57 protein-coding genes and 6 pseudogenes (2 of these 63 running past the window's edge) are annotated in these 56747 nt (G+C 67.6%); 52 read left to right on the forward strand and 11 right to left on the reverse strand.

The features are described 5' to 3' along the window. Nucleotides 1-3996, forward strand: partial view of a non-ribosomal peptide synthetase gene (locus BTZ20_RS06750; protein ID WP_077040832.1) — the 3' portion only. It extends 87 nt beyond the left edge of the window; the window shows 3996 of its 4083 coding nt (coding positions 88-4083); its start codon lies off the left edge, out of view; its stop codon occupies nucleotides 3994-3996. Between the two features lie 71 nt (nucleotides 3997-4067). Here the strand turns inward: BTZ20_RS06750 and BTZ20_RS06755 are convergent, their stop codons facing one another. The 3 genes from BTZ20_RS06755 to BTZ20_RS06765 are packed head-to-tail and all read right to left on the reverse strand — an operon-like array spanning nucleotide 4068 to nucleotide 6714. After that, entirely contained in the window at nucleotides 4068-4922 is an 855-nt protein-coding gene (locus BTZ20_RS06755; protein ID WP_077040833.1) for an ABC transporter permease, read from the reverse strand. Then, entirely contained in the window at nucleotides 4919-5734 is an 816-nt protein-coding gene (locus tag BTZ20_RS06760; RefSeq protein WP_077040834.1) for an ABC transporter permease, read from the reverse strand. The genes BTZ20_RS06755 and BTZ20_RS06760 overlap by 4 nt, the downstream gene beginning before the upstream one ends. Continuing rightward, the gene (locus tag BTZ20_RS06765) at nucleotides 5731-6714 is read right to left on the reverse strand and encodes an ATP-binding cassette domain-containing protein (RefSeq protein WP_077040835.1); all 984 of its coding nucleotides are present in this window, start codon (nucleotides 6712-6714) and stop codon (nucleotides 5731-5733) included. The genes BTZ20_RS06760 and BTZ20_RS06765 overlap by 4 nt, the downstream gene beginning before the upstream one ends. Before the next feature lie 298 nt (nucleotides 6715-7012). Here BTZ20_RS06765 and BTZ20_RS06770 point away from each other — a divergent pair, with 298 nt between their 5' ends. Then, nucleotides 7013-7789: an oxygenase MpaB family protein gene (locus tag BTZ20_RS06770; RefSeq protein WP_223263659.1), complete on the forward strand. Its 777-nt coding sequence runs from the start codon at nucleotides 7013-7015 to the stop codon at nucleotides 7787-7789. Between the two features lie 19 nt (nucleotides 7790-7808). Here BTZ20_RS06770 and BTZ20_RS06775 read toward each other — a convergent pair whose 3' ends face one another. Then, nucleotides 7809-8285 (reverse strand): hotdog fold domain-containing protein, encoded by a 477-nt coding sequence (locus BTZ20_RS06775; RefSeq protein ID WP_077040836.1) that lies wholly within the window; start codon nucleotides 8283-8285, stop codon nucleotides 7809-7811. Nucleotides 8286-8764: 479 nt separating this feature from the next. On the opposite strand from BTZ20_RS06775, the gene rpsJ reads away from it, so the two are divergent. The 29 genes and pseudogenes from rpsJ (at nucleotide 8765) to BTZ20_RS06915 (ending at nucleotide 26005) form a co-directional block, all read left to right on the forward strand. Further along, a complete protein-coding gene (gene rpsJ / locus BTZ20_RS06780; RefSeq protein ID WP_003938093.1) occupies nucleotides 8765-9070 on the forward strand; it encodes a 30S ribosomal protein S10 in 306 nt (101 codons plus the stop codon). Nucleotides 9071-9090: 20 nt separating this feature from the next. Beyond that, nucleotides 9091-9746 (forward strand): annotated as a pseudogene (gene rplC / locus BTZ20_RS06785) (50S ribosomal protein L3). Then, nucleotides 9743-10423 (forward strand): 50S ribosomal protein L4, encoded by a 681-nt coding sequence (rplD, locus tag BTZ20_RS06790; RefSeq protein ID WP_077040837.1) that lies wholly within the window; start codon nucleotides 9743-9745, stop codon nucleotides 10421-10423. Before rplC ends, rplD begins: the two are co-directional and overlap by 4 nt. Continuing rightward, nucleotides 10420-10725: a 50S ribosomal protein L23 gene (gene rplW / locus BTZ20_RS06795; protein WP_056818486.1), complete on the forward strand. Its 306-nt coding sequence runs from the start codon at nucleotides 10420-10422 to the stop codon at nucleotides 10723-10725. The genes rplD and rplW overlap by 4 nt, the downstream gene beginning before the upstream one ends. Nucleotides 10726-10765: 40 nt before the next feature. Beyond that, complete coding sequence (gene rplB / locus BTZ20_RS06800; RefSeq protein ID WP_077040838.1) at nucleotides 10766-11605, forward strand: 50S ribosomal protein L2; 840 nt, start codon at nucleotides 10766-10768, stop codon at nucleotides 11603-11605. A 13-nt stretch (nucleotides 11606-11618) separates the two neighbouring features. Further along, a complete protein-coding gene (gene rpsS, locus BTZ20_RS06805; protein ID WP_003940820.1) occupies nucleotides 11619-11900 on the forward strand; it encodes a 30S ribosomal protein S19 in 282 nt (93 codons plus the stop codon). Next, a complete protein-coding gene (rplV, locus tag BTZ20_RS06810) occupies nucleotides 11897-12301 on the forward strand; it encodes a 50S ribosomal protein L22 (protein WP_027503154.1) in 405 nt (134 codons plus the stop codon). The genes rpsS and rplV overlap by 4 nt, the downstream gene beginning before the upstream one ends. Then, nucleotides 12301-13110: a 30S ribosomal protein S3 gene (gene rpsC / locus BTZ20_RS06815; RefSeq protein WP_077040839.1), complete on the forward strand. Its 810-nt coding sequence runs from the start codon at nucleotides 12301-12303 to the stop codon at nucleotides 13108-13110. The genes rplV and rpsC overlap by 1 nt, the downstream gene beginning before the upstream one ends. A gap of 3 nt (nucleotides 13111-13113) precedes the next feature. Further along, nucleotides 13114-13530 carry a 50S ribosomal protein L16 gene (rplP, locus tag BTZ20_RS06820; protein ID WP_027503156.1) on the forward strand — a complete coding sequence of 139 codons (417 nt, stop codon included), beginning with the start codon at nucleotides 13114-13116 and terminating at the stop codon, nucleotides 13528-13530. Continuing rightward, on the forward strand, nucleotides 13530-13766 hold the full coding sequence (gene rpmC, locus BTZ20_RS06825; RefSeq protein WP_077040840.1) for a 50S ribosomal protein L29: 237 nt from the start codon (nucleotides 13530-13532) through the stop codon (nucleotides 13764-13766). The genes rplP and rpmC overlap by 1 nt, the downstream gene beginning before the upstream one ends. Continuing rightward, nucleotides 13763-14050, forward strand: coding sequence for a 30S ribosomal protein S17 (rpsQ, locus tag BTZ20_RS06830; RefSeq protein ID WP_077040841.1), 288 nt, complete (start codon nucleotides 13763-13765; stop codon nucleotides 14048-14050). Before rpmC ends, rpsQ begins: the two co-directional genes overlap by 4 nt. A 250-nt stretch (nucleotides 14051-14300) precedes the next feature. Continuing rightward, the gene (rplN, locus tag BTZ20_RS06835; protein ID WP_027503159.1) at nucleotides 14301-14669 is read left to right on the forward strand and encodes a 50S ribosomal protein L14; all 369 of its coding nucleotides are present in this window, start codon (nucleotides 14301-14303) and stop codon (nucleotides 14667-14669) included. Next, nucleotides 14669-14983 (forward strand): 50S ribosomal protein L24, encoded by a 315-nt coding sequence (gene rplX / locus BTZ20_RS06840; protein WP_027503160.1) that lies wholly within the window; start codon nucleotides 14669-14671, stop codon nucleotides 14981-14983. Before rplN ends, rplX begins: the two co-directional genes overlap by 1 nt. Before the next feature lies 1 nt (nucleotide 14984). After that, the gene (gene rplE / locus BTZ20_RS06845; protein ID WP_077040842.1) at nucleotides 14985-15551 is read left to right on the forward strand and encodes a 50S ribosomal protein L5; all 567 of its coding nucleotides are present in this window, start codon (nucleotides 14985-14987) and stop codon (nucleotides 15549-15551) included. A gap of 3 nt (nucleotides 15552-15554) precedes the next feature. Beyond that, complete coding sequence (locus BTZ20_RS06850; RefSeq protein WP_005239644.1) at nucleotides 15555-15740, forward strand: type Z 30S ribosomal protein S14; 186 nt, start codon at nucleotides 15555-15557, stop codon at nucleotides 15738-15740. Between the two features lie 142 nt (nucleotides 15741-15882). Then, nucleotides 15883-16281 (forward strand): 30S ribosomal protein S8, encoded by a 399-nt coding sequence (rpsH, locus tag BTZ20_RS06855; protein WP_050063876.1) that lies wholly within the window; start codon nucleotides 15883-15885, stop codon nucleotides 16279-16281. Nucleotides 16282-16294: 13 nt separating this feature from the next. Further along, nucleotides 16295-16834, forward strand: a complete 540-nt coding sequence (gene rplF / locus BTZ20_RS06860) for a 50S ribosomal protein L6 (RefSeq protein WP_027503162.1) — start codon at nucleotides 16295-16297, stop codon at nucleotides 16832-16834. 1 nt (nucleotide 16835) lies between these two features. Beyond that, nucleotides 16836-17243 (forward strand): 50S ribosomal protein L18, encoded by a 408-nt coding sequence (rplR, locus tag BTZ20_RS06865; RefSeq protein WP_077040843.1) that lies wholly within the window; start codon nucleotides 16836-16838, stop codon nucleotides 17241-17243. 31 nt (nucleotides 17244-17274) lie between these two features. Continuing rightward, a pseudogene (gene rpsE, locus BTZ20_RS27805) lies at nucleotides 17275-17924 on the forward strand (30S ribosomal protein S5). 1 nt (nucleotide 17925) lies between these two features. Further along, nucleotides 17926-18105 carry a 50S ribosomal protein L30 gene (rpmD, locus tag BTZ20_RS27140; protein ID WP_027503165.1) on the forward strand — a complete coding sequence of 60 codons (180 nt, stop codon included), beginning with the start codon at nucleotides 17926-17928 and terminating at the stop codon, nucleotides 18103-18105. A gap of 2 nt (nucleotides 18106-18107) precedes the next feature. Further along, nucleotides 18108-18551, forward strand: coding sequence for a 50S ribosomal protein L15 (gene rplO / locus BTZ20_RS06880; protein WP_077040845.1), 444 nt, complete (start codon nucleotides 18108-18110; stop codon nucleotides 18549-18551). Nucleotides 18552-18733: 182 nt separating this feature from the next. Beyond that, nucleotides 18734-20044, forward strand: a complete 1311-nt coding sequence (secY, locus tag BTZ20_RS06885; RefSeq protein WP_077040846.1) for a preprotein translocase subunit SecY — start codon at nucleotides 18734-18736, stop codon at nucleotides 20042-20044. Continuing rightward, nucleotides 20041-20586, forward strand: coding sequence for an adenylate kinase (locus BTZ20_RS06890; RefSeq protein ID WP_027503168.1), 546 nt, complete (start codon nucleotides 20041-20043; stop codon nucleotides 20584-20586). Before secY ends, BTZ20_RS06890 begins: the two co-directional genes overlap by 4 nt. Nucleotides 20587-20595: 9 nt before the next feature. After that, on the forward strand, nucleotides 20596-21390 hold the full coding sequence (gene map, locus BTZ20_RS06895; RefSeq protein ID WP_077040847.1) for a type I methionyl aminopeptidase: 795 nt from the start codon (nucleotides 20596-20598) through the stop codon (nucleotides 21388-21390). 197 nt (nucleotides 21391-21587) lie between these two features. Continuing rightward, entirely contained in the window at nucleotides 21588-22955 is a 1368-nt protein-coding gene (locus BTZ20_RS06900) for an MFS transporter (protein ID WP_077040848.1), read from the forward strand. Between the two features lie 51 nt (nucleotides 22956-23006). After that, nucleotides 23007-23672, forward strand: a complete 666-nt coding sequence (locus BTZ20_RS06905) for a response regulator transcription factor (protein WP_077040849.1) — start codon at nucleotides 23007-23009, stop codon at nucleotides 23670-23672. Between the two features lie 790 nt (nucleotides 23673-24462). After that, nucleotides 24463-24549, forward strand: a pseudogene (locus BTZ20_RS29385) (hypothetical protein); the annotation flags it as partial. A gap of 317 nt (nucleotides 24550-24866) precedes the next feature. Next, nucleotides 24867-25049: pseudogene (locus BTZ20_RS29390) on the forward strand (ATP-binding protein); the annotation flags it as partial. Nucleotides 25050-25156: 107 nt separating this feature from the next. Beyond that, nucleotides 25157-26005 carry a TAXI family TRAP transporter solute-binding subunit gene (locus BTZ20_RS06915; RefSeq protein WP_223263660.1) on the forward strand — a complete coding sequence of 283 codons (849 nt, stop codon included), beginning with the start codon at nucleotides 25157-25159 and terminating at the stop codon, nucleotides 26003-26005. Between the two features lie 83 nt (nucleotides 26006-26088). On the opposite strand, the gene dtd is transcribed toward BTZ20_RS06915, so the two are convergent. Then, nucleotides 26089-26520: a D-aminoacyl-tRNA deacylase gene (gene dtd, locus BTZ20_RS06920; protein WP_077040850.1), complete on the reverse strand. Its 432-nt coding sequence runs from the start codon at nucleotides 26518-26520 to the stop codon at nucleotides 26089-26091. A 188-nt stretch (nucleotides 26521-26708) separates the two neighbouring features. On the opposite strand from dtd, the gene infA reads away from it, so the two are divergent. The 8 genes from infA (at nucleotide 26709) to truA (ending at nucleotide 31397) form a co-directional block, all read left to right on the forward strand. Beyond that, entirely contained in the window at nucleotides 26709-26930 is a 222-nt protein-coding gene (infA, locus tag BTZ20_RS06925; protein ID WP_003418601.1) for a translation initiation factor IF-1, read from the forward strand. An 81-nt stretch (nucleotides 26931-27011) separates the two neighbouring features. Further along, entirely contained in the window at nucleotides 27012-27125 is a 114-nt protein-coding gene (gene rpmJ, locus BTZ20_RS06930; RefSeq protein WP_025347279.1) for a 50S ribosomal protein L36, read from the forward strand. 227 nt (nucleotides 27126-27352) lie between these two features. Beyond that, entirely contained in the window at nucleotides 27353-27727 is a 375-nt protein-coding gene (gene rpsM, locus BTZ20_RS06935; RefSeq protein WP_027503171.1) for a 30S ribosomal protein S13, read from the forward strand. Continuing rightward, the gene (rpsK, locus tag BTZ20_RS06940; RefSeq protein WP_077040851.1) at nucleotides 27727-28137 is read left to right on the forward strand and encodes a 30S ribosomal protein S11; all 411 of its coding nucleotides are present in this window, start codon (nucleotides 27727-27729) and stop codon (nucleotides 28135-28137) included. The genes rpsM and rpsK overlap by 1 nt, the downstream gene beginning before the upstream one ends. Before the next feature lie 21 nt (nucleotides 28138-28158). After that, entirely contained in the window at nucleotides 28159-28764 is a 606-nt protein-coding gene (gene rpsD / locus BTZ20_RS06945; protein ID WP_077040852.1) for a 30S ribosomal protein S4, read from the forward strand. A 117-nt stretch (nucleotides 28765-28881) separates the two neighbouring features. Next, nucleotides 28882-29946 (forward strand): DNA-directed RNA polymerase subunit alpha, encoded by a 1065-nt coding sequence (locus BTZ20_RS06950; protein ID WP_077040853.1) that lies wholly within the window; start codon nucleotides 28882-28884, stop codon nucleotides 29944-29946. A gap of 33 nt (nucleotides 29947-29979) precedes the next feature. Further along, on the forward strand, nucleotides 29980-30525 hold the full coding sequence (gene rplQ / locus BTZ20_RS06955; protein WP_077040854.1) for a 50S ribosomal protein L17: 546 nt from the start codon (nucleotides 29980-29982) through the stop codon (nucleotides 30523-30525). Nucleotides 30526-30527: 2 nt separating this feature from the next. Then, nucleotides 30528-31397, forward strand: coding sequence for a tRNA pseudouridine(38-40) synthase TruA (gene truA / locus BTZ20_RS06960; protein ID WP_077040855.1), 870 nt, complete (start codon nucleotides 30528-30530; stop codon nucleotides 31395-31397). Nucleotides 31398-31412: 15 nt separating this feature from the next. Here truA and BTZ20_RS06965 read toward each other — a convergent pair whose 3' ends face one another. From BTZ20_RS06965 to BTZ20_RS06975, 3 genes are all read right to left on the reverse strand, one after another. Further along, on the reverse strand, nucleotides 31413-32408 hold the full coding sequence (locus BTZ20_RS06965; protein WP_077043539.1) for an EamA family transporter: 996 nt from the start codon (nucleotides 32406-32408) through the stop codon (nucleotides 31413-31415). A 235-nt stretch (nucleotides 32409-32643) separates the two neighbouring features. Then, nucleotides 32644-33024, reverse strand: a complete 381-nt coding sequence (locus BTZ20_RS06970; protein WP_145982238.1) for a PAS domain S-box protein — start codon at nucleotides 33022-33024, stop codon at nucleotides 32644-32646. A gap of 147 nt (nucleotides 33025-33171) precedes the next feature. Then, nucleotides 33172-34314, reverse strand: a complete 1143-nt coding sequence (locus BTZ20_RS06975) for an acyl-CoA dehydrogenase family protein (RefSeq protein WP_077040857.1) — start codon at nucleotides 34312-34314, stop codon at nucleotides 33172-33174. 55 nt (nucleotides 34315-34369) lie between these two features. Between BTZ20_RS06975 and BTZ20_RS06980 the strand changes: the two genes are divergently transcribed. The 6 genes from BTZ20_RS06980 to BTZ20_RS07005 all read left to right on the forward strand — a co-directional run bounded on the left by BTZ20_RS06980 (nucleotide 34370) and on the right by BTZ20_RS07005 (nucleotide 42750). Next, a complete protein-coding gene (locus BTZ20_RS06980) occupies nucleotides 34370-34960 on the forward strand; it encodes a TetR/AcrR family transcriptional regulator (protein ID WP_077040858.1) in 591 nt (196 codons plus the stop codon). Nucleotides 34961-35132: 172 nt separating this feature from the next. After that, nucleotides 35133-37091, forward strand: coding sequence for an Ig-like domain-containing protein (locus BTZ20_RS06985; RefSeq protein ID WP_223263662.1), 1959 nt, complete (start codon nucleotides 35133-35135; stop codon nucleotides 37089-37091). Between the two features lie 56 nt (nucleotides 37092-37147). Next, entirely contained in the window at nucleotides 37148-39949 is a 2802-nt protein-coding gene (locus BTZ20_RS06990; RefSeq protein ID WP_189636607.1) for a beta strand repeat-containing protein, read from the forward strand. Between the two features lie 56 nt (nucleotides 39950-40005). Further along, entirely contained in the window at nucleotides 40006-41145 is a 1140-nt protein-coding gene (locus BTZ20_RS06995; RefSeq protein ID WP_077040859.1) for an Ig-like domain-containing protein, read from the forward strand. Nucleotides 41146-41198: 53 nt separating this feature from the next. After that, entirely contained in the window at nucleotides 41199-42083 is an 885-nt protein-coding gene (locus tag BTZ20_RS26660; RefSeq protein ID WP_145982239.1) for a hypothetical protein, read from the forward strand. A gap of 103 nt (nucleotides 42084-42186) precedes the next feature. Further along, nucleotides 42187-42750: an NADPH-dependent FMN reductase gene (locus BTZ20_RS07005; RefSeq protein WP_077040861.1), complete on the forward strand. Its 564-nt coding sequence runs from the start codon at nucleotides 42187-42189 to the stop codon at nucleotides 42748-42750. 7 nt (nucleotides 42751-42757) lie between these two features. On the opposite strand, the gene eccE is transcribed toward BTZ20_RS07005, so the two are convergent. Then, nucleotides 42758-44359: a type VII secretion protein EccE gene (eccE, locus tag BTZ20_RS07010; protein WP_262982551.1), complete on the reverse strand. Its 1602-nt coding sequence runs from the start codon at nucleotides 44357-44359 to the stop codon at nucleotides 42758-42760. A gap of 144 nt (nucleotides 44360-44503) precedes the next feature. On the opposite strand from eccE, the gene eccB reads away from it, so the two are divergent. Then, nucleotides 44504-45970, forward strand: a complete 1467-nt coding sequence (eccB, locus tag BTZ20_RS07015) for a type VII secretion protein EccB (RefSeq protein ID WP_077043542.1) — start codon at nucleotides 44504-44506, stop codon at nucleotides 45968-45970. Here eccB and mycP read toward each other — a convergent pair. Together mycP and eccD are read right to left on the reverse strand one after the other, a co-directional pair. Continuing rightward, complete coding sequence (gene mycP, locus BTZ20_RS27810) at nucleotides 45937-47325, reverse strand: type VII secretion-associated serine protease mycosin (RefSeq protein WP_223263664.1); 1389 nt, start codon at nucleotides 47323-47325, stop codon at nucleotides 45937-45939. The genes eccB and mycP overlap by 34 nt on opposite strands. Then, nucleotides 47322-48788 (reverse strand): type VII secretion integral membrane protein EccD, encoded by a 1467-nt coding sequence (eccD, locus tag BTZ20_RS27815; protein ID WP_077040863.1) that lies wholly within the window; start codon nucleotides 48786-48788, stop codon nucleotides 47322-47324. Before eccD ends, mycP begins: the two co-directional genes overlap by 4 nt. Before the next feature lie 205 nt (nucleotides 48789-48993). On the opposite strand from eccD, the pseudogene eccCa reads away from it, so the two are divergent. The 6 genes and pseudogenes from eccCa to rocD all read left to right on the forward strand — a co-directional run. Continuing rightward, nucleotides 48994-52996 (forward strand): annotated as a pseudogene (gene eccCa / locus BTZ20_RS07030) (type VII secretion protein EccCa). Next, the gene (locus BTZ20_RS07035) at nucleotides 52978-54369 is read left to right on the forward strand and encodes a type VII secretion-associated protein (protein ID WP_145982240.1); all 1392 of its coding nucleotides are present in this window, start codon (nucleotides 52978-52980) and stop codon (nucleotides 54367-54369) included. The pseudogene eccCa and the gene BTZ20_RS07035 overlap by 19 nt, the downstream one beginning before the upstream one ends. Before the next feature lie 144 nt (nucleotides 54370-54513). Then, nucleotides 54514-54828, forward strand: coding sequence for a WXG100 family type VII secretion target (locus BTZ20_RS07040; protein WP_077040865.1), 315 nt, complete (start codon nucleotides 54514-54516; stop codon nucleotides 54826-54828). A gap of 81 nt (nucleotides 54829-54909) precedes the next feature. Beyond that, on the forward strand, nucleotides 54910-55200 hold the full coding sequence (locus BTZ20_RS07045; protein WP_077040866.1) for a WXG100 family type VII secretion target: 291 nt from the start codon (nucleotides 54910-54912) through the stop codon (nucleotides 55198-55200). Between the two features lie 144 nt (nucleotides 55201-55344). Then, nucleotides 55345-56213, forward strand: a pseudogene (ddaH, locus tag BTZ20_RS07050) (dimethylargininase). Then, on the forward strand, nucleotides 56210-56747 hold the beginning of the coding sequence (gene rocD, locus BTZ20_RS07055; RefSeq protein ID WP_077040867.1) for an ornithine--oxo-acid transaminase. 689 nt of this gene lie beyond the right edge of the window; only the first 538 of its 1227 coding nucleotides appear in the window; its start codon is at nucleotides 56210-56212; its stop codon lies off the right edge, out of view. The pseudogene ddaH and the gene rocD overlap by 4 nt, the downstream one beginning before the upstream one ends.

The raw sequence follows: 56747 nt of genomic DNA on the forward strand, positions 1-56747 counted from the left end.
TCGGACCTGCCGTTGGTGGCGTTGTCGCAGAACGAGATCGAGCGGTTCGAGGCGGAGTACCCGACCCTCGCGGACGTCTGGTCGCTGACACCGCTGCAGGAGGGCATGCTCTTCCACTCGATGCTGGCGCAGACCTCCACCTCGCTCGACGTCTACACCTCGCAGGTGGTGATCGAACTCGGCGGACTCGTCGACGCCGGCCGCCTGCGCGCGGCCGCTCAGGCACTGGTCGACCGGCACCCGAACCTGCGGGCCGGGTTCCGGCACGACGACGCGGGCAATGCCGTCCAGGTGATCGTGGACGGCGCGCCGGTTCAGTTCCGCGAGGTGGACCTCGGTCACCACGGTGACGAGGAGCGGCAGCGGGTCCTGGACGAGGACCGGCAGCGCCGGTTCGACATGTCCGAGCCCCCGCTGGTCCGGTTCAGTCTCGTCGGGCGTGCGGACGGCACGTACTCGCTGGCCATGACCAGCCATCACATCCTGGTCGACGGCTGGTCCATGCCGTTGCTCCTCAAGGACCTGATCGTGCTGTACGCGGCGCGCGGCGACGGATCGGTGCTGCCGCCGGTCCGTTCGTACCGGGACTTCCTCGAATGGCTGTCCACCCGCGACGCCGAGGCCTCGCTGGAGCAGTGGGCGGGCTCCATGCTCGGTGCCGAGGAGCCGACGTTGCTCGCGCCCGCGGACCGCGGACGCGAACAGTCCTCGCTCCCCGGCGAGGTCAGCCTGCACCTGTCGACCGAGCGCACCGGGGCGCTGTCGGGGCTCGCACGTGAGCTCGGCGTCACGCTCAACACCGTCGTGCAGATGGCGTGGGGCCTGGTGCTCTCGCGCCTGATCGGCCGCGACGACGTCGTGTTCGGTGCCACGGTGTCCGGGCGCCCGCCCGCGCTGGCCGGCGTGGAGTCGATGGTCGGCATGTTCATCAACACGCTGCCGGTGCACGTCAGCGTGGACCGGGCGGAGACGGTGACCGAGCTGTTGCTCCGGCTGCAGGGCGAGCAGTCGGATCTGCTCGAACACCACCACGTGGGCCTGCAGACGATCCAGCAGCGCACCGGCACCGGTTCCGTGTTCGACACCATCACCGTGTTCGAGTCCTACCCGGTCGACGCCGCGAGCGCGACCGCCGACGCGGACATCGACGGGATGCGTCTGCTCGGCGTCGGCGGTGTGGATGCGAACACCTTCCCGCTGTCGCTGTACATCGAGGCGGGCGATCGCCTGCAGTTGGACGCGAAGTTCCTGACCGACCTGTTCGCGCCCGACGAGGTCGAGTCGATCCTGGATCGGGTCGATCGGATCCTCGCGGCGATCGAGAGGAACCCGGCCGCGAAGGTCGGGGATCTCGACGTGCTCTCCGATGCGGAGTACGCCGAACTTGAACGCTGGAACGCGACCGATCACGAGATCCCGGCCGCGACCCTGGCCGACCTCTTCGATGCCCAGGTGGCGCGCACCCCGGATGCGGTGGCGCTGGTCTTCGAGGGCGAGGAACTGACCTACGCGCAGTTCGACGCGCGGGCAAACCGGTTGGCGCGGTACCTGATCGAGATGGGCGTTGGCCCGGAGTCGATGGTGGGCCTGGGAATCCGGCGGTCGCTCGACCTGATGATCGGCATGTACGCGATCGTCAAGGCGGGCGGCGCCTACGTCCCGATCGATCCCGACCATCCGGCCGAGCGCACCACCTATGTGCTGGAGACGGCCGACCCGGTGTGCGTGCTGAGCACAAGGCGTGACCGGATCGACGTCGACCCGCGTTTCGAGGTGCTCGAGATCGACCTGCTCGACACCTCGGCCTATGACGACGCCCCGGTGACCGACGCGGACCGGCGTGCGCCACTGCACCTGGACAACACGGCGTACGTGATGTTCACGTCGGGGTCGACCGGAAAGCCGAAGGGTGTCGTCCTGACACACCGGGCGATCGTGAACCAGCTGGTGTGGAAGCAGTCCGAGTACGGACTGGGTGCCGATGACGTGGTGCTGCAGCAGATCGCGATGACGTTCGACGTCTCGGTCTGGGAGTTCTTCTGGGCCCTGCAGAACGGTGCCCGCCTGGTGATCGCCAAGCCCGACGGACACAAGGACATGGAGTACCTGGCGGGGCTGATCGCCGGGCACGGGATCACCACGGCGACCTTCGTGCCGTCGCCGCTCGGCGTGTTCGTCGCGGTCGTCGACGCGCCGTCGCTGCGAACGCTCAAGCGGGCCTTCGTGATCGGCGAGGCGTTGCCGCCCGAGACGGCGGCACGATGGCGTGAGCTGACCGACGCGGGCCTGCACAACATGTACGGGCCCACCGAGGCGGCGGTCTCGGTGACCAACTGGGAGGCACGTCCGGAGGACACGGTCACGACGCCGATCGGCTTGCCGCAGTGGAACGTCCGGGTTCACGTGCTGGACGCGGGACTGCGGCCCACCCCGGCCGGAGTGGCGGGCGAGCTGTACTTGGCCGGCCCGCAGCTGGCGCGGGGATACCTGACCCGGCCGGGCATCACCTCGGACCGTTTCGTGGCGAACCCCTTCGGGGCCGAGGGCGACAGGATGTACCGCACCGGCGACCTGGTGCGGCGACGGGCGGACGGGGTCCTCGAGTACATCGGGCGCACCGACTTCCAGGTCAAGCTGCGCGGCCAGCGCATCGAGCTCGAGGAGATCGAGTCGGCGGTGCGGGGCTTCGACGGGGTGCGGCAGACCGCCGTCCTGGTGCAGTCCGACGAGCGCGGCGACCACCTTGTCGCCTACGTGGTCCCGCAGGACGGCGCCACGGTGGATCCGGACGAGCTGAAGCGGTACCTGGCGACGGTGCTACCGGTGTACATGGTGCCGAACGCGGTCGTCGGGCTCGACGAGTTCCCTCTCAACCCCAGCGGCAAGCTGGACCGCAAGCTGCTGCCGGTGCCCGAGTTCGAGGACACCGGCGAGTACCGGGCCCCGAGCACGGCCACCGAGGCCGCAGTGGCGGAGGTGCTCGCGGAGGTCCTCGAGATCGAGAAGGTGTCCGTGGACGCGTCCTTCTTCGATCTGGGCGGAAACTCGCTGACCGCGACCCGGGTGATGTCCAGGCTGACCGAGGTGCTCGGGGTCACGGTGCCGCTGCGGGCCGTGTTCCTCGACCCGACGGCCGAGGGCATCGCGGCGGCGATCGACGCGGAGTCCGGCGCGGAGGGCGCAGGCGGGACCGGGGCGGACATGTTCGACGTCCTGCTCCCGATCCGCGCCGCGGGTGAGCGGTCGCCGGTCTTCGCCGTGCACCCGGTGCTGGGCCTGTCGTGGGCGTACAGCGCCCTGGCCCCGGTGCTGGACGGTCAGACACCGGTCTACGGTCTGCAGTCGCCCGCCGCGTCGGGCGACGTCACGCTGCCGGACTCGATCGAGGAGATCGCGCACCGGTACGTGACGGAGATCCGGGCCGTTCAGCCGAGCGGGCCGTACCGGCTGCTGGGCTGGTCGCTCGGCGGCGTCATCGCGCACGCCATGGCCGTCGAGCTCCAGGCGGCGGGGGAGTCGGTCGAGCGGCTGATCATGCTCGACAGCTTCGCGGGCGAGGCGGCGGACGCACTCGGTGAGGGCGCGGCGGTGACGGCGGAGGAGATCCTCGGCGGCTTCGGTATCGCGGCGACGGCCGACCTAGATCCGTCGGAGGCCGGCATCGACGAGGTGCTGGACCTGATCCGGGCGTCCACCGGCGGTCCGCTGTCCGCGGTGTCCGAGGAGTGGCTGCGACAGATGGTCGCGTCGGCCACGAACTCGGCAGAACTGATGCGCCGCTACGTCCCCGGCCGCTTCGACGGCGACCTGGTGCTGTTCACCGCGGCGCAGGGCCGCCAGGACGACACCATCGCGGCGCGGTCCTGGGGCTCGGCGGTGTCGGGCACGGTCCGGCACCGGTCCGTGCACAGCACGCACTGGGCGATGATGAGCCCCGCCGCGCTCGAGGAGATGGCGCCGGTGCTCCGGGAACTGCTGGCCGGCCCGGTCGAGTAGCGACACGACACGAGAAAGGCCCCGCCCGTGAGGGCGGGGCCTTTCTCGTTGAGCTGGGGATCCAGGCGGGGCTACGAGGCCGGGTTGTGGGCGGCCCTCTGGTAGCCCTTGATGGCGGGGTAGGTGAACACCAGCACGGCCCCGATCGACCACAGTGCCGTCTTGATCAACGGCTCGGCGACCGGGCCGCCGAGGGTCAGGCCCTTCATCGTGTCGATCGCGCACGACATGGGCTGGTTCTCGACGAAATTCTGCAGCCACACCGGGTAGGCCGCGGTCGGTACGAACCCGGAATTGAAGAACATCAACAGGGTGCACAGCAGCGAGAGGAGCTCCACGAGCGGTGCCTTGGCCGCCATCACCGACAACATGGTGACCAGCGTCGCGAATCCCAGTCCCAGCAGGAGCGGGACGAACAGCATGCCGATGGCGGCGAGGGGTCCCTGGGTGAAGCGGAAACCGAGCGGAATGGCGACCAGCACGATCAGCACCGTGGTGATCATGATGCGGACCGACTCGGCGATCAGGCGGCTCACCAGGCCTGCCGCCCGGTGCATCGGCAGGATCCAGAAGCGTGCGAGCAGTCCGGTCTTCCATTCCTTCTTGAGGGACAGGCCACTGGCGATGCAGCCGAACATGGCGCCGACCAGCGTCATCATCGGGGCGGTGCCGAAGATGCTGTTCACTCCGGTCGCCTTGGTGATCGAGATCCCCAGCACGGCCCAGAACATCAGCATGGTGACGGCGGGGTAGATGACCGCCTGCAGGATGGTGAAGGGGTCGCGGAGCCAGCCGCGGAGCAGCCTGCCCGCCTGCAGCTTGCTGTGCTCGATGAGGGCGGGCCAGGAGGTCTCGGACGGCGGGTCGGTCACGACGGGGAAGCTGTGAGTGAGGGGGCCGGCCTCCCGGGTCTGCAGGTCGGTCATCCTCGCCTCACGTTCGCCCAGATCGACAGCGGGACCGAGACGAGCAGCAGTCCACCGATCCACAGCAGCGACGGCGTCAGCTGGTGCAGTGTGATGTGGCCCTCGGCCATCGAGCGCATCGAGACGGAGAACTGCGAGATCGGCTGGTTCCTGACGAAGCCCTGGGACCATTCGGGGAACTGCGATTCCGGGACGAACCCGCTCGAGAACATGCCGAGGATGAGCTGCGGGAGAGTCAGCGACTGGCTGGTGATCTCCGGGCTCTTGGTCAGGGTGCCGAGGGCATCGCCCGCCATCGCGAGCGTCATGCCGACGGCGAGCGCCAACGCACAGAAGCCAACGGCCAGCGACGTGCCGCCGACGAATTCGAACCCGATGACGTGGCCGTAGGTGACGGCGGCGATGAGGGATATCAGCGCATGGATGAACATCGCGGTCACCCGCGAGGCCAGCGGGACCGCGGAGAAGATCGGCATGGTCTGGAACCGCGCGTTCATACCGTTGGATGCCTCGGTCGCGGCGCGGCCTGCCGCCGAGATCGCGGTGAACGCCATCGCCTGCAGCACGATGATCGGCATCACGAACTGTGCGTAGTCGATGCCCTGGACCTTCATGACGAACTTCAGCGGCAGGTAGAAGCCGAGCGTGAAGATCAGGGGCGCCAGGACCGCGACGAAGAACTGGCCGTGCGACCACATGATGTGCACGTTGCGCCCGGACAGCGCCAGCCACTGCTGCATGCTGGACAGCTGCGGCTTGCGGTGCCGCCCGGTGCGTGCGATCACGACCGGGCTCGCGGCGACGGCGGTCACGACGCAACGCTCGCTTGCTCGGGTTCCTCGTCCTCGGCCCTCGTTCCTGTCAGTGCCAGGAACACGTCGTCGAGCGACGGTCGGCGCAGCGCGATGTCGGCGAGCGGGATCCGCGCGATGTCGAGCCGGCGCAGCACCTCGGCCAGGGTCTGCGCGCCGTACTGCGCGGGAATCGAGAGCCGGTCGTGTCCGGTCTCGGTGATGTACTCGGGCGGGACCAGGCTCATCAGCACATTGAAGACCCGGGGCAGATCCGCGAGCTGCACGGGCACGACCTCGCAGTAGCTGCCGCCGGTGCGCTCCTTGAGCTGGTCGGCGGTGCCCTCGGCGATCACGGTGCCCTTGTCGATGACCACGATGTTGTCGCTGAGGACGTCGGCCTCTTCGAGGTACTGCGTCGTCAGCAGGATGGTGATGCCCTGTGCCTTGAGGTCGGACACCAGCGACCACACGCCCTGACGGCTGCGCGGGTCGAGACCGGTGGACGGCTCGTCCAGGAAGACCACCTCGGGGCGGGTGACCAGCCCGCAGGCGATGTCGACGCGCCGCCGCATGCCGCCCGAGAACCCGGACACCTTCCGGTCCGCGGCGTAGCCCAGATCGAACTGGCGGAGCAGTTCCTCGGCGCGGGCCTTGGCGGACTGCTTGGTCAAGCCAAGGAGCCGCCCGAAGAGCACGAGGTTCTCTCGGGCGGTGAGTGATTCGTCCAGTGCCGCGTACTGACCGGTCGTCATGATGCTGCGTCGCACGGAGGCGGCCTGCTCGACCACGTCATGGCCGGCAACGAACGCGCGGCCCGAGTCGGGGCGCAGCAGCGTCGAGAGCACATTGACCGTGGTGGTCTTACCTGCGCCGTTCGGGCCCAGGATGCCGAGCACGGTCCCTCGGGGAACCTCGAAGCTGACGCCGCGCAACGCGTGTACGTCGCCGAACGACTTCGTGATTCCCTCGACCAGGACGGCAGAGTGGGGTGAAGGCATGCAGGCGAGTATGTCATGTGTCCACTTCGCGGGTGGTCGACAGCGCTGGATTCGTCACATGTTGGGGTCCGGTTTCCCGTCTCGCGGACTCGATGTCGCGGCGAGTTCGTCCGCCGCGGTGTGCAGCCGGTCGCCCACCTGGGGATTCTGCGTCTAAGTTAACAGCGAATCGACATATATCGACACCTATCCGATTTCGAGTACTGCTGTTGACCAGTAGTTTCGATCGAAACTCTGGAAGGTATGGTGAACAGCGCGGCGCTGTGGTTGCATGACGACCATGACTCGACGGGCGGCAGTGACAATCAGGGATCTGGCGGGCGAGGGGATCATGCTCGCGGCGGGCGGGCGGGCGATCCTGCTCCAGGTGGCGAATCGTGGCGTCGGTCACGGGGTCGCGGACCATAGTGATTTCGCCTATCGGGCAGTCGACAGGCTGCGGACGACGATGACCTATATATATGCAGTCGTCTACGGCACCGACGAGGAACGCGCGGCCGTCATCAGGATGGTCAACAAGGCGCACGCCAAGGTGCGCTCGGATGACTACAACGCATTCGATCCACAGCTCCAGCTGTGGGTGGCCGCCACCCTCTACGAGAGCGCCGTCACCCTGTACGAACGCGTCTTCGGCACGCTCGACGACGCCAATGCCGACGCCCTGTACCGCGAGTACGCGATCCTGGGCACCGCGCTGCAGGTGCCGGACGGACTCTGGCCGCGCGATCGTGCCGAATTCGCCGCGTACTGGAAACAGCAGATCGACGGTGCCGAGGTGGACGCGAAGGTCCGGGCAGTCTCGAGGGACCTCTTCCACCCGGTCAGGGCGCCGTTCCTCATTCGCGCGAATCTGCCCGCGTATCGGTGGCTCACGACGGGGCTGCTGCCCGAGCGATTGCGGCAGCAGTTCGAGCTGCCATGGAACGAGCGGGACCAGCGCAGGTTCGATCGGGTGATGACGCTCGCTTCCCGGGTCTATCCCCGCATCCCCAGGGTGATCCGACATGCACCCAGGTCCGTCTATCTCTGGGACATGCGTAGGCGGCTGCGCTCGCGGGGCTCGCTCGCGGCCTGAGGGGCGCAGCCGCCCGCGGCTACTTCGGGCTGACCCAGATGGTGATGTCCGCGTGCACCACCTCGGTGCCTGCCTTGTCGTAGAGCGCGACGGACACCACGAGGTCCGTGCCGGAGGTGATCTCGGCGAAGTCCGGCAGGTCCGGCACCGTCGCCACGGCGCGCAGCCCGGTGTCGGCCTTGGCGAGGTACCGGGTGTTCATCGACTTCGGGATCCATCGGTGGGAGGTGGGCACCGTTGCCTCCGCGAGCATGCCCATGGCCGCCTCGGCGAGGTTGCACGCGGCGATGGCGTGGAAGGTGCCGATGTGGTTGTGCACCCCCCACCACTTGGGCGCCCTCGCCTCGCAGAGTCCCGGCTCGAGACGGGTGACGTGGGGGAGCACTGTCGCGAAGTAGGGCACCCGCAGGCACATGCCCAGCGAGAACAGCGTCGAGCCGATGCGGTTTCGGGGGAGCTTGAGCCAGCCGCGGTAGGTGGGTGTCTGAATCGTCATGGGCGCTATCTTACTTTGGAGTAAGTTCTATCGCGTCCGGCCGCCCCGGATCGGATTTGAACTCCTGGCCTGTCTGCGGCATACTGTTCGGGTTGCCTAGACCCCGGTCGTGTTCCACTGCGTCTGGCGGCGGGCGAGAGATGACCGAAGCTCCGGCAGTCAGTGCGGGGCCGAGGCCAATGCAGGACGGAAGCAGTACCTGCGCTCACTTGCGAGCGCATCCGGTATTCATGTTCAGGGGACAATTGTGCCTTGAGTGTGAGAGGTAGGGCGACACGCCCGACCGCGTGTACCGGAGAACCATGACAGATGAACAGCGGCAGCGGATCGGGTACTTGCCCGGTCGCCAACGTTCGGACAGTCATGGGCAAGGCAGGAACTGTGCAAACGAGGTAGCCCATGACGGGTCTACACGAACGAGGTAGCCCCCAGGGTCTACAAGGGCCTAATTCATAACGGGCAAGGAAGAGGACACAAGCGTGGCGGGACAGAAGATCCGCATCAGGCTCAAGGCCTACGACCATGAGGCGATCGATGCGTCAGCGCGCAAGATCGTCGAGACGGTGACCCGTACCGGGGCCCGTGTCGTTGGACCGGTGCCGTTGCCGACTGAAAAGAACGTGTACTGCGTCATCCGCTCGCCGCACAAGTACAAGGACTCGCGCGAGCACTTCGAGATGCGTACCCACAAGCGGCTGATTGACATCCTCGACCCGACGCCCAAGACAGTCGACGCGCTCATGCGCATCGATCTGCCGGCCAGCGTTGATGTCAACATCCAGTGAGCGCGGCGGAGACAAAAACAATGACTGAGAACAAGATCAAGGGAATCCTGGGCACCAAGCTCGGCATGACCCAGGTCTTCGACGAGAACAACCGGGTCGTCCCGGTCACCGTCGTGAAGGCCGGACCGAACGTGGTCACCCAGATTCGTACCGAGGAGCGCGACGGCTACAGCGCCGTGCAGCTCGCGTTCGGTGCGATCGACCCGCGCAAGGTCAACAAGCCGGAGTCCGGCCAGTTCGCCAAGGCCGGTGTGACCCCCGTCGCCACGTCGTGGAGCTCCGCGTTGCGGATGCCTCCGAGTACGAGGTCGGCCAGGAGCTCACCGCCGAGGTCTTCGAGGACGGCGCCTACGTCGACGTCACCGGAACCAGCAAGGGCAAGGGCTTCGCCGGAACCATGAAGCGGCACGGCTTCGCCGGCCAGGGCGCCTCTCACGGCGCGCAGGCCGTGCACCGTCGCCCGGGTTCGATCGGTGGCTGCGCCACTCCCGGCCGCGTGTTCAAGGGCATGCGCATGTCGGGCCGCATGGGTAGCGACCGCATCACGACGCAGAACCTCTCGGTCCACAAGGTGGACGCCGAGAACGGTCTGCTTCTCATCAAGGGTGCGATCCCGGGCCGCAAGGGTGGTCTCGTGATCGTCAAGACCGCAGTGAAGGGTGGTGCGTCCGCATGACCGAGACCGCAACCAAGCTGACCCTCGACGTCAAGGCCGCCGGTGGCAAGACCAACGGCACCGTCGATCTCCCCGCTGAGATCTTCGACGTCACGGCCAACATCGCGCTGATGCACCAGGTCGTCGTCGCGCAGCTCGCCGCTGCACGTCAGGGCACGCACTCCACCAAGACCCGCGGCGAGGTTCGCGGCGGTGGCAAGAAGCCGTGGCGTCAGAAGGGCACCGGCCGCGCCCGTCAGGGCTCGACCCGCGCCCCGCAGTTCGCCGGTGGTGGCGTCGTCCACGGCCCGCAGCCGCGTGACTACAGCCAGCGGACCCCCAAGAAGATGAAGGCAGCCGCTCTGCGCGGTGCCCTCTCCGATCGGGCGCGCAACGAGCGCATCCACGTGATCACCGAACTGGTGTCGGGTCAGACCCCGTCCACCAAGGGCGCGAAGTCGTTCCTCGGCGAGATCTCGGATCGCAAGAAGCTTCTGCTCGTCGTCGGGCGTGCAGACATCGCGGCATGGAAGAGCGTGCAGAACCTGGAAGGCGTGCACCCCATCGCACCCGACCAGCTCAACACGTACGACGTGCTCAACAGCGATGACATTGTGTTCAGCGTCGAGGCGCTCAACGCGTTCATCCACGGGCCGGCCGAGTCCGCCCAGGCAGACAGCAAGGAGGAGAGCAAGTGAGCACTATCGCTGATCCCCGCGACATCTTGCTGGCCCCGGTCATCTCCGAGAAGTCCTACGGACTGATCGAGGAAGGCACCTACACCTTCCTGGTGCACCCGGACTCGAACAAGACGCAGATCAAGATTGCCGTCGAGAAGGTCTTCGGCGTCACTGTGACGAGTGTCAACACCGCCAACCGTCAGGGCAAGCGCAAGCGGACGAAGTTCGGTTACGGCAAGCGCAAGGACACCAAGCGCGCGCTCGTCACCCTCTCCGCAGACAGCAAGCCCATCGAGATCTTCGGAGGACCGGTCGCGTAAGCGGGCGGGACTTGACGAGACATAGAGGACGAGAAGACTCATGGCAATCCGTAAGTACAAGCCGACTACCCCGGGCCGTCGTGGCTCGAGCGTCTCGGACTTCGCCGAGATCACTCGGTCGACTCCCGAGAAGTCGCTTATCCGCCCGCTGCACGGTCGCGGTGGACGTAACGCCCACGGTCGTATCACCACCCGTCACAAGGGTGGCGGTCACAAGCGCGCCTACCGGCTGATCGATTTCCGTCGCAACGACAAGGACGGCGTGCCGGCCAAGGTCGCTCACATCGAGTACGACCCCAACCGCACGGCGAACATCGCCCTGCTGCACTACGCCGACGGCGAGAAGCGCTACATCATCGCGCCGAAGGACCTCAAGCAGGGCGCGAAGGTCGAGTCCGGTGTCGGAGCCGACATCAAGCCGGGCAACAACCTGCCGCTGCGCAACATCCCGACCGGTACCACCATCCACGCGGTGGAGCTGCGTCCGGGCGGCGGCGCCAAGATGGCCCGCTCCGCAGGCGCCAGCATCCAGCTGCTTGGCAAGGAAGGCCCCTACGCGACCCTGCGTATGCCCTCCGGTGAGATCCGTCGCGTCGACGTGCGCTGCCGCGCATCGGTCGGCGAGGTCGGCAACGCCGAGCAGTCGAACATCAACTGGGGCAAGGCCGGCCGTATGCGCTGGAAGGGCAAGCGCCCGACCGTCCGTGGTGTCGTGATGAACCCGGTCGACCACCCGCATGGTGGTGGCGAGGGCAAGACCTCCGGTGGTCGCCACCCGGTCAGCCCGTGGGGACAGCCTGAGGGCCGCACCCGCAAGCCCAACAAGCCGAGCGACAAGCTCATCGTCCGCCGCCGCCGTACCGGCAAGAACAAGCGCTAGGAGGGAGTTCAGAATGCCACGCAGCCTGAAGAAGGGCCCGTTCGTCGATGACCACCTCCTCGCGAAGGTGGATGTGCAGAACGAGAAGGGAACCAAGCAGGTCATCAAGACCTGGTCCCGTCGTTCCACGATCATCCCGGACTTCATCGGACACACGTTTGCGGTCCACGACGGCCGTAAGCACGTCCCCGTGTTCGTCTCCGACTCGATGGTCGGACACAAGCTCGGAGAGTTTGCACCGACCCGCACGTTCAAGGGTCACATCAAGGATGATCGGAAGGCGAAGAGGCGATGAGTAACACCGAAACCGCCAACCCGACCGCCAAGGCCGTCGCGCGCCACGTGCGTGTGACGCCGATGAAGGCGCGTCGCGTTGTGGATCTGGTTCGCGGGCGTTCCGTCGAGGACGCGCTGTCGATCCTGAAGTTCGCGCCGCAGGCAGCGAGCGAGCCGGTCGCCAAGGTGATCGCCTCCGCAGCGGCCAACGCCGAGAACAACCTCGACCTGGACCCGAGCACGCTTGTCGTCGCCACGGCGTTCGTGGACGAGGGTGCGACCCTCAAGCGGTTCCAGCCGCGTGCACAGGGCCGTGCGTTCCGGATCCGCAAGCGCACTAGCCACATCACCGTGATCGTGGAGAGCCTGCCCAAGGCCGGCACCTCGACCCGCAATCGCCGGAAGGGAAGTGCTCAGTAGTGGGCCAGAAAATCAACCCGCACGGCTTCCGCCTCGGCATCACCACCGACTGGAAGTCTCGCTGGTACGCAGACAAGCAGTACGCGGAGTACGTCAAGGAAGACGTCGCCATCCGCAAGCTCCTCGCCACCGGCATGGAGCGGGCCGGCATCGCGAAGGTGGAGATCGAGCGCACCCGTGACCGGGTTCGCGTCGACATCCACACCGCGCGTCCGGGCATCGTCATCGGCCGCCGCGGCGCCGAGGCCGATCGCATCCGCGCCGAGCTGGAGAAGCTGACCGGCAAGCAGGTGCAGCTCAACATCCTCGAGGTCAAGAACGCTGAGGCCGAGGCCCAGCTCGTGGCCCAGGGTGTTGCGGAGCAGCTGTCGAACCGCGTTGCCTTCCGTCGCGCCATGCGCAAGGCCATCCAGTCGGCCATGCGTCAGCCGAACGTCAAGGGCATCCGGGTGCAGTGCTCGGGCCGTCTCGGCGGCGCCGAGATGTCCCGCTCGGAGTTCTACCGCGAGGGTCGGGTTCCGCTGCACACGCTGCGTGCGGACATCGACTACGGGCTCTACGAGGCCAAGACCACCTTCGGCCGCATCGGCGTGAAGGTCTGGATCTACAAGGGCGACATCGTCGGCGGCAAGCGTGAAGCCATCGCCAGCGCTGCAGCCCCGGCAGGCGATCGCCCCCGTCGCGAGCGTCCGAGCCGTCCGCGTCGCTCCGGTGCCTCGGGCACCACGGCGACCAGCACCGAGGCCGGCCGCGCTGCGACCGCCACCGCAGAAGCTCCGGCTTCGACCGAGACGAATCAGGAGGGCTGACGCATGTTGATCCCCCGTCGGGTCAAGCACCGCAAGCAGCACCACCCGAGCCGTTCGGGTGCCGCCAAGGGCGGAACCCAGGTGACCTTCGGTGACTACGGCATCCAGGCTCTCGAGCCCGCCTACATCACCAACCGTCAGATCGAGTCCGCTCGTATCGCCATGACGCGCCACATCAAGCGTGGCGGCAAGATCTGGATCAACATCTTCCCGGATCGCCCGCTCACGAAGAAGCCGGCCGAGACCCGAATGGGTTCCGGTAAGGGTTCGCCCGAGTGGTGGGTCGCGAACATCAAGCCCGGTCGGGTCATGTTCGAGATGACTTACCCCAACGAGGAGATTGCTCGCGAGGCCCTGCGTCGCGCGATGCACAAGCTCCCGTGCAAGTGCAGGATCGTCACGAGGGAGGAGCAGTTCTGATGGCTACTGGAACCCCAGCCGCAGAGCTCCGTGAGCTCAGCGAAGAAGAGTTGGTCACCCGGCTCCGCGAGTCGAAGGAAGAGCTGTTCAACCTTCGCTTCCAGATGGCGACCGGTCAGTTGGACAACAACCGTCGTCTGCGCGTTGTCCGCCACGAGATCGCGCGCGTCTACACCGTCATGCGCGAGCGTGAGCTCGGCCTCGCAGCCGCCCCGAGTGCGGGAGACGCGGCATGAGTGAGAACGAGAAGGACACCGCAGTGACTGAAGAGCGTGGGACCCGCAAGGTCCGCATCGGCTACGTCGTCTCCGACAAGATGGAGAAGACGATCGTTGTCGAGCTCGAGGATCGTGTGAAGCACCCGCTGTACGGCAAGATCATCCGCCGTACCACCAAGGTGAAGGCGCACGACGAGAACGGCATCGCCGGCATCGGCGACCGCGTCCAGCTCATGGAGACCCGACCGCTGTCGGCGACCAAGCGCTGGCGTCTGGTCGAGGTGCTCGAGAAGGCCAAGTAAGAAGAGCACTACACCGAAACGGCCCGTCCCCGGTTGGGGGCGGGCCGTTTTGTGTGTGCAACCAGCGGGGGAGTGCACAACCACAATCGACGCCGATAGCGCGCGATTTGGATTCCCTCGGCGTGTTCCCTACACTAGAGCGGTTGCCTATGCCTCCGCATGCCCGCATGTGGGTACGGCTGGGTAACAGACCGCGCGCATCGGGTCGGTAATCCGGTGCGTACGAAAATCCAGGTCTTAGGAGAGATCAGTGATTCAGCAGGAGTCGCGACTGCGCGTCGCCGACAACACGGGTGCCAAGGAGATTCTCTGCATCCGCGTTCTCGGCGGTTCGTCTCGTCGCTACGCCGGGATCGGCGACATCATCGTCGCCACCGTCAAGGACGCCATCCCGGGTGGAAACATCAAGAAGGGCGAGGTCGTCAAGGCCGTCATCGTCCGTACCACCAAGGAGCGCCGCCGTCCGGACGGCTCGTACATCAAGTTTGATGAGAACGCTGCCGTTCTCATCAAGCCTGATCACGATCCCCGTGGCACCCGCATCTTCGGACCCGTTGGTCGTGAGCTGCGCGACAAGAAGTTCATGAAGATCGTCTCGCTCGCCCCGGAGGTGCTGTGATGAAGGTGCACAAGGGTGACACCGTTCTGGTCATCGCCGGCAAGGACAAGGGCGCCAAGGGCAAGGTCATCCAGGCCTTCCCGGCGACCGAGAAGGTCCTCGTCGAGGGCGTGAACCGGATCAAGAAGCACACCGCGGTCTCCGCGAACGAGCGTGGCGCCTCCTCCGGCGGCATCGTGACGCAGGAAGCCCCGATCCACGTGTCGAACGTGCAGGTCGTGGACTCGGACGGTAACGCCACTCGCGTGGGCTACCGCACCGATGAGAACGGCAAGCGGGTTCGGATCTCCCGTAAGAACGGGAAGGACATCTGAGATGACTAGCACTGAGAACAAGATCGTTCCCCGTCTGAAGACCCGCTACCGCGCCGAGATCAAGGACGCGCTGAACGCGGAGTTCGAGTACGCGAACGTCATGCAGATCCCCGGCGTGGTCAAGGTCGTCGTCAACATGGGTGTCGGTGACGCCGCCCGCGACGCGAAGCTGATCAACGGCGCGGTCAACGACCTCGAACTGATCACCGGCCAGAAGCCCGAGATCCGCAAGGCCCGCAAGTCCATCGCGCAGTTCAAGCTGCGTGAGGGCATGCCCATCGGCGCGCGCGTCACCCTCCGTGGCGACCGCATGTGGGAGTTCCTCGATCGCCTGGTCAGCATCGCGCTGCCCCGTATCAGGGACTTCCGCGGCCTGTCCGGCAAGCAGTTCGACGGCAACGGCAACTACACCTTCGGTCTCAACGAGCAGTCGATGTTCCACGAGATCGATGTGGACAAGATCGATCGCCCGCGCGGTATGGACATCACCGTCGTGACGACCGCGACCAACAACGAAGAAGGCCGTGCCCTGCTCAAGCACCTCGGCTTCCCGTTCAAGGAGAACTGAGCCATGGCGAAGAAGGCACTGGTCAACAAGGCCAACAAGAAGCCCAAGTTCGCGGTGCGCGCCTACACCCGCTGCCAGCGGTGCGGCCGTCCCCACTCGGTGTTCCGCAAGTTCGGCCTGTGCCGAATCTGCGTTCGCGAGATGGCGCACGCGGGCGAGCTGCCTGGCGTTCACAAGAGCTCCTGGTAGCCAAACACTTCTGGCTTGCATCCGTGAGCCAGTCCAAAGGAAAACCCCTTCGCTGTAGGCCCACGACCGGGCAGGCGCTCCACGAGTGCCGACCCCGGTGTTGCATGGGAACCGCTGCGAGAAAGGTGAACAGGTCAACCCCATGACCATGACCGATCCAATCGCAGACTTCTTGACGCGTCTGCGCAACGCCAACTCGGCGTACCACGACGAGGTGAAGCTTCCCCACTCGAAGATCAAGGCGAACATCGCCGAGATCCTCAAGCGCGAGGGCTACATCTCCGATTTCCGTACCGAGGACGCCGAGGTGGGCAAGACCCTCATCGTCGACCTGAAGTACGGACCCAGCCGTGAGCGCAGCCTCGCGGGTGTCCGGCGCGTTTCCAAGCCCGGCCTCCGGGTTTACGCGAAGTCCACCAACCTGCCCAAGGTCCTGGGCGGCCTCGGCGTGGCGATCATCTCCACGTCCTCCGGCCTGCTCACGGATCGTCAGGCGGCCAAGCAGGGCGTCGGCGGCGAAGTCCTCGCCTACGTCTGGTAAGGGAGGCCACCAAATGTCGCGTATTGGAAAGATTCCGGTCACCGTCCCCGCGGGCGTTGACGTCACCATCGAAGGCCAGAACGTCTCGGTCAAGGGCCCCAAGGGCACCCTGGCGCTGACGATCTCCGAGCCGATCAGCGTTGCCAAGAGCGAGGACGGTGCCCTTCTGGTCACCCGTCCGGACGACGAGCGTCGCAGCCGCGCGCTGCACGGCCTCTCGCGCACCCTTGTCGCCAACCTGATCACCGGTGTCACCGAGGGCTACACCACGAAGATGGAGATCCACGGCGTGGGTTACCGCGTCGCGCTCAAGGGCAAGGACCTCGAGTTCGCACTGGGTTACAGCCACCCGGTGCCGATCGAGGCCCCCGAGGGCATCACCTTCGTCGTCGAGTCGCCCACCCGGTTCTCGGTCTCGGGTATCGACAAGCAGAAGGTCGGCCAGATCTCGGCCAACATCCGTCGTCTCCGCCGTCCGGACCCGTACAAGGGTAAGGGCGTGCGTTACGAGGGTGAGCAGATCCGCCGCAAGGTCGGAAAGACGGGTAAGTGATATGAGCCAGACTGCAAACCAGAAAGCCAAGCGGATCCCGCTGGGCAAGGATGCGTCCACCACGCGTCGTCTCTCGAAGACGCGTCGTCACTTCCGTCTGCGCAAGAAGGTCTCGGGCACGCCCGAGCGTCCGCGCCTGGTCGTGAACCGGTCCTCGCGCCACATCCACGTCCAGCTCGTGGACGACCTGGCCGGCCGTACCCTGGCCGCCGCGTCGACCATCGAGCCGGACCTGCGTGCGGCCGAGGGCGACAAGAAGGCCCTGAGCGCGAAGGTCGGTCAGCTGATCGCCGAGCGCGCGAAGGCAGCCGGCGTCGAGGCTGTGGTCTTCGACCACGGTGGCCACGGCTACCACGGTCGCATCGCGGCCCTGGCGGACGCTGCTCGCGAAGGCGGGTTGAAGTTCTGATGATGAAGTTCACGAATGGAAGGACAGTCTGATGCCGGGACGTCAGAGGCGTGACGGCGGCAGCGGACCCGCCGGACAGAATGGCCCCAACACCGGGGACAACCGCGGCGGCGGCGATCGCCGTGGCGGCGGTCGTGACGATCGTCGTGGCGGCCAGGCGGCCCCGAAGTCGGACCACATCGAGCGCGTTGTCACCATCAACCGCGTGTCGAAGGTCGTCAAGGGTGGTCGTCGCTTCAGCTTCACCGCCCTCGTGATCGTGGGCGACGGCAACGGACTCGTTGGCGTCGGCTACGGCAAGGCCAAGGAAGTTCCCGCGGCCATCCAGAAGGGTGTCGAGGAGGCTCGCAAGAGCTTCTTCCGCGTTCCGATGATCGGCGGCACCATCACTCACCCATCCAGGGTGAGGCGGCTGCCGGTGTGGTCATGCTCCGTCCGGCCAGCGCCGGTACCGGTGTCATCGCCGGTGGCGCGGTGCGTGCCGTGCTCGAGTGCGCGGGTATCCACGACATCCTGTCGAAGTCGCTCGGTAGCGACAACGCAATCAACGTCGTTCACGCGACCGTCGCCGCCCTCAAGGGCCTCCAGCGTCCCGAGGAGGTGGCCGCTCGCCGCGGACTGCCGATCGAGGACGTGGCCCCGGCCGGCATGCTGCGTGCACGTGCGGGACAGGGAGTCTGAGATGGCTGAACTTAAGGTCACCCAGGTAAAGAGCTCGATCGGTACCAAGAAGAACCAGCGCGACAGCCTGCGCACCCTCGGTCTGAAGGGCATCCGTCAGACCGTCGTCCGCGAGGACAACGCGCAGAACCGTGGCCTGGTCAACGTGGTCCGCCACCTCGTCACAGTTGAGGAGGTCTAACCATGACCATCAAGTTGCACCACCTGCGCCCCGCCCCCGGTGCCAAGTCCGACAAGATCCGCGTCGGTCGAGGCGAGGGCGGCAAGCGAGGTAAGACCGCAGGTCGCGGCACGAAGGGCACCAAGGCCCGCAAGAACGTGCCCGCAGCCTTCGAGGGTGGACAGATGCCGCTGCACATGCGTCTGCCCAAGCTCAAGGGATTCAAGAACCCGTTCCGGACCGAGTACCAGGTCGTCAACGTGGGCGATATCGCCCGGCTGTTCCCCAATGGTGGGACCATCGGCGTTGCCGAGCTCGTCGAGGCAGGCGCGGTTCGCAAGAACCAGCTCGTGAAGGTCCTCGGCGACGGAGAGCTCACGGTGTCCGTTCAGGTCACCGCGAACAAGTTCACCGGTGCCGCCAAGGAGAAGATCGCCGCTGCCGGTGGGACGACCACCGAGCTGTGATCCACCAGTAGGTCGAGACCGATGGCCGCAGCGCATCCCGAAGGGGCGTGCTGCGGCCATTTGTCTAACCTGACTCACACGGTCTATCGGGGCTGAGTGAACGGGTGCCACTGCTAGTGTTCTAAAGTTCATTTCGCCTCGTGAGCGATCCCGCTCGCGTTCTGCCAGTGCCAGGAGGATCTTTGCTTTCCGCCTTCGTCTCGGCCCTCAGGACTCCCGACCTGAGGCGGAAGATTCTCTTCGCCCTCGGCATCATCGCGTTGTACCGGTTCGGTGCGACGCTGCCGTCGCCCGGCGTCGACTACTCGAACGTCAAGACCTGTATCGATCAGATCTCCGGCGGTGAGTCGGCGGGCATCTACTCGCTGATCAACCTGTTCTCCGGTGGCGCGTTGCTGCAGCTGTCGGTGTTCGCGATCGGCATCATGCCGTACATCACGGCGAGCATCATCGTGCAGCTGCTGACCGTGGTCATCCCCAGGTTCGAGGAACTCCGCAAGGAGGGCCAGTCGGGCCAGGCGAAGATGACCCAGTACACGCGATACCTGTCGATCGCGTTGGCCATCCTCCAGTCCACCGGCATCGTCGCGCTCGCAGCGCGCGGTCAGCTGTTGCAGGGCTGCCAGGAAGACATCATCGCCGACCAGTCCATCTTCGGCCTGGTGACCATCGTCCTGGTGATGACGGCCGGTGCGGCCCTGGTGATGTGGTTCGGTGAGCTGATCACCGAGCGCGGCGTCGGCAACGGCATGTCGTTGCTCATCTTCTCGGGTATCGCCTCGCGCATGCCTGCTGAGGGTGGGGCGATCCTCGACAGCCGCGGCGGACTGATCTTCGCGATGGTCTGTGTCGCGGCACTAGCCCTCATCGCGGGCGTGGTCTTCGTCGAGCAGGGCCAGCGGCGCATCCCTGTGCAGTACGCCAAGCGGATGGTCGGCAGGAAGATGTACGGCGGCTCGTCGACGTACCTGCCGCTGAAGGTCAACCAGGCCGGCGTCATCCCGGTGATCTTCGCGTCGTCGCTGCTGTACCTGCCGAACCTGATCGCCCAGCTGACCGGCGCGAGCACTGCCACCGACCCGAGCTGGTGGCAGCGGTTCATCCAGGAGTACCTGGTCAACCCGAGCAACCCGGTCTACATCCTCATCTACTTCCTGCTCATCGTCTTCTTCACCTACTTCTACGTCGCGATCACCTTCAATCCCGAAGAGCGCGCGGACGAGATGAAGAAGTTCGGTGGCTTCATCCCGGGCATCCGGCCCGGCCGCCCGACGGCGGACTACCTCAACTACGTGCTCAGCCGCATCACGCTGCCGGGCGCCATCTACCTCGGTCTCATCGCGGTGCTTCCCAACTTCTTCCTCAGCGGAAGTGCGGGTAGCAGCATCTTCGGTGGTGCGGCAGTGCTGATTCTCGTCAGCGTCGGCCTCGACACCGTCAAGCAGATCGAGAGTCAACTCATGCAGCGCAACTACGAAGGGTTCCTCAAGTGAGACTTGTCCTCCTTGGTCCTCCCGGTGCCGGTAAGGGCACTCAGGCCGCCATCCTGTCGGAAAAGCTCGGCGTTCCGCACATCTCCACGGGCGACCTGTTCCGCGCCAACATCGGACAGCAGACGGCGCTTGGGCTCGAGGCGAAGAAGTACCTCGACGCGGGCGACCTGGTGCCCAGTGAGATCACGAACAACATGGTTCGCGCCCGGGTCTCCGAGCCGGACGCCGTGAACGGTTTCCTGCTCGACGGATTCCCCCGCACGGTCGATCAGGCGCAGGCGCTCGAGGGCATCCTCGGCGAGCTGAACGCCAAGCTCGACGGCGTGCTCGCGTTCGAGGTCGACGACGACGTCGTGGTGGAGCGGATGCTCGCTCGTGGTCGCGCGGACGACACGGAAGACGTGATCAGGAACCGGATGCGTGTCTACCGCGAGGAGACCGCCCCGCTGCTGGACCACTACGCGGGTCAGATCGTCACCGTCGACGCCGTCGGCGAGGTCGACGAGGTCAACGCGCGCGCACTCGCCGCGCTCGGTAAGTAAGAGGCAGTCGTGGGGTTTCGTCGTAAGAAGGTCGTTCCCTTCCGCACCGCGGGCGAGCTGGACGCGATGGCGGCGGCAGGCGCCGTCGTCGGAGCGACACTCGTCGCGGTGCGCAATGCGGCGAAACCCGGCGTGAGCACCCTCGAGCTCGATCAGCTGGCCGAGCAGACCATCCGTGACGCGGGTGCCGTGCCGTCGTTCCTCGGGTACCACGGGTTCACCGGTTCGATCTGCTCGTCGGTGAACGACCGTGTGGTGCACGGGATCCCGTCGGCCGAGGATGTTCTGGTCGAGGGTGACCTGGTGTCCATCGACTGCGGTGCGATCCTCGACGGTTGGCACGGCGACTCCGCATGGACCTTCGGTGTCGGCTCGATCATCGAGGCCGACGAGCTGCTCAGCGAGGCGACAAGGCTGTCGATGGAGGCGGGTATCGCGGCGATGATCGCAGGTAATCGTCTCACCGACGTCTCGCACGCGATCGAGCAGGGCACCCTGGCCGCTGCGAAGGCCCACGGCCGCAAGTACGGCATCGTCGACGGCTACGGCGGTCACGCCATCGGCCGCGAGATGCACATGGATCCGTTCCTGCCGAACGAGGGGGCGCCAGGCAAGGGGCCCGAACTCGTCATCGGCTCCGTATTGGCCATCGAGCCGATGCTGACCCTTGGCACCCACGAGACCGTGGTGCTCGAGGACGACTGGACCGTCGTGACCACCGATGGATCCAGGGCCGCGCACTGGGAGCACACCGTCGCGGTCACGGAGGACGGTCCGCGGATCCTGACGCTCCGCCCCGAATAGGCGCACACCATCCCAGCGGGCATCCGCGGTCGACTCCGACCGTGGGTGCCCGTTCTGGTTTCGGGGGCAGGTGGATCCGGGCCCGGGCGCGACTTGCCTAAGGGAGTGTTAGGAAAGCCGCGGAGGCCTTCCCGCCCTTTGTGACAGCGACCACAGTATCTCCGAGTGGCGCAAAGGGGCGTCCGGAAGGAGATCTGATGAGCACGACAAAGAACGTCGGTGAGCGGAGAGTCGTCGCCAACGTGCTGCGTGGGTCGATCGGCAACCTGGTCGAGTGGTACGACTGGTACGTCTACGCAGCGTTCAGCGTGTACTTCGCGAAGGCGTTCTTCCCGGAGGGGGAGCCGACCGCCCAGCTGCTGTCCACCGCGGCCGTGTTCGCCGTCGGATTCCTGATGCGCCCCCTCGGCGGCTGGGCGCTCGGTCGCTACGCGGACAAGTTCGGCAGGCGGTCCGCGCTCACCCTGTCGGTGACGGTGATGGCGGCGGGGTCGCTGATGATCGCGCTGACTCCGGGCTTCGCCACGATCGGTATCGCGGCTCCCGTGCTGCTGCTCCTCGCGCGTCTGCTGCAGGGTCTCTCCGTCGGTGGTGAGTACGCCACCAGCGCGACTTACCTGTCGGAGGTGGCCTCGCCCGGCAAGCGTGGGTTCTATTCGAGCTTCCAGTACGTGACGCTCGTGGCCGGCCAGCTCACGGCCCTCGGCGTGCAGATCGTGCTGCAGCAGGTGTTGACCTCCGAGCAGATGTACAGCTGGGGCTGGCGGATCCCGTTCCTGATCGGCGCCACCGGCGCGGTGGTGGTGATGCTGCTTCGCCGTGGCATGGACGAGTCGGAGTCGTTCCGGGCCGAGACCGCGCGAAACGCGCAGGCGCCCGCGGAGTCTCGAGGCTCGCTGCGTGTCCTGCTGCAGTACCCGCGTGAGTGCCTGCTGGTGGTCGGGCTGACGATCGGCGGCACCGTCGCGTTCTACACGTACACCACGTACATGCAGAAATTCATGATCAACACCTCCGGTATCTCGAAGACGACGGTCGCGTGGATCAACTTCGTCGCGCTGCTCGCGTTCGTGGTGCTGCAGCCGCTGGCCGGGGCGCTGTCGGACCGCATCGGCAGGCGCAAGCTGCTGATCTTCTTCGGTATCGGCGGCACGGTGCTGACGGTGCCGATCATGACGGTGCTGGCACAGACAACCAATCCGGTCGCCGCGTTCGGTCTGATGATGCTCGCGCTGGTATTGGTCACCGGCTACACCTCCATCAACTCGATCGTGAAGGCCGAGCTGTTCCCGACGAAGATCCGGGCCCTCGGCGTCGGGCTCCCGTACGCGTTGACCGTGGCGATCTTCGGCGGCACCGCCGAGTTGATCGCGCTCGGACTGAAGAAGGCCGGCCACGAGTCGCTGTTCTTCTGGTACGTCGCCGGTTGCGTGGCCATTTCGCTGATCACCTACTTCTTCATGCGGGAAACTTCGGCGCAGTCCACCATTGAGGCAGAGGCAGAGGCCGGTGCCGCCGCCGGAGCCGATGCACGGGACAGGGAGATCGTTGGCGTTCACAACTGACCGCACGCTGCGCCCGCCGACCCTTCTCCGGAGCGGGGGGAGGGTCGGCGCGTGCGGATAGCGGTGGTGGAGGACGACGACGGGGTCGGCGAGGCATTGGTCGAGGCCCTCGGGGCCCGCGGCCACGTCGCCGAGCGCATGCGGCGCGGCTCGGACCTGCTCGTGGCGCACCGCGGATTCGACGCGGTGATCCTCGATCTTGGCCTGCCCGACGCGGACGGCCTGCAGGTGCTGCGGCAGCTGCGTGAGGTGAGCTCGGTCCCGGTCCTCATCCTCACCGCGCGCAGCGACGAGCGGTCGATCGTTCGCGGTCTGCGCGGTGGCGCCGACGACTATCTGGTGAAGCCGCCGCGCATCGCGGAGCTCACCGCGCGGCTGGACACCGTCACCAGGCGCGCTGCGCAGGCACCGTCGCCCGACCGCGCCGCAGACGTGGTGGTCACCGGTGACGTCCGGGTGGACCGGCGCGCGCGCATCGTCGAGGTGGACGGGGTGGACATCGGGCTGACGCAGAAGGAGTTCGCACTGGTGGAGGTGCTCGTCGAGCGGCCGGGGTCCGCGGTGAGCAGGCAGCAGCTGATGGACCGGGTCTGGGGCGACGCGTTCGTCGCCGTCTCACGGTCGCTGGACGTGCACATGACCGGTCTGCGATCGAAGCTGAACCGTCCGGGACTGATCACGACGATCAGAGGATTCGGTTACCGGTGGGGTTCGTGACGGGAAGGGAGACCCCGCGATGCGCCGACGTCTGCTCGCCGCGCTGACGGGGTTCGCCGCCCTCGCGGTGCTGGCGTTCGCGGTGCCGCTGACGCTGACCGTCGCCACCAACCGCACGCAACAGCTCGTGCTGGCGCGCAGCGGGGACGCGGACAGGTTCGCCTTGCTCTCCGGTGACGCGGTGGGATCGGGTGACCCGAGAGCCCTTGCCGACGAGGTGGCGCGGTACTCGGAGCTCTACTCCGAGGGAGTGCTCGTCGTCGACGCGCGGGGCGCCGTGGTGGTCGAGGCCGGCCTCGAGCGGAGCGAGCCCGCCATCGGTGACGCCGTCGCGGCCGCCCGCCGTAACCAGCGGCCCGCCGTGACCGACCGGCTGATGCCGTGGAGCGCGCCCGCCATGCTGGTGGCCCGGCCGGTCGGCACCGGCGTCCAGGTGGACGGCGCGGTGGTGATCGAGGCGTCCACCGAACGCGCGCGAACGGACATCACGCGGGCGTGGGCGGTGATCGCGGCCGGAGCGGTGGTCGCGATGGCCGTGTTCACGGCCCTGGCGCTGGTGTTGAGCCGGTGGGTCCTGCGACCGCTCGGGGAACTGTCCGACGGGGTCGCAGCGCTGACCGCGACCCTGCCTGCCCCGCGGCACGGGCAGGGTTCGCCCGCCTCGATCGCGCGGCGCTACGGCGGGCCGCCTGAGGTCCGCGAACTGACCGAGTCCTTCGATGCGATGGCGGCGGCGGTCGCCGACTCGGCCGAGGCGCAGCGGCAGCTGGTGGCGGACACCGCGCATGCGATGCGTAATCCGCTGGCGGCCCTCACGATCCGGCTGGATTCGCTGGAGACCTCGATCCCGGACCGCGCGGCGGCCACCTTCCGCGGCGCCGCCGCCGAGGTCGACCGGCTCACGTCTCTTCTCGATGGTCTGCTGGCACTCGCGGTCGCCGAGAGCGCGACCGGGTTCGCTCCTGCCGAACCGGCCTCGACGGTGGCTGAACGCTGCGATCCCGCGTCGGTTGCCCACGAACGGGTCGACGCCTGGCATCACGCGTTCGCGCGGGCGGGTGTGGAGCTCATGCTGGTCGACCTCGGGCCGTCACACGAGGCGGCGGTCTCGCCCGACGTCCTGGCGCAGATCCTGGATGTCCCCTTGAGCAACGCGTGCCGATACGCGGGGCAGGGGCGCACACCCGGATCACCGTGTCCACGGAGCCGGGATGGACGCGGATCGAGATCGCGGACGACGGGGTCGGCGTGTCCATCGAGGAGGTCGACCTCCTCGACACCCGGTTCTTCCGGGGCACGAGTGCGGCAGGCGGGCCAGCTGGGGGCTCAGGGCTCGGCCTGCCCATCGCGCGGGCCCTGACCCGGGCGAACCGGGGCACGATGACGATCGCCAGGGTCTCCCCGCACGGGCTCGCCGTCAGTGTTCGGCTGCCCACGGCGGACCTGGGACGCGCAGGCAACGCATCCGGCGACGGGTCGGCGTCGTGATCACCCGGCGCGGGTTCCTTGCCCTTGCGGCCACGGGCGCGCTGGCCGCCGCGGCCGGGTGCGGCTCGCGATCGGGTCCCGCGGTCGTGCGGATCGCGTCCGGCGAGTACGGCGGTTTGTATCACGCCTTCGCCGGGCTGCTGGCCCGTGCGGCCGCCGAGACCGACGACCTGCGGATCGAGCCGGTGGTCACCAGCGGATCCCGCGAGAACCTCGACCTGCTGGCCCGCGGTGAGGTGGACCTGGCCCTGACACTCGCGGACTCGGTCGATCCGATGACGGTCGGCGCCGTGGCCATCGGTCGGGTGTACGAGAACTACCTCCAGTTGGTGGTCCGTGCGGACAGCCCGGTCGAGGCGGTGCAGGACCTACGGGGAATGCGGGTGAACCTGGGCGCGGAGGGTTCCGGGGCCGCGCTGACCGGGGATCGCCTGATGATCGCGGCCGGGCTGGATCCCGCCTCGGAGCTCACCGTCACCCACCTGCCGTTGGATGCGGCGACCGAGGCGCTCGAGGTCGGCTCCATCGATGCACTGCTCTGGGCGGGTGGGGTGCCGACCGCGGCATTGGACATTCCCGCCCGCATGCGACTGGTGGACCTGTCCGAGCTGGTTTCGCCGATGAGGGACCGGTTCGGGCAGGTGTACGACCCGGTGACGATCCCCGCGGACGCGTACCCGGGCGGCCCCGCAGTCGGCACGGTCGGGGTCGCGAACCTGTTGCTGGCGGCCGAGGGTCTGGCCGATGTGCTGGCGGCGGAGGTGGTCGACCTGCTGCTGTACCGGGCCGCCGATCTGGTCCCCCGGAGGCGTCGGGCACCCAGTTCCTCGACGGCCGCTCATTGATCACCACCGCTGGGGTTCCGCTGCACCCGGGTGCAGCCGAGGCCTACCGCCGCTGGCACGGGTGAGGATCGGATCGAGGCGCCTCACGCCTCGAGCAGCAGGGTGACGGGGCCGTCGTTGACCGAATTGACGCGCATGTGCGCGCCGAAGTGTCCGGTCTGGACGTCCGCGCCCAGCCCGCGCAGGGCGTCGGCGAACGCGTCCACCAGCGGCTCGGCCACGGCGCGCGGTGCGGCGGCGGACCAGGAAGGGCGCCGACTCTTGCGGGTGTCCGCGAGCAGCGTGAACTGGCTGACCACCAGGATCGGCGCGCCGATATCGGAGGCCGAGCGCTCGTCGTCCAGGATGCGGAGCTTCCACACCTTCGCGGCGAGGGCGTCCGCGACCGCGGGATCGTCGCCGTGGCCGACGCCGAGCAGGACCAGCAGCCCCTGACCGTCCGGGGCGATGCTCGCGACGGTGTGACCGTCGACCTCCACGGCCGCCTCGGTGACCCGTTGCACCACCGCGCGCACTCTTCACATCCCTTCGGGGTCGGGGGTGAGTCAACCCGCATTTGGCCTGGTGAGCGAACTCCGGTAAGCTAGATCAACGGTGCGCCCTGCGTGCCGGTCGTTTCGTGCGTCTGTGCGGCTCGCCGGTTCTCTACCGCGTGCGCATCACCGTAACGGAGAACGATGCCCACCAACGGATCGCGGAGGATATGGCTAAGAAAGACGGGGCCATCGAGGTCGAGGGACGCGTAGTCGAACCGCTGCCCAATGCAATGTTCCGCATTGAGCTCGAGAACGGCCACAAGGTCCTCGCGCACATCAGCGGGAAGATGCGTCAGCACTACATTCGCATCCTGCCGGAAGACCGTGTCGTCGTAGAGCTGTCGCCCTATGACCTCTCTCGCGGTCGCATCGTCTACCGGTACAAGTAACACACACTTCCCGGGCCACATCTGGCCTGGGGAAATCATGTCCACCCACCGGTGGGCGACCACACAGGAGATTAGACAGACGTGAAGGTTCAGCCCAGCGTCAAGAAGATCTGCGAGAAGTGCAAGGTGATCCGTCGTAACGGCCGGGTCATGGTCATCTGCGACAACCTGCGTCACAAGCAGCGTCAGGGATAACCACCTGCACGACTTGCGATCGGCTTGTCCGACGCAACTGAAAAGAAGACCTCTCAGCACCAGCCAGGATGACGGCCAACGGGTTTCGGCTCGAGCAGCACATCCGGGTGCACCCCCGGCACGGAGGCCGGGGCCCCACTGAGTTAGTTGAAAGACGCTCTGAGCGATCAGAGGACACAGGGGACGGACTGGGAGCAGACCTCCGCACACCGATAGGAAATGCCAACATGGCACGTCTCGCAGGTGTTGATCTTCCTCGCGAAAAGCGTATGGAGATCGCACTGACCTACATCTACGGCGTCGGCCGTACCCGCTCCAAGGAGATCCTCGCGGCCACCGGTGTCAACCCGGACCTGCGCAGCAAGGACCTCAGTGACGAGGATCTGACCAAGCTCCGCGAGTACATCGAGGAGTCGCTGAAGGTCGAGGGTGACCTTCGCCGCGAGGTTCAGGCGGACATTCGTCGCAAGATCGAGATCGGCTGCTACCAGGGCCTGCGCCACCGTCGTGGTCTGCCCGTGCGTGGACAGCGCACCAAGACCAACGCGCGCACCCGCAAGGGCCCCAAGCGCACCATTGCCGGCAAGAAGAAGGCGAAGTAATGCCCCCTAAGTCACGCACCGGTCCGAAGAAGACCCAGAAGGCACGTCGCAGGGACAAGAAGAACGTCCCGCACGGCGCCGCTCACATCAAGAGCACCTTCAACAACACCATCGTGTCCATCACGGACCCGGCCGGCAACGTCATCTCGTGGGCGTCCTCGGGCCACGTGGGCTTCAAGGGTTCGCGTAAGTCGACCCCGTTCGCCGCTCAGCTGGCCGCCGAGAGCGCTGCCCGCAAGGCGCAGGAGCACGGCGTGAAGAAGGTCGACGTCTTCGTCAAGGGCCCCGGCTCGGGACGCGAGACCGCGATCCGCTCGCTGCAGGCTGCTGGCCTCGAGGTCGGCACCATCTCCGATGTCACCCCTCAGCCGCACAACGGCTGCCGTCCGCCCAAGCGGCGTCGGGTCTAGCGGGAAGGAAAGGTTTAGAAAATGGCACGTTATACCGGCCCCATCACCCGCAAGTCGCGTCGTCTGCGCGTCGACCTCGTCGGAGGAGACCAGGCGTTCGAGCGTCGCCCCTACCCGCCGGGCCAGCACGGCCGCGCGCGGATCAAGGAGAGCGAGTACCTGCTCCAGCTGCAGGAGAAGCAGAAGGCTCGCTTCACCTACGGCGTCATGGAGAAGCAGTTCGTCCGCTACTACAAGGAAGCGGTGCGTCGCCCGGGTAAGACCGGCGAGAACCTGCTGCGCATCCTCGAGACCCGTCTCGACAACGTCGTGTACCGCGCCGGACTGGCCCGTACCCGTCGTCAGGCCCGCCAGCTCGTCAGCCACGGCCACCTTCTCGTGAACAACAAGAAGGTCGACATCCCGAGCTACCGCGTTTCTCAGTACGACATCATCGATGTCAAGGAGAAGTCGCTGAGCACGCTGCCGTTCCAGGTTGCCCGCGAGACCGTCGGCGACCGTCCGGTTCCCGGCTGGCTGCAGGTCGTTCCGGGTCGCCTCCGCGTCCTGGTCCACAATGTGCCCGAGCGCGCGCAGATCGACGTTCCGCTGCAGGAGCAGCTGATCGTGGAGCTGTACTCGAAGTAATGCCTTGTGCCCCGTGCGCCTTTCCGACAGCCCCGGCTGGGGGAAGGCGCACGGGTGCCGGAGGCGCCATCCATCGTGGGCGTCAAATAGCGGACGTCCGTACAGGAGGAAAACCACATGCTCATTTCTCAGCGACCCACGCTGACCGAAGAGGTCATCGCTGACAACCGCTCGAAGTTCGTCATCGAGCCCCTTGAGCCCGGCTTCGGGTACACCCTCGGCAACTCGCTTCGCCGCACCCTGCTGTCGTCGATCCCCGGCGCTGCTGTCACCAGCATCCGTATCGACGGCGTCCTGCACGAGTTCACCACCGTTCCCGGCGTGAAGGAAGATGTCACCGACATCATCCTGAACCTCAAGGGCCTGGTCGTGAGCTCCGAAGAGGACGAGCCGGTCACCATGTACGTCCGCAAGCAGGGCCCCGGTGCCGTGACTGCAGGCGACATCGTGCCCCCGGCCGGCGTCACGGTGAACAACCCGGATCTGCACATCGCCACCCTGAACGACAAGGGCAAGCTGGAGATCGAGCTCGTCGTCGAGCGCGGTCGCGGCTATGTCCCCGCCGTCCAGAACAAGGCGTCCGGCGCCGAGATCGGCCGTATCCCGGTCGACTCGATCTACTCGCCGGTGCTCAAGGTCACCTACAAGGTGGAGGCCACCCGCGTCGAGCAGCGCACCGACTTCGATCGGCTCGTGCTGGACGTGGAGACCAAGAACTCCATCACTGCTCGGGACGCGCTCGCCTCGGCGGGCAAGACCCTGGTTGAGCTCTTCGGCCTGGCCCGTGAGCTGAACGTCGAAGCAGAAGGCATCGAGATCGGACCCTCGCCCGCCGAGGCCGATCACATCGCTTCCTTCGGACTGCCGATCGAGGACCTGGACCTCACCGTCCGTTCCTACAACTGCCTCAAGCGCGAGGGTGTTCACACCGTCGGCGAGCTGGTTGGTCGCACGGAGTCCGATCTGCTGGACATCCGCAACTTCGGTCAGAAGTCCATCGACGAGGTGAAGGTCAAGCTGCATTCGCTCGGCCTTGCCCTCAAGGACAGCCCGGCCTCCTTCGATCCGACCACCGTTGCCGGCTACGACGCCGCCACCGGTACCTGGAGCGACACGGACGCCGGAGCCTTCAGCGACGCCGAGGGCAACGACCAGGACTACGCCGAGACCGAACAGCTGTAGTCAGCTCACCGGTTCCTTACTAGGAGATTCATCATGCCCAAGCCCAAGAAGGGTGCTCGCTTCGGCGGGTCGGCTTCGCACCAGAAGGCGATCTACGCCAATCTGGCCACCGCGCTCTTCGAGCACGGTCGTATCACCACCACCGAGGCCAAGGCCAAGGCCGTGCGGCCCTACGCCGAGAAGCTCATCACGCACGCGAAGGCCGGCACGCTGGCTCACCGTCGTGAGGTGCTCAAGGTCATCCGCAACAAGGATGTCGTGCACACCCTGTTCGCGGAGATCGGTCCGTTCTACGCGGAGCGCGATGGCGGCTACACCCGCATCATCAAGACCGTCCCCCGCAAGGGTGACAACGCTCCGATGGCGATCATCGAGCTCGTCAAGGAGCAGACCGTCACCTCCGAGGCCGATCGCGCGCGTCGCGTGAAGGCTTCGCAGGAGGCCCCGGCCGAGAACGTCGTGGAGGCCGTCGAGGCCGAGGCGACCGAGGCCGAGGTCGAGAACGCGGACGCAGTCGTGGAGGCTCTCGAGGACGAGACCGCCACCGCCGCCGACGCGGACGAGGCCAAGAAGGACTAACGCTGAACGCGTCAGAACCTCGCAACGAACCCGTCGCCCCCTCCGGGGGTGGCGGGTTCGTTCGCTATCGCCTCGATGTGACCTATGACGGCACCGACTTCTCCGGCTGGGCGCGCCAGCCCGGGCTCCGGACCGTGTGTGGGGTGCTCGAGCAGGCATTGTCGACCGTGTTCCGCGAACCGGTCGAACTGACCGTCGCCGGACGGACCGATGCGGGCGTGCACGCGGCCGGACAGGTCGCGCACATGGACCTCGCGGCGCCGTTGGACGACCCCAGCCGGCTGGTTCGCCGATTCGCGCGGTTCCTGCCGCCGGACGTCCGGATCAAGGCGGTCACCGCGGTGCCCGCCGAGTTCGACGCCCGGTTCTCGGCGATCCGCAGGCACTACGAATACCGCATCAGCACCGCGAAGTACGGCGTCGAGCCGTTGCGGGCCCGCGACACCGTCTCGGTGCCGAAGGACCTGGACCTCGACGCGATGAGCCGGGCGTCGGCCGGGCTGCTCGGCCTGCACGACTTCGCCGCGTTCTGCAGGCGGCGCGACGGCGCCACCACCGTGCGGGAGTTGCAGCGCTTCGACTGGGTTCGCGACGGCGACATCGTCATCGCGCACGTCAGCGCGGATGCCTTCTGCTGGTCGATGGTTCGCAGCCTGGTCGGCGCGATGCTGGCGGTGGGCGAGGGCCGCCGCAGCGTCGAGTGGACGGTCGGGCTGTTGGCGCAGCGCGAGCGGTCGAGTTCGGTGCTGGTCGCGCCCGCGCACGGGCTGAGCCTGGTGCGGGTCGACTACCCGGCCGACGAGGATCTCGCCGAGCGCAACGCCGTCACCCGTGAGGTGCGGGCTGTGCCAGGCGGCTGCTGCGGCGACTGATCGCCGAGTGTGCAGTTACCGAGGCATCGGCCGAGAGGGCGGGTCGGTAACTGCACACTCGGCGGGCTGCGGTGCGGACAACGGCGAGCGTCGGCCGCCGGCGCCGCCGAGCCGGGCGAGCGCGATGCCGCCGAGCAGCCCCGCACCACCGATGATCTGGACGGGCGTCATCGATTCGCCGAGCATGATCCACGAGGCGATGACGGCGAACAGCACCTCGGTCAGCAGGATCAGCGAGGTCAACGTCGGCCCGATCCGGGCGACCGCAGCGCTGCCCGACAGGTATGCGACGACGGTGCTCACGAGGATCAGCAGGGCGAGCGGGACGAACCACGCCAACTCGACCGACCCCAGCGTCGTGTCCGCGGCCGTCACGCTCAGCGGCAGCACCCCGATCAGTCCGACGCAGCCGATCGCGACGGCGCCGACACTCATCCCGGTCGCGGTCAGCACCAGCGGGCTGAACGTGTCGGAGGTTCGGTCCGAGATGACGAAGAAGCAGGCCAGGCAGACCATCGAGATGGTCGACCACGCGACGCCCGCGAGGCTGACCTCGACGGACCCGAACAGGTCGAGCACGCCAACCGCGCCCGCAAGCGCCAGCCCCGTGCCGAGCAGGGTCACCGGGCCGGGGCGCTCGCCCCGAGTCGCCCACGCCCAGCCGATGACCAGTAGCGGCGCGAGGAACTGGATCATCAGCGCGACGCCGACCGAGAGGTACTGCAGCGCCAGGAAGAAGCTGGCCTGAACGCCCGCCACTGCCATCAGGCCGTACAGCACGATCGTCTTGGCGTGCCGGTGCGCGGTGCGCAGTCCGGACGGATCGGCGATCGCGGCGATGACCAGCATCACGACGGCGGCCCCGGCAATCCGCGCGAGGACCGTGCCGCCGGGGGACCAGCCGACACCCATCAGCGACTTGGCGAACGGGCCCGACAGCCCGAAGGTGAAGGCGGAGAGCACGCTCAGGGCGGTGCCGGTCCGGATGGACACGGCCGCACTGCTGCGCATGTCGGTGTCTCCTGTCATGAGTGAAGATCGATCAGTCGAATTATCGCAGCCGGGCAGGGCCCGCGACGCGGCGCAGATCGTGAACGCTGGTGCACCGGGAGGCGAAGGCGACCTCGACCGGCCGCATCAACGCGTGGCACCCGATCGTGATTCGGTGCTGATCGACCTGTCCCGCAACAGGTCCCGGCGGCAATTCGGTGCGGAAATTTGTGGGAACCGGGAGAACGGGCGGCGGTCAGCCCAGCTGCGCGACGCCCTCGATCACGGTCATCACCACGGTTTCGGCGTTGTGCCGGGCGACCGATTTGTTCACCTTGACCCGGATGACGCCGCCGTCCTTGCGCACCAGATCGACGTCGGCCGACAGGCCGAGTTGCTCGCCGTTGATCAACTGGGTGTGTCCGCGATTGTGTTCTTCGATGAGGCTCGGATGGACGAATTGGCGCGGACCCAGGGTGCGTGCCTCGGGCAGTGAATACCCGAGGAGGTCTGCGAAGGCCCGGTTGACGTCGACAACGTGATCGTCGCTCTTGTGCACTATCACCGGCATGTTGACGTTGTGGATGAGTGATCGATAGTGGGCACCACTGATCGCACTCACGGAACTCGAAGACACCCGCGACCTCCCGACTGGTCTGCGCACGCACTCGATCCAACGTTGTGGATCGTTCAACCAATGTGACAGCGGGGGAAGTGTAAGTGCAACGTGATGGGCGACACATCGGGTTTCTGTGTATAGAGCACCGAAGTGGTCTTGCTCCGGTCAGCCAGCCAGTGTTCGGGCGATCACGAGGCGCTGAATCTGATTGGTGCCCTCGAAGATCTGGGTGATCTTGGCTTCGCGCATGTAACGCTCGACCGGGAAGTCCTGGGTGTAGCCGTAGCCGCCGAAGACCTGGACCGCGTCGGTGGTGACCTTCATGGCGGCGTCGGTGGCGATCAGCTTGGCCACACTCGCCTGGCGTGAGTACGGCAACCCGGCGTCGCGTCGTCGCGCGGCGTCGATGTAGGTGGCGCGCGCGGAGTCCACGGCGGCGGCCATGTCGGCGAGCAGGAAGCCGAGACCCTGGTGGTCGATGATCCGCTTGCCGAACGCCTTGCGCTCCTTGGCATATGCGACCGCGTCGTCGAGCGCGCCCTGGGCGAGCCCGACCGCGACCGCGGCGATACCGAGGCGGCCTGAGTCCAGCGCGCTGAAGGCGATCGGCAGGCCCTGTCCTTGCGCTCCGATCAGTCGCTCCTGCGGGACGAAGGCGTCGTCGTAGTGGGCGGACGTGGTGGGGACGGCGCGCAGCCCCATCTTCTCCTCGGGCTTGCCGAAGCTCAGTCCCTCGGTGCCGGAGTCCACCAGCAGGCAGGAGATGCCGCGCGGACCGTCGTCGCTGGTGCGCGCGAACAGAGTGTAGAAGTCGGCGCGGCCACCGTTCGTGATCCAGGCCTTGGATCCGTTGATCCGGAAACCGCCGTCGACGGGCGTCGCCTTGCAGCTCAGCGCGGCAGCGTCGGAGCCGGCCTGCGGCTCGGAGAGGCTGTACGCGCCGATGGTGTTGCCGCCCAGCATGTCCGGAAGCCACCGGGACTTCTGCTCGTCGGTGCCGTGGGTGGCCAGCGCAAAGCAGGAGAGGCTGTGCACGCTGGTCGCGACGGCGACGGCGGCCCACCGCGCGGCGAGTTCCTCGAGCACCTGCAGGTAGACCTCGTACGGCTGGTTGCCGCCGCCGAACTCCTCGGGATACGGCAGGCTCAGCAGCCCGGCCTGCCCGAGGGCCGGGAAGACGCCCTCGGGGAAGGTCTCGGTCTTCTCGTGCTCGTTCACCTTCGGTGCCAGCACCTTGTCTGCGACGTCACGGGTCAGTTCGATCAGGTCGCGGGCTTCCTGGCTGGGCAGCAGGCGTTCGACGGGCACGGCGGTCTCCTCCGGTGAGTAGTACTAGAAAAGATACTGCAGTACTGTTAGAGGTATGGCAACCCGGTCCAGTGCCCCGGCCGTGCGTGGCGCCGCGCGGCGGGCACAGCTGCTCGATCAGCTCGTCGTCCTGCTCTTGGAGGAGGGCTTCGTCCACCTGACGCTCGACGACATCGCGGGCCGGTTGCGGTGTTCGAAGTCGACGCTGTACGCGCTCGCTGACAGCAAGGAGCAGCTGGTTCGCACCGCGACGGTGCACTTCTTTCGGGGTGCCACCGAGCGTGTGGAGTCCCGCCTCGACGGCGTCGTCGGCGCGCGCGAACGAATCGGGACCTACCTGGAGGCGGTGGGCGAGCAGCTCCGGCCGGCCTCGGCCCGCTTCATGGACGACCTCGCGAGCAACGCGGCGGCCCGCGAGATCTACGAACGCAATACCCGGTTCGCCGCCCGACGGGTGCAGGAACTGATCACGGAGGGGGTTCGGGAGGGCGAGTTCCGGGACGTCAATGCCGCCTTCGTCGCCGATGTGGCCGCGACGATGATGGTGCGCATCCAGCAGCGCCGGGTCGCGGAGTCAACGGGGCTCCCGGACGCCCAGGCATATCTCGAACTGGCGACGCTGCTCACCCACGGTCTCGCGGTATGAACCTCTGACCTGCAACTTCACAGTTGGACGAATGTCCGCGACCGCAATCATCTCAATTTGGCATCGCAGCGCGGTTGCGGTTGGTTATGGTTGCCGCATTTCGTGCGATCTGTAACCGGTTCTAGGTCTGGCTATGCATTCGCGCGGTCCCTGGATGCATGGAGGAACAAGAATGTCACATGCGGTGATGCGTCGTGCGGTGGCGGCGGTGAGTGGCGCGGCCCTTGCGGTGCTCGGTCTCGGGGTCGGTGTCGCGTCGGCGGCGCCGGGCTCGGTGACCTGGGACGACGGGAGCGAGCGGATCACCCGCACGATCAGTGACGTCACCCCGGCCGCGGGCGACATCATCACCTCGACGACCGCCTTCGACCGGACCGGTGGGGTTGTCGAGTACATCCAGCAGGTCAAGGACATTCATCCGCCGTGCCTGACCTATGTGGAGGGTTCCGCGAAGGTCGACGGCTCGCCGCGCGGCCTCGACAGTCAGGGCGCCGACTTCGCGAAGGTGGCGGGCAGCTGGGCGCTCTACCCGCACATCTCGCCGAACCTGCGGACCTTCGAGTTCTCCTACAAGGTGGGCGCCGACTGCGCCCGCGGCGTGCCGCTGATGACGACGGTGCACTACTCCGGAACGCTCGGCAGCGGCACCTACGACGGCAAGGGGCCGACGGTGTCGGTTTCCGAGACCGCAACCACGACGGCGCTGACGGTGCCTGCGACGGCGAATGTGGGTGCTGCGGTTGAGTTGAAGGCGACGGTTGCTCCGGCTGCCGCGGGTGGCACGGTGCAGTTCAAGGACGGTGCCGCGAACATCGGTGGTCCGGTCACCCTCAACGCCGGTGTGGCGACGCTGTCGCACACCTTTGATGCTGCGGGTGCGAAGTCGATCACCGCGGTGTATTCCGGTGGTGCCGGTTTCACCGGTTCGACCTCGGCCGCGGCGACGGTGACGGTGTCGGTGCCCGACGCAGCGACCACGACCACACTGACGGTGCCTGCGACGGCGAATGTCGGTGCTGCGGTTGAGTTGAAGGCGACGGTTGCTCCGGCTGCCGCTGCTGGCACGGTGCAGTTCAAGGACGGTGTCGCGAACATCGGTGGTCCGGTCACCCTCAACGCCGGTGTGGCGACGCTGTCGCACACCTTTGATGCTGCGGGTGCGAAGTCGATCACCGCGGTGTACTCCGGTGGTGCCGGTTTCACGGGTTCGACCTCGGCCGCGGCGTCGGTGACCGTGTCGGTTGCCGATGTCGCGACCTCGACTCAGTTGACTGTTCCGGCGACGGCGAATGTCGGTGCTGCGGTTGAGTTGAAGGCGACGGTTGCTCCGGCTGCCGCTGCTGGCACGGTGCAGTTCAAGGACGGCGCCGCGAACATCGGCGGCCCGGTTGTGGTCAACGGTGGCGTCGCGACGCTGTCGCACACGTTTGATGCTGCGGGTGCAAAGAGCATCACCGCGGTGTATTCGGGTGGTGCCGGGTTCACGGGTTCGACGTCTGCTGCGGCGACGGTGACAGTGTCGGTTGCCGATGTTGCGACCTCGACGCAGTTGACGGTTCCTGCGACGGCGTTCGTGGGTGCGCCTGCGGAGTTGAAGGCGACGGTGTCGCCCGCTCCCGCCGGTGGCACGGTGCAGTTCAAGAACGGTGATCTGGCATTGGGTGCTCCGGTGAATGTGGTGGACGGTAAGGCGGTTCTGTCGCATACGTTCGCTGCTGCTGGTTCGCATGCGATTTCGGCGGTGTTCTCGGGTGCTCCCGGTTTCCTGGGTTCGACCTCTGCGGTGCAGTCGGTGTCGGTTCCGGTTCCCGATGTGGTGACGTCGATCGTGTTGACGGCGCCTGCGACTGCGGATCGTGGTGTGGTGGTGGAGTTCTCGGCGGTTGTGTCGCCGACGCCGAATGGTGGCACGGTGCAGTTCAAGGACGGTTCGACCCCGATCGGTGGTCCGGTGAATGTGGTCGACGGTAAGGCGAAGTTGTCGCACACCTTCGATTCGCCGGGTGCTCATTCGATCTCGGCGACGTACTCCGGGTTTGCGGGTTTCTCGGGTGCGGGTTCTCAGGCGAGCACGGTGACGGTGGCCGGTGCTGGTGGCGGGTCGGTCGGTTCCAGCCAGTTCGGTTCCTGAATCTCTAGGTCTGTTTCGATCCAACAATGCTTTGTGCTGCAAATGGAGGAACTTTCATGTCCGGTCTGATGATGCGCCGCGCGGTGGCGGCGGTGAGTGGTGCCGCTCTCGCGGTGCTCGGTCTCGGGGTCGGTGTCGCGTCGGCGGCGCCGGGCTCGGTGACCTGGGATGACGGAAACGAGCGGATCACCCGCACGATCAGTGACGTCACCCCGGCCGCAGGCGACACCATCACCTCGAAGACCGTCTTCGACCGGACCGGTGGGGTTGTCGAGTACATCCAGCAGGTCAAGGACATTCATCCGCCGTGCCTGACCTATGTGGACGGCTCCGCGAAGGTCGACGGTTCCGGACAGGGACTCGACAGCCAGGGCGCCGACTTCGCGAAGGTGTCCGGCAGCTGGGCGCTCTACCCGAGTATCTCGCCGAACCTGCGGACCTTCGAGTTCTCCTACAAGGTGGGTGCCGACTGTGCCCGCGGCGTGCCGCTGATGACGACGGTGCACTACTCCGGAACGCTCGGCAGCGGCACCTATGAGGGCAAGGGGCCGACGGTGTCGGTCCGCAAGAACGCCTCGACCACGACGCTTGCCCCGGTGTCGGGCGCCACTGTCGGGCAGGCCGTGCAGCTGACCGCGACCGTCGCCGGCGGCGCCCCGGGCAATGTGGTCGAGTTCTACGACGGTGCCGCGAAGATCGGCGAGGGCCCGCTCGTCGGCAGCGCAGTGACGGTCGGCTGGACGCCGTCCACCGCCGGCGCGCACAACCTGTCCGCGAAGTTCCTCCCGACCGCCACGGCCGAAGGCTCGCAGTCGGCCGTCCAGGCGGTGACGGTGTCGGCTCCCGACGCGGCGACCACGACCACGTTGACGGTGCCTGCGGCGGCGAATGTCGGTGCGGCTGTTGAGTTGAAGGCGACGGTCGCTCCGGCTGCCGCGGGTGGCACGGTGCAGTTCAAGGACGGTGCCGCGAACATCGGTGGTCCGGTTGCGGTCAATGCCGGTGTGGCGACGCTGTCGCACACCTTTGATGCTGCGGGTGCGAAGAGCATCACCGCGGTGTACTCCGGTGGTGCCGGTTTCACCGGTTCGACCTCGGCCGCGGCGACGGTGACGGTGTCGGTGCCGGATGAGGCGACGACCACCACGTTGACGGTGCCTGCGGCGGCGAATGTCGGTGCTGCGGTTGAGTTGAAGGCGACGGTCGCTCCGGCTGCCGCGGGTGGCACGGTGCAGTTCAAGGACGGTGCCGCGAACATCGGTGGTCCGGTTGCGGTCAATGCCGGTGTGGCGACGCTGTCGCACACCTTTGATGCTGCGGGTGCGAAGAGCATCACCGCGGTGTACTCCGGTGGTGCCGGTTTCACCGGTTCGACCTCGGCCGCGGCGACGGTGACGGTGTCGGTGCCGGATGAGGCGACGACCACCACGTTGACGGTGCCTGCGGCGGCGAATGTCGGTGCTGCGGTTGAGTTGAAGGCGACGGTTGCTCCGGCTGCCGCGGGTGGCACGGTGCAGTTCAAGGACGGTGTCGCGAACATCGGTGGTCCGGTTGCGGTCAATGCCGGTGTGGCGACGCTGTCGCACACGTTCGATGCTGCGGGTGCGAAGTCGATCACCGCGGTGTATTCCGGTGGTGCCGGTTTCACCGGTTCGACCTCTGCTGCGGCGACGGTGACGGTGTCGGTGCCGGATGAGGCGACGACCACCACGTTGACGGTGCCTGCGGCGGCGAATGTCGGTGCTGCGGTTGAGTTGAAGGCGACGGTTGCTCCGGCTGCCGCGGGTGGCACGGTGCAGTTCAAGGACGGTGTCGCGAACATCGGTGGTCCGGTTGCGGTCAATGCCGGTGTGGCGACGCTGTCGCACACGTTCGATGCTGCGGGTGCGAAGTCGATCACCGCTGTCTATTCGGGTGGTGCCGGTTTCACCGGTTCGACCTCTGCTGCGGCGACGGTGACGGTGTCGGTGCCGGATGAGGCGACGACCACCACGTTGACTGTTCCGGCGACGGCGAATGTCGGTGCTGCGGTTGAGTTGAAGGCGACGGTTGCTCCGGCTGCCGCTGCTGGCACGGTGCAGTTCAAGGACGGCGCCGCGAACATCGGCGGCCCGGTTGTGGTCAACGGTGGCGTCGCGACGCTGTCGCACACGTTTGATGCTGCGGGTGCAAAGAGCATCACCGCGGTGTATTCGGGTGGTGCCGGGTTCACGGGTTCGACGTCTGCTGCGGCGACGGTGACAGTGTCGGTTGCCGATGTTGCGACCTCGACGCAGTTGACGGTTCCTGCGACGGCGTTCGTGGGTGCGCCTGCGGAGTTGAAGGCGACGGTGTCGCCCGCTCCCGCCGGTGGCACGGTGCAGTTCAAGAACGGTGATCTGGCATTGGGTGCTCCGGTGAATGTGGTGGACGGTAAGGCGGTTCTGTCGCATACGTTCGCTGCTGCTGGTTCGCATGCGATTTCGGCGGTGTTCTCGGGTGCTCCCGGTTTCCTGGGTTCGACCTCTGCGGTGCAGTCGGTGTCGGTTCCGGTTCCCGATGTGGTGACGTCGATCGTGTTGACGGCGCCTGCGACTGCGGATCGTGGTGTGGTGGTGGAGTTCTCGGCGGTTGTGTCGCCGACGCCGAATGGTGGCACGGTGCAGTTCAAGGACGGTTCGACCCCGATCGGTGGTCCGGTGAATGTGGTCGACGGTAAGGCGAAGTTGTCGCACACCTTCGATTCGCCGGGTGCTCATTCGATCTCGGCGACGTACTCCGGGTTTGCGGGTTTCTCGGGTGCGGGTTCTCAGGCGAGCACGGTGACGGTGGCCGGTGCTGGTGGCGGGTCGGTCGGTTCCAGCCAGTTCGGTTCCTGAATCTCTAGGTCTGTTTCGATCCAACAATGCTTTGTGCTGCAAATGGAGGAACTTTCATGTCCGGTCTGATGATGCGCCGCGCGGTGGCGGCGGTGAGTGGTGCCGCTCTCGCGGTGCTCGGTCTCGGGGTCGGTGTCGCGTCGGCCGCCCAGACGTCGGCGACGGTGACGACGACGAACATCGTGGCGACGAAGACGTTGCTCGGTGATGGTTCGGTGTTCCCGGGTGAGGTGGTGACCTACCGGACCGAGTTCTCGGTCAACAGCATCATCGATCGGTACCTGAACAAGATCACCGATGTGCATCCGGCCGGGTTCGAGTACGTGCCGGGCAGTGCGAAGGTGTCGGCGGCGTCGACGTCGGCGGTGACGCCGAGCGTGGATGTGGCGAACAACCGGGTGTCGGTGTCGAATTCGCTCAGTGCGTGGATGCTGTCGAAGAACGTGAACCGGACGGTGTCGTTGGAGCTGTCGTACAAGGTTCCGGACAACGCGCCCGCGGGCACGTTCGACAGCGGTCTGACGTTCGACGTGAACACCTTCGGTTCGACGCAGGTGTTCAACCCGATCGGCGTGACGATCGACGTGCAGGGCCCGGCCTCGACCACCACGCAGCTGACGGCTCCCGCGGCCGCGACCGTGGGTGTCCCGGTTGACCTGTCGGCCTCGGTCTCCCCGTCCGTCGCGGGCGGTACGGTGCAGTTCAAGGACGGCGATGTGAACATCGGTGCGCCTGCCAATGTCGTGAACGGCACCGCGACGTTGTCGCATGCGTTCGCCACGGCGGGCCCGCGCAGCATCACCGCGGTGTACTCGGGCGTGCCGGGATTCGCGGGTTCGACCTCCGCGCCCGCGACGGTGGCGGTATCGATGCCCGACGTCGAGACCTCGACGGTGCTCAGCCTCGCGAACGACGCGCAGACCGGCGTCCAGGTGAGCCTGGTCGCCGCAGTGACCCCCGCCCCGGCAGGCGGCACTGTGCAGTTCAAGGACGGCGACACCCCGATCGGTGGCCCGGTGGGCGTGGTCGACGGCAAGGCCACGCTGTGGTTCACGTTCAACACCGCGGGTGATCACCAGATCACCGCCGTGTACTCGGGTGCGCCCGGCTTCAAGGCGTCGACCTCCCAGGCCACCGCGCTCAAGGTCACCGGGGCGAACACCGGCGGCACCGGGTCGCTCGGGTTCGGCTCCTGACCAGCAGGGCCCGGTCGCATTCAGTTCCACACGAGCACCTTGGAGGAATTCTCATGTCTCAGACGGTGATGCGCCGCGCGGCGGCCGCGATCAGCGTGGCGGCAGTTGTCGCCCTCGGTCTCGGAGTCGGTGGGGGTGTCGCGTCGGCGGCGCAGACGTCGGCGACGGTGACGACGACGAACATCGTGGCGACGAAGACGTTGCTCGGTGATGGTTCGGTGTTCCCGGGTGAGGTGGTGACCTACCGGACCGAGTTCTCGGTGAACAGCATCATCGATCGGTACCTGAACAAGATCACCGATGTGCATCCGGCCGGGTTCGAGTACGTGCCGGGCAGTGCGAAGGTGTCGGCGGCGTCGACGTCGGCGGTGACGCCGAGCGTGGATGTGGCGAACAACCGGGTGTCGGTGTCGAATTCGCTCAGTGCGTGGATGCTGTCGAAGAACGTCAACCGGAAGGTGTCGCTGGAGCTGTCGTACAAGGTTCCGGACAACGCACCCCTGGGTACGTTCGACAGCGGTCTGACGTTCGACGTGAACACCTTCGGTTCGACGCAGGTGTTCAACCCGATCGGCGTCTTCGCGACAGTCGAGGCACCGGACACCGCCACCACCACCGGGCTGACCGTGCCCGGTTCCGCGGTGGCGGGCGACGTCGTCCCACTGTCTGCGACGGTTGCCCCTGTCCCTCGGGCGGCACCGTGCAGTTCAAGGACGGTGACACCCCGATCGGAGCGCCCGTCAACGTCGTGGACGGAAAGGCGATGCTCCCGCATTCGTTCGATACCAACGGGGCCACCGAATCACCGCGGTGTACTCGGGCGGCGGACGATTCCTGGCGTCGGTCTCGCCGACCCTGACCGTCAACGTGTCGGGCGGCACCGGGGATGGCGGCGGAACCGGTTCGGCCGGGCTGCCTTTCGGCTCCTGAACACGTGAACTACAGGGCCCCGCCGACACTCGGCGGGGGCCCTGTCGTGTTCAGGAGGGACCGGGTGCCTCGAGAGCGCGCCTGCGACGCGATGACGTGGTTCGATGGGGTGTGGCAATTGCACCGATCCGGCTCGAGGTGATCGTCGGAAGCGTCCGTGTCGGCAGGTTCGCGCCCGTCGTCGCCGATTGGTTCGTGCGTCGGGCGCGCGCGCACCGGGCCTTCGATGTCGGTGTACTCGACCTCGCCGACATCGCGCTGCCCGCCGATCTGTCCGACGGCCCCGAGGCGGATGCCTTTCGCGAACGGGTAGACGGCGCAGCGGCGTTCGTGGTGGTGACCCCGGAGTACAACCACGGGTATCCAGGCGCGCTGAAGAACGCGATCGACACCGCGAAGGAGCAGTGGCGGGCCAAGCCGGTCGGTTTCGTCTCCTACGGCGGGCTGTCGGGCGGATTGCGTGCCACCGAACAGCTACGTCAGGTGGTCGCCGAGGTGCACATGGTCTCGATCCGCCAGACCGTCAGTTTTCACCAGGCGCGCAAGCGATTCGGTCCGGACGGCGAGACCGAGGACGGAGCCGCGATCGACGGTTCCGTCCGAATGCTCGATCAGTTGGCGTGGTGGGCCGAGGCGCTGCGGACCGCGCGCGCCGCCGACCCGTATCCCGGCTGACCGCTGCTCATCGGGCCGGCTGAAGCGGGCGGGTGGCCCTCGGCCTGCCGATGAACGCGGTCTCCTGCGCGATGGTGACCAGCACCAGGTCGACCTGATTGCCGTCGGCGCGGAGGGTGACACGGTCGCCGCTCGCGCCGGGCTGCACGATCGAGATCTGCGGATCGATCGCCGACGCGGGCTCGTGCACGTCGCGTACCCGGATGGTGGTGACCCCGGCGCGCGGCGGCACCGGCTCCACCCCGTCGAACAGAACCGCGGTGAAGGTCGGGTCGAGCCGGGTGGGGTCGTCGATCAGCCGCAACCGGTCGGGGGTGGCGATGGAATCGATCAGCGAGCCCCACACCTGGGGACGGTCCGAGTGGATCTGGATCCGGGCTCCCGTCGCGATGGCGCGGAAGACCAACTGCTGCGCGAGATACAACTCGCCGAGCACGTCCACGTACTCGATCTCGGGCCCCACGATCCGGGCCGTCAGTCCGTGCCCGTAGTTGTCCGAGCCGATCAGCTGCCCGCACCCGGACAGCGGCAGGGCCAGGGCATCGAGCTGCGCGGCGGAGAAATCCGTGAACGGAGTCAGCGAGTCGAGATCGGCCGAGGCAAACGGCAGGTTGGAGATCAGTCCGTCGGCCTGCCTGCCCTGCATCGAGATGAGTCCGGGGAGGTCGAGCCGCTCCGGCAGGGTGCGGGTGGTCATCCGGCAGGAGGCGGCGACCCGGACCTCGCCCGCGCGGGTGCCGGGACGCAGCCGCACGGTCACCGTGGTGCCGAGGCTCGAGGGTACCCACAGCTTGGCCAGCAATTCGTCGGACAGCGCCCGTGGATCGATCGCATAGCCGGTGTTGCACACGCCGGGCAGCGGAGTGTGGGACCAGGAACGGGCGAGCGAGTCGGGCCGTACGCCGCGGGTGATCTGTGCTGCGGCGGAGGTTATCTCGCCCGCTGTGAGCAGCCGAGACGGGCAGCCAGCCTCGGACAGCGCGCGGACGATCCGCAGTGCCGCGACCGATGCGGCCCGCGCGGCACCGGTGGTGCCGCCGCCGCGTCGCGTGACTGCGTCGGACTGGGCGGTCGCGTCGAATCGAACCGCGAGCCACACCGTCCGCTGGGCCATCGCGGGCAGCGGACCCACCAGGTGGTCGTACACCTCGGTGGCGGGGCTGCCCGCGCTCGCGCGATATCCGTGACTGACGATGTCGATGCCATCGAGACTGATGTCGTGCTGGGTCATCGATTCGGCAAGGGCGAGCACCGGCAGCCGGTGGACCGATTCGAATCCGTCGCGGGTGACCTGAGTCAGGTTGCCGGGAATCGGCAGCACCTCGATGACCGCGACCACCGACCCGTCGTCCCAGTGCAGCCCGACCACGGGACCCGACGGGGCGCGGAAGTCGGATGTCTCGCCGAGGCGGCGTTCGCGCCGCAACAGATACCGCCATCCGGTGGCCGCCCAGTCGAGTACGCAGCGTCCGCCGATCGGGATCAGGCCGAGCAGCGCGACGGCCGCTCCGACGGCCACGGCCGGCCACCAGGTCGCACCGAAGCCCGCCGCCGCTGCGCCTGAGCCTGCGCCCAACAGCTGCGCGATGACCAGATTTCGGATCGACACCCTCGGCACCACACGCCGACGCCGCCCCCGCCGTCGAGACACGATCTTCCCCCATCCCCCCTGATCCGTGCGGTCCCCGCCGCTCGGTTCTTCGACAGAACTGTACTGTGTCCCTCCGTAGTGCGCGCCAAACGGGGAGGGATCATGGCAGCACAGCCGACCACGCGTTGGCAGGTCAACGGGTATCGCTTCTTGGTTCGTCGGATGGAACACGCCCTGGTTCGCCGGGATGTGCGCATGCTGCACGACCCGATGCGAACCCAGTCTCGGGCTCTGACCGTGGGGGCGGTCCTGGCCGTGATCGGACTCGCCGGATGTGGAGCGCTGGCGTTGATCCGGCCGCAGGACAAGATCGGTGACGCGCAGATCGTCGTCGGCAAGGACTCCGGGGCGATGTTCGTGATGGTGGAGGACACACTCCATCCGGTGCTGAACCTGGCGTCCGCCCGACTGATCGCCGGCGACGCGGCGACCCCGGTGATCGTCAAGGAGTCGGAGCTCGGCACTCGTCCGCGCGGCGCCCTGATGGGCATTCCCGGTGCGCCATCGGCACTTCCGCACGGTAAGCCGACCGCGTGGACGGTGTGCGATTCCATCGCCTCGGGTGGCACCAAGGCGATCAGGACCGCCGTCGTCGCGGGCGACCCTGAGCTCGGTGAGAACGTCTCGACTCTTGCCGACGGCCAGGCTCTGCTGGTGACGGGGACGGACGGCACCTTTCTCGTCTACGACGGCAAGCGAGCCCGGATCGACCCGAACAATCGCGCGGTGTCGCTCGCATTCGGATTGGACGGAGTCGAGCCGCGGCCGGTGAGCCCCGGCCTGCTCAATGCCATCCCGGAGGCGCAGGCGATCGCGCCGCCCGAGATCAGTGGTGCGGGCGAGCAGCCGGACTATCCGGTGCAGGGCAAGACGATCGGATCGGTGATCCGGGCTAAGGACGCCCAGGGCAGCAAGTCCTACGTGGTGCTGCGCGGTGGGCTGCAGCGGATCAGCCAAGCCACCAGCGACCTGATCCGGGCGTCAGACTCGCAGGGCAGCGCGGAGGCCGACGAGGTCACCCTCGATGTCGTGTCGCGCCCTCCACAGGTGAACGACCTCGCGGTGTCGACCTTCCCGGAGACGGCGCCGGAAATCGTCGACATCGACAGCAGTCCGGTGAGCTGCCTGTCCTGGCAGCCGATCGAGGGGGCCGACGAATCCGACGGGGGTCTCAACGCCACCGTCACGGTGATCACGGGGAATGCGCTCCCGCTCCCGCGCGACGCCGAGATGGTCTCGCTGGCGCAGGCGGACGGCACCGGCCCCCTGGTCGACACCGCATACCTGAAACCGGGTAGCGGCGGGCTGGTTCAGGCCACGGGTATGGACCCGTCCAGCGAACGCAAGGGTGCGCTGTTCTTCGTGGCGGACACCGGTGTCCGTTACGGCATCGAGAACGTGGACGCCGCAAAGGTTCTCGGGTTCACCGACGGGAGCGTCACGGCGCCGTGGTCAATCGTCGGACTGCTCGCCCCTGGCCCGATGCTCGGAAGAGAAGCCGCCTTCCTGGCGCACGACGGGGTCGCCCCCGACGATCAGCCCGTCGACGTCTCGCCGCCGTCCCGCTGAAGCCTGCGGCGCAACGGGAACGAGGCCAGCAGCCCGAGTCCCAGCAGCGCAACGACGCCGCCCGCTCCCGCCATGGCGACCTTTCGTGGACGGTCGTCGGGCGGCGCAGGCGCTTCGGGGATGGCGATCGCGGTGGACTGGGATTCTTCCGCGGGTACGGAACCGGGAAGCTCCGCAGTCACCGCGGCCGCCGGGTCGATGACGCCGTGTCCGACGAACGGATCCCATCCGTCAGCAGGCGAGTGCGCCGTCTGCTCGATCCGGTCCATGACCTGCCGGGCGGTCAACTGCGGGAACCGAGCCCGGATCAGGGCAGCGGTTCCCGCCACATAGGGAGCGGCAAAGCTGGTGCCCTGAACCGAGCCGCCGTTGACGGAATTCGTCAGCCCGGTCGGCTCCGGCCTGCGCGGGTCGAGCGAGGTGATCTCGGTGCCGGGCGCGGCGACATCGACCCAGGGGCCGGGGACGGTGAAGGGGGACGGTGCGCCGCCCTGGTCGACCGAGCCCACGGCGAGCACCTGGTCGTCGTACCAGGCCGGGGTCGCGATCGTGGTCACCGAATCCCATGGATTCGCATGGGGCGTGGCGGGGTCCGGTGGCGGGTTCGATGCCTTGCAGGCCTCGCTGTCGAGGTTGCCCGCCGCGGCGACCACGACGATGTCCTTGATGCGGGCGGCGTAGTCGACGGCGGCGCCGAGCGCCGCGCTGTCGCGGTCGCCCGCGGGGACGCATGCCACTTCGGAGATGTTGATGACAGTCACGCCGGGGAAGTCCGCGGCGTGCCGGATGGCCCGGGCGAGGGTGCTCACGTTCCCCACACCCTTCGCGTTCTGGCCCTCGGCGTCCTTGCGGCCGTCGGTTTCCCGATAGATGTTGCTCGACTGCCGGATGCTCAGGATCCGGGCATCGGGAGCGACGCCCGCGAACCCGGTCTGACCGTTGCGATTCGCGGCGATGATGCCCGCCACCAGGGTCCCGTGTGCGTCGCAGTCCTGGGTGCCGTCGCCGGTGGAGACGTAGTCCCCGCCGGGGATCAGTCCGGGCAGGCGGCTGTGCCGCTCGACCCCGGTGTCGATCACCGCCACCGTCTGACCCCGCCCTGTGCTGAGCGGCCACACCGACTCCAGGTCCAGTGCGCGCTGCGGCGGCGGCACCTGTGCCAGATCGGCGGCCGGCTGCGTGGTCGAGCAGGGGTCCCTCAGCTCGGTCTTTGGTCCGGACGGCGCCGAGTTCGGCGGCACCCGGCCGGGGTCGATCGACGGCGGGGGGACCGCGATCGCGGTCGCCTGACCGAGCGACACCGCGAGGGCGACACCGGCGAGCGCGATCGGGATCCGTCGTGCGTTGCCGCTCACAGGCCGCGCATCATCGTGAACAGCCCGGACACCCAGCAGACCAGCGGGACCACAGCGGCGATGGCCGCGTAGTCGAGCAGTTCGACGCAGCGACGCAGGACCGGCGAGAAGGTCTGGTTCGGCGCGATGACGCCGAGCGTCAGCGCGAGACCCGCTACGACAACTGCGAGCGCGAAGACGCCGACGGACTGTCCGGGATTGGTGACGGCGGCGCCGACGAGGAGCATCAGCACGATGGCCGCACCGCCCCCGATGAGGGGTGCCGCCTGCTCGGCACTGGCGTAGGTGCGGCCGCGGAGCATCAGGACTCCCGCGCACACGGTCGCGAGAATTGTCCCGGGCCAATAGATTCCGCCGTCGGCAAAGACCTTGGCGGCGACCAGGGCGCCCACCGCGGTCAGTGCGGTCATCGCGCAGACGAGGCCGGTGAGGTACTGCCGGGCACGGGCCGCTCGCAGCGCGAGGGAGGCGAACGAGGGCAGCGCGGCATCCGGCTCCAGGGCCTCCTCTTCGATGTCGACCGCCGAGCCAGGTGCGGGCACCGGTGGCAAGGGGAGTTTGGCCGACAACATCGCGATTCGCGGGGCGACCGCGAGCCCGACGAGCGCGACGGCCGCGAGCACCGCACCGATCGCGTAGGTGGGCTGTTCGGTCAGCGTGCCGACCGCGGCGGCGGCGGACACCGGCAGCGCGGCAGCCGCGATCCCGGTGAACAGCGAGAGACCGACGCCGCTGATCCGCAGCGCGAGTGCGGCGGCCGCACCGCAGGTCACAACCCCGAGTAGCAGTCCAGGGGCGCCGAGTCGGCCGGGCACCATCAGGGCGCCCGCGGTGAACGCGAGTGGCATCGCGCATCCGCACAGCACCGCGGCCGCGGCACGGTCGAGGTAGATCCGGCTCACGACGGTGCCTGCCGTGATCAGCAGGGCGGCGACGAACAGGGCCGCGAACGCGCCGAGCAGGCTGTCCGATTCGGCGCGCGCCAGCAGCAGAGCCCCTGCGCCTGCCACCGTGGCGAGAACCGCGACAGCGCTGCCCATCACCCGTGCCGAGAGCGGGGTCCAGCGCCGGTACCGGTCGGCCTCCAGGGCCGCGACGTTGTGCATGATGTCGTCGAACAGGGGTGCCGGGGCGCTGGTCGGCGCGGACTGCAGGACCAGCAGGTCGCCGTCGCGAACTCCGTGCTCGCCGAGGCTGAGGGTGGCCGACAGCGGTGACTGCCCGATCCGTGCCAACACCCACTCGGTGGGCTCGAAGGGCTCGGCGGGTGTGGCGAAGTCGTTTGCGATGCTGTGGCTTTCGATCATGTCGACGATGCCGGGAATGATCAGAGCCAGCGGCACCCCGAACGGGACCGCGAGGTCCACCTGGGTGTGATCCGCCAGGATCGTCAGGCGACACAGGTCGGTGCGGCCACCCCGATGTGCGTCGGCCGGCGACGCATCCACGCGCGCAGCGGTCATTGTTCGTTTCCCCCAAGAAACTCGGTGTGCAGGGCCCCACCTGCACCGATCCTCGCCTAACGGGTGCACTCTACGACATCGGGCACCTCGGCCCGGCGCCGTGGGGCGCGCGCGGGATGGGCTAACCTCTCATGGCTCGAGGTGTCGACCCAGGGGAGTGGGGTCCATTTCGGGATTGCCAAGCGGAATCTGGGGGTGAACGCGCGTGAGCACCGTGCGATTCGTACGTAGGGCGCGCCGAGAGGTGCCGCGCACGCCGGGAGGCGAGCTGAGCCTGCAGGCGCCGCCCGAGATCCCGAAGATCATTCCCGGCAACCTGCTCACCAAGCTGCTGCCGGTGGTGATGGTGGTGGCGATGCTCGGCATGGTCGCCCTGATGTTCACCTCCGGCATGGCCGCCAACCCGATGTCGCTGCTGTTCCCGGTGATGATGGTCGTCTCGATGCTGGGGATGCTCGCGGGCGGGGGCGGAAAGGGCGGGGGCGCCAGGTCGGCGGAGGCGAACGAGGATCGCAAGGACTATCTGCGCTACCTCGATCAGCTGCGCAGGGACGTCTACGACACCGGCGACAAGCAGCGCGCGGCGCTCGAGTGGAGTCACCCGGATCCGAGGTTCCTGTGGACGCTCGCGGGGACCGCGCGGATGTGGGAGCGAAGGGTCGCCGATCCGGATTACTGCCACGTTCGGGTCGGCCGAGGCAGCCAACGGCTGGCGACCCGCCTGATCGCGCCGGAGACCGGCCCGGTGGAGGACCTCGAACCGGTCGCCGCGGTGTCGCTGCGACGATTCGTGCGCACCCATTCGGTGGTCCACGAGCTGCCGACCGCGGTATCGGTGCGCGGTTTCGCCGCCATCGGCGTCGACGGTGACCGCCAGGCGGCCCGGGCGATGGTGCGTTCGATGCTGGTGCAGCTGTGCACCTTCCACGGTCCCGATCAGCTGCAGGTCGCGGTCGTCTGCGGTCCCGACACCGCTCCCGAGTGGGAATGGGCGAAATGGCTGCCGCATTCGCAGCATCCGGAGGCGCAGGACGGGGCGGGCACCAGCCGGATGTTCTTCGGTTCGTTGATGGAGCTCGAGGCCTCGCTCGGGCCGCAGCTGGCCGTGCGCAACCGGTACTCGCGCAACGCTCCGGCCACTCCCGGGGTGGCGCAGATGATCGTGGTGATCGACGGCGGGATCCTGGACGGCGAGTCCATCATCGACGGCGGACTCGATTCGGTGACGGTGCTCGACCTCAGTGGCTACTGCCCGAAGCTCGCGGCGAGCCGCGGGATCCAGCTGGTGATGGATGGCGAATCCATCGGTGCACGAAGCGGTTCCGGGATCGAGATCTTCGCGGTCGCAGATCAGCTCAGTACCCATCAGGCGCAGACCGCGGCCAGGCGGCTGGCCCCGTACCGAACGGCGACCCAGCAGACGACCGATGCGGTCGAGGACGGTCAGCCGGTGGCGAGCTGGCACCACCTGCTCGGTATCCCGGATGTCGCCACTCTCGATCCGGAGGTGGCGTGGGCGCCGAGGACCGCGCGCGAGCGGCTACGCGTACCGATCGGCGTCGGCATGGACGGCTCGCCGGTCGAGATCGATCTCAAGGAGGCCGCCGAGAACGGCATGGGCCCGCATGGGCTGTGCATCGGCGCGACCGGATCGGGGAAGTCGGAGTTCCTCCGCACCTTGGTCCTCGGGCTGCTGGCCACCCATTCGCCGGAATCGTTGAACCTCGTGCTCGTCGACTTCAAGGGCGGCGCCACCTTCCTCGGACTCGAGGGTGCACCGCACGTCGCGGCGGTCATCACCAACCTCTCCGAGGAGTTGGCGATGGTCGACCGGATGAGGGACGCGCTCGCGGGAGAGATGAACCGCAGGCAGGAGCTGCTGCGTTCGGCGGGCAACTTCGCGAACGTTTCCGACTACGAGAAGGCTCGTGCCGCAGGAGCCGACCTCGCCCCGCTGCCCGCGCTGTTCATCGTGGTGGACGAGTTCTCCGAGCTGCTCAGTCAGCAGCCGGAGTTCGCGGACCTGTTCGTTGCGATCGGGCGGCTGGGCCGGTCACTGCACATGCACCTGCTGCTGGCCAGCCAGCGGCTCGAGGAAGGCAAGCTGCGCGGGCTCGACAGTCACCTCTCCTACCGGATCGGTCTCAAGACGTTCTCCGCCAACGAGTCCCGCACCGTCCTGGGTGTGCCCGACGCATACCACCTCCCGGGCACGCCGGGCTCCGGCTACCTCAAGTGCGACTCCGCCGAGATCGTCAGGTTCGCGGCCGCCTATGTCTCCGGTCCCTACCTCGGTGGACGATCGCGGGCGGCGATCGAGGCCGCCGCGTCCCCGATCGACCTGAGGCCGCGTCCGTTCACCGCCGCACCGGTGTCCGACCTGATCGTCGATGTCCCGGCCGCGCTGCCGCCGAGCGACGCGGACACCGCGCCCGAACCGAGCGGGTTGACGGTCCTGGAGACGGTGGTGGACCGTATCCGTGGACGCGGGCCCGCCGCCCACAACGTGTGGCTGCCCCGCTGGAGGCCCCGCCGACCCTGGACTCGTTGTTGCCGAGATCTGTTCTGGTCGAGCCGGTTTCCGCGGTCAGTATGCTGCGGGCGCCGATCGGAATCGTGGACAGGCCCTACGACCAGCGGCGCGACGAGCTCGTGGTGGATCTCTCCGGCTCCCAGGGCAACATGGCGATCGTCGGCGGACCGCAGTCCGGCAAGTCGACGGTGCTGCGCACCGTGATCATGTCGATGGCCTTGGTCCATTCCCCGAGCAGGTGCAGTTCTACTGCCTCGATTTCGGTGGCGGCACCCTCGCAGGCCTGGCAGGCCTCCCGCATGTCGGATCGGTCGCGAACCGCCTCGACGTGGACCGGGTGCGGCGCACCGTCGCCGAGATGAACTCGATCGTGCGCCAGCGCGAACACCGCTTCCGAGAGCTGGGCATCGATTCGATGGCCGAGTTCCGGCGGCTTCGTTCGCTCGACCCGTCCACCGGCGGTCCTGCAGCACTGGGCGTGTCCGAGGACCCGTTCGGCGACGTGTTCCTGGTGATCGACGGCTGGCCCAGCATCCGGCAGGACTTCGAACCGCTCGAGGCGCAGATCGGCGCCCTTGCCGGTCAGGGACTCTCGTTCGGCGTGCACGTAGTCCTCACGGCGTCCCGATGGGGCGAGATCCGCCCGGCGCTCAAGGATCAGTTGGGCACCCGGATCGAGCTCCGGCTCGGCGACCCGTCGGATTCGGACGTGGGCAGGCCCAAGGCATCCCGCGTGCCGGAGGGGCGACCGGGCCGCGGTATGACGCGAGAGGGACTGCACCTGCTGACGGGGTTGCCGCGGGTGGACGGGAACCCGAGCAGCGCCGACCTCACCGCGGGCGTCGCGGATGCCGTCGCGCGGATCTCGGCGGTCACCGTCGGGCGCGCCGCACCGCCGGTGCGAATGCTCCCCGAACGATTCCCGCGCGCCGAACTGCTCGCGATGGCGGCGCCGGGCAGGCCGCCCGCGGGCGACGGCGGGTGTCTCCGGATCCCGATCGGCATCGACGAGGCCGAATTGGCCCCGGCATTCGTGGACTTCGCGGAACAGCCGCACATGCTCACGTTCGCCGACAGCGCGTCAGGCAAGACCACGCTGCTGCGCGGGATCTGCGCGGGCATCATGGAATCGAACACCCCATCGCAGGCCAAGATCATCCAGATCGACTACCGGCGGACCATGCTCGGGGTCGTCGAGGGCGATCATCTCGCCGGGTACGCGCCCAACTCGGTGACGGCTACCAAGTTCATGAACGAGCTCGCATCGATCATGGAGACCCGGATGCCCGCACCCGACATCACCATCCAGGCGATGCGCGACCGGAACTGGTGGACCGGACCCGAGATCTACGTGGTGGTCGACGATTACGACCTCGTCGCCACCTCGAGCGGGAATCCGCTGACCCCGCTGCTCGAGTACCTGCCGCACGCCAACGACATCGGCCTGCACCTGGTCATCGCCCGCCGTTCCGGCGGCGCGGCCAGGGCGCTGTACGAGCCGATCATCGCGCGGTTGCGCGACCTCGTCCCGGCGGGACTCGTGATGAGCGGAAGCCGCGACGAGGGCAACCTGATCGGCACCGTCCGCCCCAGTGAGATGCCGCCTGGCCGAGGCACTCTGGTCACCAGGGCGGGTGCCTCCCTGGTGCAGGTGGCGTGGCTTCCGCCGCTGTGATCGAGGACGGGGTGCTGGCCATCCACCTCACCGAGTCGACGGTGTGGGGGTGCCACGCAGGCGCGTACTTCGATTGCCCGGCAGCGGTGTACGCCGACTCCTTCGGTCTGCGGTTCGGGGACCGGGCCTTCGCAGCTGGAATCGCCGATCCGGAGTCCTTCGAGCCGTACCCGATCAGGTATGTCGACGACGAGTACCTCTCGCTCGGCGATCGGGTGTTCCCGATGGACGAGGTGCTGGCAGGGGTGCTGGGGCATCTGGTGGCCGGACTCGGGGTGCGCACCGCGCCGGATCTGGTGGTGCTCACCCACCCGGCGCACTGGGGTCGCGGTCGTCGGCGGGCCCTTGTCAAGGCAGGCCGCGGCATCGGCAAGGGGGTGCTCCTGATCAGTGTCCCTGAGGCGCTGGCGCGGTGGTCGCCCGAGCCGATGCCGACAGGAAGCGCGGTGCTGGAGGTCGGGTTCCTCGAGACGACGGCCTCGGTGCCCGGTGCCGACAGCGACGACTGCGTACACCGGGCGGAACTGGGCTCGTCGGATCTGCGTGACAACCCGGATGTGGCGGGCGAGTTCGCCGCGGCGATGCGTGAACTGTGCCCCGAACGACCGCCGAGAATTCTGGTGACCGGCGAACTGCCAGGAACGGCTGGACTCTCGATCGTCGATGCGATCGAGGCCGGGTGGGATCTGCCGGTGGTGGCGAGGGTGGTCCCTGGCTCCGCCGCCGCGGCGGGTGCGCTTGCCCGTGGACTCGACGTGGTGGCTCAGGCCCCGGCGGCGCCCGAGACGATCGCGCCGGTGGTGCGACGATCGCGGTGGGACACCGTCGGCCGGTGGGGCCCGCTCGTCGCGGCCGGTGTGCTCGTGGTCGCGGCGATCACCGCGGTCATCGTCGTCGCGGGAGACGGCGATCCTCGCGGATCGGCGGAGCCGGAGACGGAGTTGCAGGCGCAGTCATCCGCGCGCGCAGGCCGGGTGAGCGTGACCGTTCCCCTTGGTTGGCGCGAACGCGTCGACCGCGGCGACGCGGCCCGGGTGGAGCTGGTGCCGGAGAAGGGCGCGGTCGCACGAATCCTGGTCGTGGCGCAGGAACTGACGCCTGGGGCCGATCTCGAGGCGGTGGCGCACACCCTGCGTCGGCGCGCCGAGATGCGGCAGGAGACCTTCACCGCGCTCGAGCGGGGCACCGTCGACGGGCGGCCGGGACTTCTGTACCGGGAGAGCCCGGACCCCGATACCGAGGTCCGGTGGTCTGTCTTCGTCGAGGACGGGTTGCAGGTCAGTGTGGGCTGCCAGATCTCGCCGGATCGGTGGCTCGACCTCGCCGACCCGTGTGAGCAGGCAGTTCGGTCGACGGTGATCGCGGGCCGCTGAGCGTGTGCCTGCTCGCGGAAATTGGTTCGGATTCGATGGAACCGAACGGCCCGGCGCGCGCGTCCAACTATCTGTAGGCGCGGTCCGTCTCAGTCCAGAGGGGGCTGGAAATCCAGGACGCGGACGATTTCTAAGGAGCTGGTCATGAGCGGTCAGATGAGGACTACCACCGAAACCATGGAGACCGCGTCGCGGCACGTGGGCGATGTCAACTCGGACATCCAGGGGCAGCTGTCCTCGCTGCAGGGTCGGCTCGCCGCCGTCAACGGTGCCTGGGAAGGCGCAGCCAAGGTCGCGTTCGACAACCTGATGGTCCGCTGGGACTCCAGCGCCAAGCGCCTCAACGAGTCGCTGCTCGCGATCAGCGAGAACATCAAGGCCAACGGCGTCGCCTACGCCGCGGTGCAGGACGACCACTCGAGCGCCATCAACAACGCGGGCGGCGGCCTCAACATCTGAGTCCCGCGCGCTCGGGCCGGACCCGGGTGGGCGACACCCTTTTCGAACCAGACTGCTTCGATCCACACTGTAGGAGGACCCATGAGCGGGACCATGCGTTATGACTTCGGCGCCATCGACGGCGCCCGGGCGGACATCGCCGCCACCAGCGGCAACATCAACGGCAAGCTGGGCGACCTGAAGAGCTACCTCGCGCCGCTCGTCGCCGAGTGGGAGGGCTCCGCGTCGGAGGCCTACCAGGCGCAGCAGGCCAAGTGGGATTCCGCGGCCAACGAGCTGAACCAGGTCCTCGAGGCCATCGGTCGAGCCGTCGGCGCCGGTAATGACGACATGAACGCGACGAACAACAGTGCGGCCGCCAGCTGGGCCTGAGGTCGGCGCGCTGGTTGCGTTCATGCCATGAGGATTCCCCGGTGGAGGAGAGCCACCGGGGAATTCTCGTGTTCGGGGCCAGGTCATTGATTCGGGTTCGCCGGGCGCGGATACTCGTAGCACCTTCGCCGAAAGGGGCAGGGGATGACGCAGACCGCAGGGGCCGATTCCGGCCGGACGGACGCCCGCCGCGCGCGGCCGCGAAGCTACCTGATGTGCCCCCGACCTACTTCGACGTGGTCTACAGCATCAATGAATGGATGCGACCCGAGGATCCCGTCGACACCGCGTTGGCGATGTCGCAGTGGGAGCACCTGGTCGAGACCTATCGGCGGCTCGGACACGAGGTCCTGACGATCGATCCCGTGCCGGGGCTCCCGGACATGGTCTTCGTCACCGACAGCGGCCTCGTCATCGACGGCGTCGCGCTCGGTGCGCGGTACCGAACCGAACAGCGGGCCGCGGAGGCCGACCACGTCCTGCGCTGGTTCCTCGCCAACGGATTGCTCCGGCCCACCCGGCCCCGGTACATCAACGAGGGCGAGGGCGACCTGCTGGTGGTCGGCGACATCGTCTGCGCGGGAACGGGGTTCCGCACCGACGAGCGCGCGCACGCCGAGGTCGCCCGGCACCTGGGCCGCCGGGTGGTCACCCTGCGACTGATCGATCCCCGGTACTACCACCTCAACACGGCGCTCGGCGTGCTCGACGATCACACCGTCGCCTACCTGCCGCAGGCCTTCGCCCCCGAGAGCCTCGCGGTCCTCCTGGACCTGTTCCCCGACGCGATCATCGCCGAGGAGGCCGACACCCGGTGGCTCGGCCTCAACCTGGTCAGCGACGGACGCAACGTGGTGCTGCCCAGTCAGGCGCAGCGGCTGGCCGACCGGCTCGCCGAGCGCGGATACACCCCGGTCCCGGTGGACTTCTCGGAGTTCCTCAAGTCCGGCGGTGGGATCAAATGCTGCACCCTCGAACTCCGCGGCTATCGCGAGCTGCGGGCGGGCCGATGAACGCGCGGGTGCCGGTGACCGCGGGCACGCTCGCGGAACTCGCACGGGCCCAGGCGCACAGCGCGCACAACTACGACCCGCTGCCGGTGGTCATCGACTCGGCGCGCGGTGCCTGGGCGCACGGCATCGACGGCGTCGAGTACCTCGACATGTTGGCCGGGTACTCGGCGCTCAACTTCGGGCACGGGCACCCACGACTGGTCGAGGTTGCCCGTGCCCAGCTCGGCACGCTCGCGCTCACCAGCCGAGCGTTCCAACACGAGGCGTTCGCCGGGTTCTGCGAGGACCTGAGCCGGCTGTGCGGCAAGGATGCGGTGCTCCCGATGAACACAGGGGCCGAGGCCGTCGAGACCGCGCTGAAACTCGCCCGGCGCTGGGGGTACGACGTCAAGGGTGTCGCCCCCGACCGCGCCGAGATCATCACCTTCGCCGGGAACTTCCACGGCCGGACCATCACCATCGTCGGGTTCTCCACCGACCCCGATGCGCACGACGGCTTCGGCCCGTACGCACCCGGCTTCCGCACCGTCGACT

This window comes from Rhodococcus sp. MTM3W5.2 (assembly GCF_001984015.1).
Taxonomy (GTDB): domain Bacteria; phylum Actinomycetota; class Actinomycetes; order Mycobacteriales; family Mycobacteriaceae; genus Rhodococcus_G; species Rhodococcus_G oryzae.

Coding starts and splice junctions, on each gene's coding strand:
- BTZ20_RS06755 (WP_077040833.1), bottom strand. CDS start 4,922: ATGACCGACCTGCAGACCCGGGAGGCCGGCCCCCTCACTCACAGCTTC.
- BTZ20_RS06765 (WP_077040835.1), bottom strand. CDS start 6,714: ATGCCTTCACCCCACTCTGCCGTCCTGGTCGAGGGAATCACGAAGTCG.
- BTZ20_RS06775 (WP_077040836.1), bottom strand. CDS start 8,285: ATGACGATTCAGACACCCACCTACCGCGGCTGGCTCAAGCTCCCCCGA.
- rplD (WP_077040837.1), top strand. CDS start 9,743: ATGACCGAGACCGCAACCAAGCTGACCCTCGACGTCAAGGCCGCCGGT.
- rplB (WP_077040838.1), top strand. CDS start 10,766: ATGGCAATCCGTAAGTACAAGCCGACTACCCCGGGCCGTCGTGGCTCG.
- rpsS (WP_003940820.1), top strand. CDS start 11,619: ATGCCACGCAGCCTGAAGAAGGGCCCGTTCGTCGATGACCACCTCCTC.
- rplV (WP_027503154.1), top strand. CDS start 11,897: ATGAGTAACACCGAAACCGCCAACCCGACCGCCAAGGCCGTCGCGCGC.
- rplP (WP_027503156.1), top strand. CDS start 13,114: ATGTTGATCCCCCGTCGGGTCAAGCACCGCAAGCAGCACCACCCGAGC.
- rpmC (WP_077040840.1), top strand. CDS start 13,530: ATGGCTACTGGAACCCCAGCCGCAGAGCTCCGTGAGCTCAGCGAAGAA.
- rpsQ (WP_077040841.1), top strand. CDS start 13,763: ATGAGTGAGAACGAGAAGGACACCGCAGTGACTGAAGAGCGTGGGACC.
- rplX (WP_027503160.1), top strand. CDS start 14,669: ATGAAGGTGCACAAGGGTGACACCGTTCTGGTCATCGCCGGCAAGGAC.
- rplE (WP_077040842.1), top strand. CDS start 14,985: ATGACTAGCACTGAGAACAAGATCGTTCCCCGTCTGAAGACCCGCTAC.
- BTZ20_RS06850 (WP_005239644.1), top strand. CDS start 15,555: ATGGCGAAGAAGGCACTGGTCAACAAGGCCAACAAGAAGCCCAAGTTC.
- rpsH (WP_050063876.1), top strand. CDS start 15,883: ATGACCATGACCGATCCAATCGCAGACTTCTTGACGCGTCTGCGCAAC.
- rplF (WP_027503162.1), top strand. CDS start 16,295: ATGTCGCGTATTGGAAAGATTCCGGTCACCGTCCCCGCGGGCGTTGAC.
- rplR (WP_077040843.1), top strand. CDS start 16,836: ATGAGCCAGACTGCAAACCAGAAAGCCAAGCGGATCCCGCTGGGCAAG.
- rpmD (WP_027503165.1), top strand. CDS start 17,926: ATGGCTGAACTTAAGGTCACCCAGGTAAAGAGCTCGATCGGTACCAAG.
- rplO (WP_077040845.1), top strand. CDS start 18,108: ATGACCATCAAGTTGCACCACCTGCGCCCCGCCCCCGGTGCCAAGTCC.
- BTZ20_RS06900 (WP_077040848.1), top strand. CDS start 21,588: ATGAGCACGACAAAGAACGTCGGTGAGCGGAGAGTCGTCGCCAACGTG.
- infA (WP_003418601.1), top strand. CDS start 26,709: ATGGCTAAGAAAGACGGGGCCATCGAGGTCGAGGGACGCGTAGTCGAA.
- rpsM (WP_027503171.1), top strand. CDS start 27,353: ATGGCACGTCTCGCAGGTGTTGATCTTCCTCGCGAAAAGCGTATGGAG.
- rpsK (WP_077040851.1), top strand. CDS start 27,727: ATGCCCCCTAAGTCACGCACCGGTCCGAAGAAGACCCAGAAGGCACGT.
- rpsD (WP_077040852.1), top strand. CDS start 28,159: ATGGCACGTTATACCGGCCCCATCACCCGCAAGTCGCGTCGTCTGCGC.
- BTZ20_RS06950 (WP_077040853.1), top strand. CDS start 28,882: ATGCTCATTTCTCAGCGACCCACGCTGACCGAAGAGGTCATCGCTGAC.
- rplQ (WP_077040854.1), top strand. CDS start 29,980: ATGCCCAAGCCCAAGAAGGGTGCTCGCTTCGGCGGGTCGGCTTCGCAC.
- BTZ20_RS06965 (WP_077043539.1), bottom strand. CDS start 32,408: ATGCGCAGCAGTGCGGCCGTGTCCATCCGGACCGGCACCGCCCTGAGC.
- BTZ20_RS06980 (WP_077040858.1), top strand. CDS start 34,370: ATGGCAACCCGGTCCAGTGCCCCGGCCGTGCGTGGCGCCGCGCGGCGG.
- BTZ20_RS06985 (WP_223263662.1), top strand. CDS start 35,133: ATGTCACATGCGGTGATGCGTCGTGCGGTGGCGGCGGTGAGTGGCGCG.
- BTZ20_RS06990 (WP_189636607.1), top strand. CDS start 37,148: ATGTCCGGTCTGATGATGCGCCGCGCGGTGGCGGCGGTGAGTGGTGCC.
- BTZ20_RS06995 (WP_077040859.1), top strand. CDS start 40,006: ATGTCCGGTCTGATGATGCGCCGCGCGGTGGCGGCGGTGAGTGGTGCC.
- BTZ20_RS26660 (WP_145982239.1), top strand. CDS start 41,199: ATGTCTCAGACGGTGATGCGCCGCGCGGCGGCCGCGATCAGCGTGGCG.
- eccB (WP_077043542.1), top strand. CDS start 44,504: ATGGCAGCACAGCCGACCACGCGTTGGCAGGTCAACGGGTATCGCTTC.
- eccD (WP_077040863.1), bottom strand. CDS start 48,788: ATGACCGCTGCGCGCGTGGATGCGTCGCCGGCCGACGCACATCGGGGT.
- BTZ20_RS07040 (WP_077040865.1), top strand. CDS start 54,514: ATGAGCGGTCAGATGAGGACTACCACCGAAACCATGGAGACCGCGTCG.
- BTZ20_RS07045 (WP_077040866.1), top strand. CDS start 54,910: ATGAGCGGGACCATGCGTTATGACTTCGGCGCCATCGACGGCGCCCGG.